Raw genomic sequence first — 42,503 nt, 5'->3', positions numbered from 1 at the left:
CCCCCGAACCTCCTCCCGAAGCCGTGCCCGAACCGGAGACGGACACGGATGGGGATGGCGTACCGGACGCGCTGGACGCCTGCGTCCAGGAGCAGGGCACCCGGGAGCAGTCCGGCTGCCCCGCCGAAACGCGGCCCCTGGTCACCCTCACCCGGGAGCGGCTGCTCCTGCATGGGCAGGTGTTCTTCGAACCCGGCGCGGCGACGCTGACGGGCGCCTCGCGCGTGCTGGACCAGTTGGCGCGGGTGCTCCTGGAGCATCCCGAACTCCCGCGCGTGAGCATTGAAGGCCACACGGACACGGGAGGCTCCGACGCCGTCAACCAGCGGCTGTCCCTGGCGCGCGCCGAGGCGGCGCTCCGCTACCTCGTGCAGAAGGGCGTGCCCGCCTCGCGACTGGAGGCCCGGGGCTTCGGTGCCCGCCGACCGACGAGCACCAATGCCACCCAGGAAGGCCGCGAACAGAACCGCCGCGCGGAGCTGCGCCTGCTCATTGGCGAGCCCGCGCCCCCTCCGCCCTCACCGACCCAGGCGCCGCCCGACTGAGGCGGACGCCCGGGCTCCCCTGCTCACAGGGTGTGACAGCGCAGGGCTTTCATTCTCAGAAGGCGGTGAAGCTCGCGTACTCGCCCGGCCGGAACGTCCTCAGCGTGCCGAGCGCGATGGGGTAGCCGCTGCAGTCATCGGTCCGGTAGGCGATCACGTTTTCGACGTTGCTCCATCCAACGAGAGCGTCGGCGTCGGCCGGGAACGGATGACACCCGCCGTCGGGGTTCGGGAAGTTCGCCACGGGGGTCCTGAAATTGTCACCGTAGAACGTCAGACCCGACTCCCAGTTGATGGCAGGGGCGGCGAACGCGACACCCGATGACACGGCGATGCCCGCGACGGCGGTCAGACCCAGAACAGCACGAAGAGCGGCTTTGCGCATGATGACTTCCTCCAAGACGTGGATGTCTTTGACGAGGAGGATGGCGGGGACAACTTTGAATCGCAATCAATGCGCATCGCAGCATCCAACAAGACGGAATACCTGTGAGAAGCAGACAAGCCGGGGAGGAGGCGCGCAGCCTCCTCCCCGGAAACTCAAGGCAGCTTCATCAGATACCAGGCGCTCATGCCCGTCAGCTTCGCATTCATGCTGAGTGACTGGGGGTCCACGAAGAAGGCCTTCCCCAGGTTGTTGCGCACCAGGATGATGTGGGCTTCGCCTGCCCGGTTGATGCTCATGAGGCCGCCCATGGCGCCCTGCTCCCAGTTCGCCACGACGGTGGAGACCTCCTTGATGTTGTTCATCTGGACAAAGGGGCGGCCGAAGTACGCCTCGATGGCCTCGGGAGCCATTCCCTCGATGGACCTGAGCGCGCTCGCGGGATTGCCAGAGAGCGTCGCGTGGGAGGCGATGACGCAGTTGGCGCAGTTCATCTTTCCCCGGACGTAGTTCACGTGCCACAGCTCGGCGCGCAGTTGTGCCTGGTAGTCGTACTTGGGCGGCTTGATGACCGACGATGCATTGGGGGTCAGCAACGAGCCGACGACGCCGGTGAGGGTCCCGACCGTGTAGTAGTAGAAGTCCCCGCCGGAGGTAATGCCCCAACTGGCGCGCATGTTCTGCGTGCAGCCCGGGCACCAGAACATGACCGAGTCGCCGAAGCCCTGCGCGAAGCTCGACCACCGGTCGATCGCCGCGTTATGGCGGGCGACGATGGCCTCGGCGCCCTGCTGCGAGTTCGCGACCCGGTCGAGCACCTCCTGGACCGTGGCGCCCGACGCCGCCATCGTATCGAAGTTGAACGAGGGGTCCATGTCGATGCCCGAGAGGGCTGTGACGATGCGCTTCAGCACCTTGCCCGGAAGGGTCTGGGGCCCCTGGGGGAAGGTCGTCGTGGACGCGATCGGCCGGAAGGACGCCTCGGGGTCCGCGAAGCCGCCGGACGCCCCCGCGGACGGGAAGTACTGGCCCGGGTTGTTGATGGAACTGGGGCCCCCTCCTCCGCCCGGCATGCCCGGGAAGCCACCTCCCGAGGGTCCCCGGCACTCCTGGCCGATGCACCCCGAATCCAGGCCCGTCGGGTCGGAGCGGTTGATCGGATCATTCAGCGAGAAGGCGTAGGGATGGGTGGTGGCCGCGGTGCGGACCACGAGGAGCGGGTCGCGACTGAGGAACCGGCCGATGACGGGGTCGTAGATGCGCGCGCCCAACTGCGACACGCCCAGTGACTCCAGGGCTTCACCGCCATTCCACTGGGCGCTGGAGTAGAGCAGCGCGCCCGGGCTCACGGTGCCGCTGGACTTCGCCTCGCCGAAGGGCCGGTAGTCCACGTCCTGGATGAACCGCCCCTTGGAGTCGACGGCGTAGCGCGCGCCGCGCATCTCCCCGAAGGGGAAGGCCCAATCGTCCTTGGGGCCCCGCCGGGTGGCGACGATGCCCCCTGGGCCCGGAATGTTGCGGGTGAGGAGCTGGGTGGACTGGCCGTCGATGACCTGCTCCTTGAGCTCCAGGTAGTCGCCGAACTTCCACTCGTGCCGGGCGTCCCTGCCCACGACGCGCAGATCCAACTCCTGCAAGGTGCCCGCGGCGCCGGAGCGGAAGAAGGCGGTGCCCTCCGGCGCGGAGAGGGTGCGCACATCACCCGAGGGGTAATAGGACGCGTCGCGCAGGCCCGTGCGCGTGGGCTGGCGCAGCACGTTGCCGGAGCTATCGTGGGTGACGTTGCACGCGGTGCCCCCCAGCCCTCCGTTGCCGTAGCCGATGCGGCAGAGCCGGTCGCGGTCCACGGTGCCGTAGCTCATGGTGGCGTCGAAGGAGCCGAGCACGTCGCCCTGGGTGAGCACGTTGCCCAGCGCATCGTAGGTGTACTGCCAGTCCGCCAGGGAGGTGCCGCCCTGGGTGCGCTTGGAGGTCGCAAGCCTCCCGAGCGCGTCGTAGGAGAGGTTTGTCTTCACGCCAGGGGAGGCGCCGTTGACGGTCTCCGTGCGCACCATCTCGCGGCCCACGGCGTCGAAGGAGGCAATGCCGATGCTGCGGGAGCCGTAGCTGGAGCCGAGGGACAGGCTGCGCACCAGCCGGCGCCCCGTGTCGGCGTAGTCCCCGACGAACTCCACCACGCCTCCGACGATGGACTGGCGCACCCGGCCGAACGGGTCGATGGACTTCGCCACGAAGAGCTCCCGGCTGTCGTCCGGGCCCTCGGACTTGACGTACATGAGCCGGCGCGCGGTGTCGTAGGCGTACCAGGCCACCTCCTTCTGGTAGCCGGTGTCGGGCAGGAAGAGCGTGAGCGCGTCGAGCGCACCGTCCGCGTGCAGGTCGGTCTTCTCCACGTAGTACGTGCCCTGGCTGTCGGAGTAGACGCGCGCGTTGGTCTGGCCGTAGGCGTTGTAGCTGTAGGAGACCTCGCCCAGGGAGGACCTGGTCCGCGCCAGCCTTCCCAGGACGTGGGTCGGGGTGACGAGGGACGTGGGGCTGGCTCCCACGTCATAGAGGTAGTCGTAGGCGGTGTCCGACTCCGTCACGCCCCGGGTGCGATCCTCCGTGTGCGTGACGCGGCCCAGGGCATCGTATTGGGTGACCTGGCTGCGCTCTCCCGTGGGCGTCGCGACGGCCTCCGTCCACTTCACCTCCAGCGGCTCGCCCCAGATGCTGTACTTCATCGTCCGCGCGGCGGTGTCCGGCTCCTGCCACTGGACGCGCTGGCCGAAGGAGTCGAACACCCACGACCACGTCACCGGTCCCGTGAGTCCCACCGGATCCAGGTAGCGCGTCATCCCCGTCGCCTGCCCCAGCCGGTCATAGGTGAAGGTGGCGTGCTCCAGCGGAGTGCCGGACCTGATCGTCGAACGCGACAGGATCCGGCCCGTGGCCGTCATCGTGGAGGAGCGCAGGACGTTCACCTGCGGCGAGGTGGAGGTCAGCGCCACGGCGTCCTGGAGGGACACCGTCTCCAGGTGGTTCGCGAACGTGCGCGAGTAGCAGGTGGGCAACAGCTCCGTGCCCAGGCTCGGCGTGGTGGTGTACGCCTGCGGGCCATTGCCGCGGATGGAACACGACAGGGTGCCATCCAGGTTGAAGAAGGCACTGGTGCCGTAGACGGTGGCCGCGTTCTGCGAGGCCGGGTAGGGATCCGCTTCGAACGCCACCCGCCCCAGGTTGTCGTAGGTGCGCTCACCGCTGATCATCACCTCGGTGCCGTAGTCGCTGCCCAGGGGGGACTCGGTGCGGCGCGCGCGGCCCAGCTCGTCCAGGAACGTGGTGCTGGTATTTCCCAGGGCGCTGGCCTCGGTGCCCGGCGCGACGGGGTCCATGAAGGTCTTGCTCATCACGCGCCGACCGAGCGGATCCGCGCCGGAGAAGCCCAGGTAGCTCGTGGTGGACATCACGCCCATGTCGCCGTCGACAGGGTGCACGGTGGAGCGCACCGGCCGCAGAAAGCCGTCCAGGTCGACGCCGTACACGGTCTGGGTCGGGTCGGTCATGAGGCGCGCCGCGAGGCTGACCGAATCGCGCTTGAGGGTGCTGACGAGCGTCGGGATGCCCGTGGCGTCCACGCGCTGCTCCTTCAGCGCGAGCCCGAATTCGTCATAGACGAGCTTCACGGTGCGCGTGGCGCCGTCATCGCGCACGCGGCTGACGGTCTCGGGGTTGCCGGCGGCGTCGTAGCTGACGGTGTACTCGGTCACCGTGTCGAGCACCGCGCCGGTGGCGTCGCGGCGGTCGCGGATGTGCGAGGTGAGGTGCCCGGCGGAGACGCTGCCGGAGGCCAGGCCGTCGTACCGCCAGGACTCGGAGGCGAGCGTCACATAGGGCGTCTTGTCGCAGGTCCAGTGGCGCCGGCTCATGGGCGCGTGGAGCACCCTGGGGGCCGCCCCCGTGCCGGTGGGCGTGGCGTACTTCGTCTCCACGCAGAGGTCGTCATCGCTCCGGTAGGTGTCGTTGAAGTGCTTGATGTTGAGGACCCGGCCCTGGTTGTCGACGTCCGTCGCCTCCAGGCGGGTGGCCACGTTGGCGGCGGACGGAGGGGCCGCGCTCCCACGCCACGAATCGGTGACGCGCTCGTAGGCGAAGCCGTGCGCGCGGCAGGCGTCGTACCCGCTGTTGATGACGAGGTACGAGGCATTGAAATCCAGCGGATGGGCCAGCTCGAAGCAGTCCAGGCCCTCGTTGGGCGTACCGGCGGGCACGGGCTCCGCGAAGTACTTCGTGCCCCATTCGACGTGCGTGCCCTTCAGCCGTCGGGCGTAGGTGGGCAGGTCGGTGGCCAGCAGCGTCCAGGGGTCCAGGCTGGAGGTGGTGACGGTGGTGATGTCACGCACCTTGCCCGCCAGCAGGGCTCGGCCGAAGCGCACGGCCGGGGAGGTGTTGTCGAAGGCGGGCTGCGGATACGTGTCCGTGATGGTGGCGTAGCCTTCGCCCCGTCCCTGGACGATGACGGTGCTCAATGTCACCGAGCGCTGGTAGGCGGGCATCGTGAAGGTGTGGAGCGCGGAGTCGTAGACGAGCTCCGCGCCGCCGTAGGCGTAGCGTGTCTCCGCCAGCGTGCCGCCCAGGCCCTTGCCGCCCACGGTCACCACGGAGGAGACGACGACTTCCGGGAAGGGCACCTGGTGCTTCGTGGTGCCGTCCTCCTTGGCGGAGCGGTAGCTGACGGTGGTGAGGGCGCCGTAGCCATTGTCCACGCGGATGATGCGACCGGCCTCGGGCTTGCCGGCGCGGGTGCCACCGGAGAGCTGGTAGACGTCCAGGGACGTGCCGTTGAGGCGCACCACCTCCGGCTTGCCGTCGCCGTTGAGGTCATACAGGCCGCCGACGGTGCTCGACGTCTGGCCGTCGCAGCGCTCCGTCTGGCTGGAGAGGGAGAAGCCGCTTCCCGCCACATCGATGTTCACGGCCGGGGCGAAGCCCGCGCCGGTGCCCACCGCGACGGTCCATTGCACGGTCGAATTGACGATGCTGCTGGCCACGTAGTCGGGGATGCCATCGCCGGTCAGGTCGCGCAGTCCCCGGGTCTGGCCGGAGCCGTAGGGGGTGCTCAGGGGAGGATCCGGATTGGGCCAGGTGCAGATGCGCTCCTGCGCGTTCTCCTGCACGGACAGGGAGCCCGGGGACGGCAGCGTCAGCGTCACATTGCTGAAGCCGCTGCCCTTGCCGAGGAAGACGGTGGAGTCCACCACCCGGTCGAGGATTCCATCGCCGTTGACGTCGGCGAGGCCGCATTTGACGGTCTGGGTGTCGCTGTTCGTGAGCCAGAGGCCCACGCCGCATTCGGTGTTCGCCTTGAGCAGGAGGGGCGACGCGGCAAAGGCAGGCGTGCTGTCGGAGAAGAGCACGCCATAGATGTTGAAGAAGGCCCGGAGCTCGTTCGCGTCCACCGCCTGGGGATGAATCTTGACGGAGAAGTCGCCCCAGAGGACTTCATTGGGCTGCGAGCCATCGCGGCCTGGCTTGATGAAATCCACGATGACGGGCGAGGAGTTGAAGACGAAATCCAGGAAGCCGTCGCCGTTGACGTCCATCACCTCCCATTCGGTGTAGGTCTTCTCCGGCTCCGCGCTCGAAGCCGTGCCCAGGGGAGGCGTGGCGCCGTTCGGGTAGCCCTGGGGGTACAGCTCCCAGTCATGGAGGGTGTCGTTCCACTTCCAGGTCAGGCGCCTCTGGTGGTCGCGGCCGCTGAAGCGGCTGGAGAGAGGCAGATAGCCATTGCTGAGGGAGTGCCCCAGGCCGACGAGGTGGTTGTAGAGCGCGCTGATGGAATACGAGCGGCGCTGCCACAGGATACCCGTGGTGCCGGTGCCGGGCGTGTTGAGATAGATGACCCACTTGTTCGAGGTCTCTCCGGCGTCGATGAAGTCGACGCGGCCGTCACCGTTGACGTCCACGGCCTGCCGCCACACCCGGTCCTTGCCGTTGGCCCTGGGGTCGCCAGGGAAGCGCATCTCCGTGGCGCTGCGCGACTCGAAGGGGCCGGATGCGAAGGTGGTGTCGGAAAGCTGTGCGTTGACGGTGCCCAGGGTGGTGGCGCCCGCAGCGCCGGGCTTGTTGAGGGCGACCCAGAGCTTGCCGCTCTTGGCGTAGACGAAGTCGGGCAGGCCATCGCCCGTGACGTCGGTGAGGCTCTGCCAGGTCGCGGAGCCCACTTCGGAGGTGAGCGGCGGCAGGAACGTGCCATCGCGTCCGGTGCTGGAGAGCTTCGTGGTGTCCACACCCGCGGGCATCGGGATGGAAGCCGTCTTGGCGTAGGTGAGACTGCCGCTGGTGGTGGCGACGCCGTAGGTGAAGGAGGCGACGGGAAGCGCGACGGACTCCTCCGGGGTGCCCTGGCGCCCGAACATGGAGACGCTGACGAGGCGGGGCTGCCGGGTGTCGGCGTCGGACTGGTAGGCGAAGGCATAGGTGCGCAGCCGCTCGGTGGAACCGGCGCACGTGGCGCGGCTGGAAACGTCCAGGGTGCTCAGGGTGCGCAGCCGCGTCAGCGGGATGTCGCCCAGCAGGGACAGCGACAGGGGTGAAGTGCCCTGGGCGCCGTAGTTGAGCGTGACCTCGTTCTTGAAGCAGTCGGACTGGGGATGCCTGTTGTAGAGGATCCGTCGCAGGTCGATGGTGAAGCCCAGGTCCCCGCCAGGAATGGGGACACGGAAGACGTCGTAGGTGAGCTGGACGACCGTGTTGTCCGGTCCGGTGATGGACGACAGCAGCCACAGGCCGGCCCCGCCGAGGCCCGCCGGCTGGGTGAAGGTCCAGGTCTGTCCGTCGCCGTCGAACATCACCCAGTTGCCAGCCTCCTCCTTGAGGATGAGGTCGGGCGCGCCAAAGCGTGCCCCCCAGGTCAACACCTGCGGCGGCCCCGCCGAAACCTGCCGGGCAAACAGCTCCAGCGTCTGCCCCTGGAGGGAGAGGGTGACCTGCTCACGACCCGTGGGGACACCCGTGCCATTGCGCGGCTTGCGGTGGGCGAAGGTCATGTCCCGGCGGACGTAGGAGAGCGGGATGTCCCAGCCCAGGCCCACGGCACCGACGCCCCGGGCACCCGAGCCGATGGACAGGGGCACGGGCAGTCCGCCGCGCGAACCCGGCAGGTCCAGGGGAATGGAGGCGGAGTAACCGCCGGAGGCATTGACCGAGCCGGGCGACATGCCGGTGTCGGAAGCGCGCGCCGCGTAGTGGCCGCCGGTGGGCGCAAGTTGCGCCGCGCCCAGACGAGGCCACAGCCCAACGACGACGCCCATGGCCAAACCCAGCCATGGGCTCAAAGACAACCGTCTCATGTGTACCCCCTCAGGTACGCGTTACACGTTCGCCGTCTGCCGGCGACCCCAAGGAGGGCAATACATTATAATCAGATTAATTTGAAGACCCCTGATTCCCAGGTCGAGTCCGACCTTGGCGTCCGCGGGGCCGCGCGCGTCGCGCTGTTCAGGATGGGCGAGCGGCTGGATGATGACGGAGCCACGGCCCCGGGAGACGAACCCTTGCGAACCATCGCCTTTGCCTGCGCACTCCTGAGCCTGATCATCCTGGCTGGCGCGACCCTCGCGGGCGGACTGGCCTATCCGGGCTATGACCCTCTGCGGCAATACATCAGCGAGCTGGGCGCGACCGGCGCGAACACCGGACCGGCGGTCAGTCTCGCCTTCAAGGTCTCGGGCGCCCTGCTGGCCGCCTTCTGGTTGATGTGCGCCGGCCTGTTTCCGAAGTCGCCGCCGCTGCTCGTCGGCTTCGGGCTCAGCGCGCTGAACGGCCTCGGCCTGTTCTTCGGCGGCGTCTTCCGCTGCGACTTCCAATGCTCGCTGGCGGCGCCCAGCAAGGCGGCGGTGTTGCACGAGCTTCTCGGCGGGCTCGGCTATCTGGCCGGGATCGCCGGGGTCTTCGTGCTCGGCGTGGCGATGCGGAGCCGCCCCGCCGGCCGCGGCCTGTCCAACGTCGCGCTGGGGTGCGGCGTGCCGGCGGCCCTGGCGTTCGGGTTGCTCCAGCCCACCTTCGAATTCGACGGCGCCGCGCAGCGGGTGCTCGAACTCGCGCTGGCGGTGTGGACCGTGGCCGTCGCCCTTTCCGTCCGCCGCCCCGCCGGAGGCTTCCTGCCCACCGCCTCCGCGCCGCCGGGGACGCACGCGCCGTGAGTGCCCAACGCGCCGCGACATGTGCCTGGGTTCTCGGCCTCTCACGTCCTTGGAATGGGGTACGCAACAAACAGCGCCCTCTCCCGACAATGTAGGCAAGTCCCCCCTCTGCCTCACTCGGTTCTCCCCCCCGAGGTCCCTTCATGGTCCAGGTCAAGCGCCCTTCCAGCCCCACGTCGCTCCCCCAGACGCGGGTCGCTTCGGAAGCCTCCACCCTGTCCAGGCCCTCGAAGGGCGCCAACGTCCTGAGGACGAGCGACAGCTTCGCCTCGGCCACTCCGGTGGATGCGCAGCGCGGCAATTCGCTCGCGCAGGTGAACAGCCTGCGCCTGCCCATCCCCTGGCCGGGCAAGGGTGAGGCGGACAAGATCGGCTGGATCCAGAAGGCGTATCCGCCGGCGAAGGACTCCACGGCGGAGTTCCAGAAGCTCAACCAGGCGGTGCGCGCGGGCGAGAACGTGCTGCCGCCCGAGGCCAAGGACTGCGTGTTCCTGGCGGTGGGCGGGCTGCTGTCGGAGGCGGCTCCCAAGGAGATCTACTTCGACAAGAACCTGGACGCGCTGGAGGCCCAGGGCCTTCAGGTGGGCCGGGTGCCCGTGGACACGGACATGGGCGTGGAGCACAACGCGGCCATCGTCCGTCAGGCGGTGCTCGAAGCCGCCAAGAACGGCAAGCAGGTGGTGCTGATGGGCCACAGCAAGGGCGGCCTGGACTCCGCGGCGGCCCTGGCGCTGTACCCGGAGCTCAAGGAGCACGTGCGCGCCCTGGTCACGATCCAGTCGCCGTACGGCGGCTCGCCCATGGCGCAGGACCTGCTGGACAACCCGCTGGTGCGCTACGGGGTGGGCGGCGCCATCGAGGCCATTGGCGGCAGCATCCAGGCCGGTGAGGACCTGACGTACGACTCGCGCAAGAAGTTCCTGGCCGAGCACCCGATGCCCGCGGGCATCCCCACCGTGAGCATGGCCTCCACCTCCGCCAACCCCACCTCGCCGCTGTTCGTCGCCCAGGAGTACATGCAGCAGCGCTACGGCGTGAAGTCGGACGGCCTGGTGCTCCCGCAGGACGCGTTCATCCCCGGCTCCAAGTCCGTGACCCTGCAAGGCCTGGATCACCTCGATTCGACCGGGACGACGCTGAACCCGTTCAAGCCCTACCAGCCCGCGGACCTGACCCTCTCGTTGGTGGCCATGGCCTTGAACATGCCCAAGGGCGGCTGAGCAACGGAGTCAGGGCGAGACGGTGCGCGGCGCCCACGCACCCCGTGAGGCCCCGCGCGGATAGATTCGGGGCCGTGAGCCTCTTCCCGACCGCCCTCCCCCCTTCCGAAGCCATCCCCTTGCGCGGAGGTCCCGCGCTGCGCTGGGGCGTGCTCGCGCCCGGACGGATCGCGGGAGGCTTCGTCTGGGCCCTGCACCAGCACACCGACCAGCGCGTCCACGCGGTCGCCTCGCGTTCCGCCGAGCGCGCCGGGCACTTCGCCGCGACCTACGGCATCCCGCGCGTCCACGAGTCCTACGAGCAGCTCGTCGCCGATCCCCACGTCGACATCGTCTACGTGGCGTCTCCCCACAGCGAGCACAAGCGCCAGGCCCTGCTCGCCATCGCCGCCGGCAAGCACGTCCTCGTGGAGAAGCCCCTGGCGCTCGACGCTGGGGAGGCCCGCGACATCGCCCGGGCCGCTCGTGCCGCGGGCGTGTTCGCCATGGAGGCGCTGTGGTCGCGCTTCCTGCCCCAGACCCTGCTCATTGAACGACTGCTGCGCGACGGGGTGCTCGGAGACCTCCGGCTCGTCATGGCGGACTTCGGTGGCCGCTTCGACTTCGATCCCGAAGGCCGCGTCTTCAACCCCGCGCTCGGCGGCGGCGCCCTGCTCGACATCGGCATCTATCCCATCTGGCTCGCGCACTTCGTGCTCGGCCCGCCCCCTCGGGTGCACGCCACGGGCTCCCTGGCCCAGACAGGCGTGGATGGACAGGCGGCCCTCGTCCTCTCCTACGACACGGGCGCCCAGGCGCTGCTGCACACCACCCTCTTCGCTGAAACGCCCCAGGAAGCCGTCATCGCGGGCACGCACGCGCGCCTCCAGATCGACTCGCGCTTCTTCACCCCCGGCGGCTTCACGTTGCAGGCCGCGAGGTCGGACCAGCGGCTGCGCTGGATTGACCCGTCCGGCATCCACGGCAGCGAAGGCCTCGCCTATCAGGCCGCCGCGGTCGCACGGCACATCGCCGAGGGACGCACGGAGTCTCCAATGCATCCGCTCGCGAGCAGCATCGCCTTGCTCGAAACCATCGACGCGGCGCGCGGGCAGTTGGGTCTCTCCGGCCGCACCGGATGACCTGAACGCGCGCATTCAATCCATCGCGGGGCATCATGGAACGGGCTGGCCATGTCTGGGTATGCGGGGGAGCCGGAGCAAGTCCCTGAAGGTGTTGTTCGAAGAGCAACCCAAATCCTCGCCGCTCTCCCTCGGGATGCGAGCAACATCGCCCAGATCAATCTGTACACCCCGACGATCCTCGGACTCCGCGGCTGAGCTCGGGCTGGACCTGGGGTGTGCCTGGCGACGGCCGTGGGGCATGACGGCCAGCTCCAGCGCCCCCGGTTGAAGGAACGCACCGGGGATGCTCAACTCCCCCTGCCCGCCATCGCAGGACCGGCAAAGCCCTACCCCGAAGGGCCTGGCGCGCGTGGTGGTGTCCGTGATGCTCCGATGCAATGACTGTTCTCGCCCTGTCGCCGCCCGGTGGCCGCGCTGCCGCTGGTGTCACGCGGTCCAGCACCGGCCCTACGGTACGGCGGTCGCGATCCTGGATGCCTGGTTGGACACGCTTCGCAACTTCGGCGCGAGCCTCTCCTTCCCGCTCTTCGGTGCCGCCTTGGCCCTGTACCTCAACGACCATCCGCTCCCCGCCGTGCTGCTGGGTCTCTACGCGGGGCTGCTGCTGGCAAGCCACCTGCTGCTGCCCTGTTTCACCCTGGCGTGGCACGTCGCGCAGGGGCTGTGGGGGGTGGGGGTGCTCGCGAGCCTTGCCTTCTTCCCTCTGGGATTCGCGGAGGTCGCGGTGTTCGCCGCGACGCCGGTCCTGGTCGCGGCGGCCATGTGGCGGTGGAGGCGTCCCTTGCTGGCACGGCTCGCAGGCGAGACACCCACGAGGAAGGAGCCGCCTCTGCGTCCAAACCGCTGGGGTGGCTGCGAGGTGTGTGGTGACAGCAATGCCCGGGTGGTGGCGCCGGTGTGGTGCGCGAGCATGCTTGTCGTCACGACACGGTGGACAGGGACGTTTCACCGTCTGTGCTCACACCACGCCCTGCTGCGCGCGCTCCCAGCCACGCTCTGCAGCGCCCTGGTGGGCTGGTGGGGCATTCCCTGGGGGATGATCTGGACGCCGCTGGCCCTCTACCAGAATGTCGTGGAAGGAGGCGTGGAGGAGGAACTGGACGGGGGCGCCGAACGGGACGCCCAGGATCCGCTCCATGGACGGTGGGAGAGCTATCTCCCACCGATGGCGATCGCGGTGGGCCTGGTCGCCGTGCCTTTCACGCTCGCCGCGCTCATGAGCCAACTGGGGCACTGAAGCGCGCCCGGCCTGGTTCAGCAGGCGCTCAGAGATTCTTTTCCAGGAGCTGGACCAGACGGGCCTTCCTGTCCGGAATGTCGTTCTCGTTGCCGCCAAACTTGAGCCGGTAGAACAGGGTCTTGTCCGAGAAGCTGAAGAACACCCGGTTCTCAGGCTCGACGCCGCTGACGAAGTACTTCTTGAAACCGTCGCGCAGCGCCTGCTTGGAGAAGTCATCCACCGCGATGTCCTGGAGGGCCAGCATCAGCGGCTCGAAGTAGATGACGTTCATCCCCCACTCGAAGAGGTGGGCCAACCCCTCTTCACCCATCGTGGGCCAATCCACCTCAATCTCCAGGGGATAGCCCAGGAGGTCGTTGAACTTCTTCTGCCAGCCCGGAAACACGTTCTGCTGGTACTGCGCAATCGCCCTGCGTTCTGCCAATCCCATGGTGGACCCTCGGATGTCATTGCCGGTTGGGGGGCGGCACGATTCTACGGAGCCTCGTGTCTGTCAAAGACACTGAGTATGAGAATCCGAGACGCCTCTTCCCCGGCCTTTCGACTGGGAGGGGGCGCATCCGTCGACGCAATGCAGCAGGCAAGGGGGACCGACGCAGGGCTTCCTCACGAACGCATGTCGCCCCCGGTCAGGGGCGTTGTCGCCCCGGCTGGGCGGCTCACCTTCCCCGCCCCGCCTTGAAAGCGGATGAACCGCGCCCCGGAAGTGGAGTAGGAGCACCTTCATGGACTCGCGGCGACGGCACGGGGACTGAGGCATGACGGCGACTCGGGCTCGCTGGCGGCGCGCCAGCATCGCGGGATGGCTGACCCTCACGCTGTGCGGTGTCACCGCGGGGGTGCGAGCGTCCACCGTCGCCCCGGCGCCGCCTCGCAAGCACCTGTCGGACGCCGAGCGCATCCAGGTGGGCCGCGACGCCGCCGCCCAGGAGCCCGGCTGGCGCGAGCAATCGCTGCACAACTTCCCGGGAGACGCCTGGTCGCAGGACGATGACTTCAGCGCGTCGGAGCGCTCCTGGGTGACGGGGGAAGCACAGCGCCGGGACGTGCCCGTGGAAGAGGTGTTCCGCGCCATCGACGAGGAGCTGCGCTCCAGCGGTCCGGTCCGGCCCCCGCGCAAGGCCACGACGGCGCCTTGCAAGCCGCGCGCGTTCTACGACTGACGCACGCATGAGGCCCACTCCCTCCACGCTGCTCCGGGTCCTGCACCGCATCGCCACCACGGCGGGCGTGCGGCTGGGGCTCTTCGGCCTGCTCGCGCTCGTGGCCGCGTGGCAGCCGCTGTCGCAGGTGGGACAGACGAACGACTTCCGCGACTCGCACCTCCTGCACTCCTACGAAGAGGCGGGCGCCCGCACCGTGGCGATGTATGGGCAGGCGCCCCTGTGGAATCCGTGGACGTGCGGCGGCCAGTACGCCCTGGGCAGCCCACAGACCCGCGTCGCCTCCCCCACGCTGCTGCTCTCCGCCGCGCTGGGTTCGCACCGCGCGGAAGCCGTGGTGCTGTGGCTCTTCCTGATCATCGGCATGGAGGGCTGCTTCCGTTTCGCGCGACGAAGCACGGGCTCCGCGGCGGGGGCGCTCATCGCCGCGCCCCTCTTCGGACTCGCGGGCTTCACCGCGCACGCGTGGTCGCTGGGATGGCTCAACTTCGCGGGCTTCCTGCTGCTGCCGTGGCTGCTGTTCGGCGCGCGGCGGGCGGCGGAGGGGCACCTGGATGGCGCGGCGTGGGTGGCCGGAGGCTTCGCGCTCCAGCTCGGCTTTGGCAGTTCGTACCCCGTTCCCATGAGCGCGCTCTTCGTCGCGCTGGAGGCGGTGCGCACGCTGGCGTCCCGGCCCCTGCGGCGAAGCGGCCGGTGGCGCGCGGGGGTGTGGGCACTCGGAGCCACGGCCCTCTTCACCCTGGGCGCGGGCATGTTCCGTCTGTGGCCCCTGGTGGAGACGATGCGCGCGGCCCCCCGCCTCATGGCGGGCACCCCGGGCCACTCGCTGGAGACGGTGGGGCGCGAGCTGTTCCAGTTCCCCAGCAACGCCGACGTGGGACACTTCTTCTTCGTGCCCGGAGCCCTCGTCTTCGTGCTGGGCGCCGTGCTGGCCCGCCGCCGGGCCACGTACCCCGCCGTGCTCGCGGGACTCTGCCTCTGGCTGGCTTCGGGCTACGCAGCGAAGCCCTCGCTGTTCGCCGCGCTCCGGTTGCTGCCCGTCTTCGGAACGCTTCGCTATCCCGAGCGCTTCCTCGTCCCCGCCGGACTCCTGCTCGCGGAGCTGACCGCGCTGGGGTTCGCGGCGTTGTTGATCCGCTCGTCGCGCGGGCGCGCGTGGAAGTGGGCCTCGGGGGCAGCGTGCGCCCTGGCGGTGGCGGGCATCGTCGTCCAGGTCATCGGCTTCGGAGTGCTCGCCAGCCGCGTGACGCTGGTGCCCACGCCCATCGCCGTGGACCAGCCCTTCGCCCAGACCCGAGGCAACCGCTGGGCCCAGGGCTCCTTCCTCCCGCTCAACCGGGGCTCCATCGCCTGCGGCGAGGCGTGGCCCGTCCCCATGTCCGAGCGCCTCCGGGGCGACCTTCCGCAAGAGGAGTACCTGGAGGACCCGCGCGCCGGCACCGCGCGGCGGGTGACGTGGACGCCCAACCGGCTCGAAGTGGAAGTGGACGCGAAGCGGCCCACCGCGCTGCTCATCAACCAGAACTGGCATCCGGGCTGGAAGTCCTCGGTCGGAGAGGTCGTCTCGCGCGACGGGCTGCTCGGCGTGACGCTGCCCGCGGGCCAGCACCGCGTGGTGCTGCGATTCCTGCCCCGGTCGGGACTGGGAGGAAGCGCCGTGTCGGTGCTCGCGTGGGGGGGCCTCGCGCTGCTGGCCTGGGCTCCGCGACGGCGAGGGGGCTCCGCTTTGTGGCCAGGTCCCGGAGCCGTGGTGGTGGCCGCCCTGCCGCTGGTGGCGATGGGCGCCATGATGGTGGCGTGGCGCGAACCGGAGGCGATGCCCGTGCTGCGCAACGCGGATGGGTCGCTGCTCGGGACGGCGGAGCTGCCTCCGGACGCGCGGCTCATCCACGGGCGCTTCGAGCAGCCCGTGGAGCTGGTGGCGGCCCAGGTGCCGTCCGCTCCCGACGCACGCGGCATCGTTCCACTGGTCATCTACTGGCAGGTGAAGGGGAAGGTGCCCCGCTCGGTCGGAATCTGGGTGCACGTCTCCGGCCCCGGGGAGCGGAAGACCGCCGACCATGCCGTCGTGGGAGGTACCTTCTTCTTCCGCGATGCGCCCCGCCGCGCGCTGCTGCGCGATGCGTTCGCCCTGTCCGCGAAGGACTGGGAGCCGGGTGAGTGGAAGGTGCTGGTGGGCCTCTGGTACGCCGGCGGCGACGGCGAGCGCCTCAAGGCCTTCACCAACGACGACACGCCCGTGCCCGAGGACCGCTTCGAGCTGGGCACCATCACCGTGCCCCCCAGGCCCTGAGGCCCCTTCAGCCTTCGCGCCTCACGCGGGAAGCATCACGGGGGCGGCACCGCGCCCGTGGAAGGCGAAGCCGGCTGCGCCTCCACCTCCTCCAGGGTCACGGGCGAATTCAACGTCCAGGAGAAGGAGTGGACCGAGCCCAGCAGCCGGTAGGCCGCGCGCTTTCCGCAACCCGAGACTCCGACCGTGACGGGGTCCAGTCGGGTCGTCGTGAGGTTCGCCCGCTCACACGCCAGGTCGAACTCCGCACGGCCCTTTACATCCGGAACCCAGGCGCACTGGCCCATCTTGCAGCGCAGTTCGTAGGTCGTGTCGGCGTTGCAGCCAGTCATTTGATACTGGTTCTCACCCAGATAGGTCGGCGTCAGCTCCTCGGTGCATTCGAGATCCTTGGCGGCGAGCTTCTCCAGGTTCGCATAGCGCTTCGCGTTCATGGACGGCCCCATTCCAGACAGGTCCACCTTGGAGTTGCTCCGGCTTCCACCGCAGCCCACCACGAGGAACGCCACGCCCAGGCCCGTGAACGACAATCGAGAGAGGTTCATGGGCGCCCATCTACCACACACCCGCGACCCCTCTCACATCTGTTCAAGCCGTACTAGACTCCTCAATGCCGTCCACGCCTGACCCGGGAATCCAAATGAACCAGACACGCTTGAGGAAGTCGTTTTCCGGCATCGCCCTGCTGGTGGGATTTGTCGCAGGCTCCGCGCTGGCCATGGTCCCCAGCCTCACGCCGGAATCGCCCGCGCCCGCGTCGCCCCTGCCTCGGATGTGTTCCATCTCCTGCAAGAGTTGCGACACCACCGCCGATTGTGGGACGGGGGGCGGCATCTGCTCGAACAGGATCTGCTATTCCAAGTAGCTTCGCGGCCAGCACATCCCCAGGCTCCGGAAAAGGAACTCCGGAGCCTCGGTTGATGAGAATGGGCGCATCATGCGCTCGTGGCCAGGATGCCAGGAGTCATGAAGCACGGTGGGTTGGCTTGCCCCGGCTGGAACCGCGACCGGTACCACCTGGTGGAAGGCGCCGAGGATGCCCGGCGCGGCCCGGCGGGTTCCGTCAGCGCTTCGGCTTGTAGCGCAGCCACAGCAGGTCGCCCCGGCGCTTCTCGAAGGAGACCAACCGGAGGGGGTGTGCCGCGCCCTTCCCCTCGCTCGCATCGAAGAGCGAGGGCGTCCCGATGGAACCATCCACGAGCGGCGCCACGAGCACGCTCACTTCGTCGATGAGTCCGGCCGTCAGGAACGAGCCGTTGATCTTCCCTCCGCCTTCGAGCAGCAGCTTCTTGATGCGGAACGCCTTCCGCAACTTGCCCAGCACCTGCTCCAGGTCGAGCCGCGTCTTGCCGCCAAACAGGTAGGAGACCCCCCGGGCCTGGAGGAAGGCCAGGTAGTCGTCCGAGACCTGCTCGGTGAGGACGGTGATGACATGCTCGCCATCGATGTCGTTCGACTTCCAGGTGAGCTTGCCGGACGGATCCAACGCGATGGCGTAGGACTCCGCTTCATGCGGAGCGATGAAGTCGGTCCGCGGAATCGGCCGCGACACCTTGCGCACGGGCACCTTCGCCTTGCCGGCGTAGGGCTCCATGGAGATGCGGCCAATCATCCAGGCGTCGGCCTTGAACTTCCGGGCCGTGCGCTCGTACTCCGCCAACGCGCTGGAGGACAGCTTCCAGCCCTTGGTGACAATCCTCCCGTCCAGGGACGGGACCATGTGGCAGATCACATACGGCCGCTTCACTCGACGCATCTTCCGCCTCCCATTCCTTCGTCATCCTGGGGGATTTCCGGCCGGATGTCGCGCCGGGAACTGGCGGCGGACAGGATGCGCTACGCTCCCTGCGGAAGAGGTCGCATCGAAAGCCGGCCTGGAGGAACCTTGAGCCCGCACACCGCGCGTCGACTCCTCCCGGCCCTGGCCCTTGGACTCCTGCTCCTGGACTGCAAGGGTCCCACTCGCGGGCCGGAAGACACGACCCGACAGGAGACCTCCACCATGTCCCTGACCTGGGTGACCGTTCCCGCGACGGACGCGCGGATCCAGTACGTCGGCCGGACGTACCGCTCCAGCACCGGGGTCGTCTTCTCCCATCCGGGCGTGACGGTGCGCGCGCGCTTCTGGGGGGACGCCCTGCGCATGCGGCTCGATGACGCGGGCACGGGCGGCGAGGTGGGCACCAACCACTTCGACGTCTCGATTGACGGCGCCCCGCCGACCCGGCTCGCCGTGCGAAGCGGTGAGGCCACCTACCCGCTCGCCCCGGCGCTGGAGGTTGGCCTCCACACGGTGGAGATCCTCAAGCGCACCGAATCCATCGTGGGCCCCAGCAAGCTCGTCGCGCTGGAAGTCCATGGCGAGCTTCGGGAGCCGCCCGCCCGCCCGGCGCTCCGGATGGAGTTCATCGGGGACTCCATCACCTGTGGCTACGGCACCGACGTCGCGTTCATCCCGGAGTCACGTTCCTGGAGGGCCCCCACCTTCACGTCGAAGCACCAGAATCCCAGACGGACCTATGCGTGGCTCACCGCCATGGACCTGGGCGCGGAGCCCGTCCTCGTCTGTTATTCGGGCCACGGTGTCTACCGCAACCTGGACCTGACGACCTCCGGGCTGCTGCCCGCGCTCTATGAACTCGCGGTGCCGGAACATCCCGCCGCATGTGAGTTCACGGAGGGTTCGCCAGGGGTGATTGTCATCAACCTCGGCACCAATGACATCCTCGCCGGCAGTGGCACCGACGTCTTCCTTCCGGACGAGGCCGGCTTCAAGGCCGCCTACCGCGCGTTCCTCCAGCGGCTGCGGACCCTCCATCCCCGCGCGCACATCGTGTGCACGCTCGGCAGCATGACGGACGGATTCAAGAAGCTCGAAACACAGGGCGGGGTGAAGTCCGTGCACGTCGGGGACTGGATCACCGGACTCGTGGAGGAACGGCGCCGCGCCGGGGACATGCGCGTCCACCGCCACGTGATGGCCGAACAGGACCCCGCCACCGATGGCGTCGCGGAGGACTGGCATCCTTCCGCCGCCACGCACCAGAAGATGGCGGAGTCCCTGACCCGATTCATCCGGGACGCCGTGCTGCCTTGAACCGGGCCCTACTGCCTGACGCGCAGCGTGACGGAGGTGAACACCTCGACGCTCTGCCCGTCCACCTGGACGAAGCTGCTCGTGTAGCCCACCGGCTTGATGAAGATGCCGCTCGCTTCGTGCTCATTGATGGACTTGGCGCCGAACCGCGCCATCTGCATCGTGCCCATGGCCATGCCCGTGCAACCCACGCACTTGGGAGCGCGGTACGCGAACACCGTGCCGCCCTCGATCTGGTTGGTGCCGGTCAGACGCGGCTTCGGCACGGCGATGAACAGGCGCTGGTCGGTGCCAGGAATCTCCCAGACCGCGCCTATCGGGAGGGGGTTGGTGCTGTCGGCGTTGCTGCCCACCGGACGGAGGGTGATTTCGGTGAAGCCATTGCTGGCGATGGCCGAGTTGATCTTGACGATCTCCTCCTTCTTCGTCCATCCCAGCCAGTGGAGCTGCGGAAGGTTGTAGTTGTCCGACGCGAAGATGCCCATGTACGTGCTTGAGTCGCCGGACGACTTGACCGTGCCGGTAGAGGGGTCACGCACGTTGCCGTGCGCGAGGCCGAGCACGTGACCGACCTCGTGGGCGTAGTCCCGGAACAGGGTGCCCTTGAGGTTGACGCTGCGCGAGCCGGCGTTCGAGGTGGAGCACACCCCGCCAGGCAGCACATACACCGTCAGGAACGCGCTCGAGCTGGTGGCTTTCTGGCGGGCCTGGGTCTTCGCCGTCGCACAGTTGGTGCTCGTCACCGCCACGTTCTGCGAAGCGATGACATCCAGGCTCAACTGGTTGCGAGATGCGACTGCGTAGTAGTCGGACAGATTGCCGATGGTGTTCTTGATGGTGGTCAACGCGGGCGTCGTCTTGCCATCAAGGGTCATGCGGACGATCTTGACGGTGAGCTTCTTGTTGATGGCAGCCAGTCTGCTGGCGTTGTTGTAGTTCTCGACGCAGGTCGACTCCCCGCTGGCACAGTCGTAGCGGTGCGCCGAGGGGAGGACTTCGACGTCCTGAACCCGGAACGAACGCACCTTGTCGTTCGCGCTCGCGCCGCTCCCGAACGAGGTCTCACAGAGGTTCGTGTCGGTCTCGACCGTCACCGAGTCGCCGGTGCAGTCCCCGGCGGCATGGAGCGTCACGGTCTTGCCGACCGGCACGTCGACGAAGGAGGCGCCCGCGGTCGGCGCGAGGGTGTAGCAGCCGTTGGACGCGGCCTCTTGAATCACCTGGGAGCCGCCGTTGCAGCTTTCGCGCACGAAGACGGACGGCGGGCGCGGGGCGAGGAGCTGCTCGCGCAGCACGGACCAGTTGGCCGCGGTACACTGACCTGACTGCACCGCATCAATGAAGACGCCGTCCTCGAGCTCCGGGTGCGCGTACGTCAGGCACGTCTCCACCAGCTCGCTCCAGTGCGCCCAATCGCAGGTCCCCGCGGTGGCATACGTCTCGGCACACGCGAGCGACGCCGCGAGCTCCTGGGAGACGATCGCCTGCCGGGTGGACGCGACAGACGCCTCCGTGCCATTGCCGCCGGGCTGTTCGTGGGACGGGGACTCCCAATCCTCTCCCTGGCACCCTGACACCAATGCTCCGCACAGCATGACGGTCGTCATGGACAGCTTCCGCATACGTTTCTCTTTCGCAGCCCGTGGCCGCATGACACTGCAATACCGTGCAGTGGAGCATCTGTTGCGATTCAGTGGAGGTTCCAGCCTCTCGGCTGTGCAATCAGGGCTGTCTTGCCCGCGGGTTGCGCGGCCAGCGCCCTTCCTGCTCCAAAGACTCTTACGCGAATTTCACGTAATAGTGACAATCAGTGAGATATGTTTTTCTTGACGCATCACCCGCCGGTCTTGGCGCATGAGAATCCGGATTGCGCGGCGCATCAGCCGGCTCGCAGGAATTGTTCACATGCCCTCGCGGGTGAGTCCAAGCCCATCCTCCCTGGTCAAGACTCGCAGGACATCCCAACAGGTTGTCCATGCCATCGTGACAGGAATTGCCAGGGGTGCGCGGAGTCTCCATGGACGCTTCGAACGCCCCGAGGAGCGGAAGATGGGCGACCACGCCGTCGGCGGCGGCACCTTCTTCTTCCGCGACGCCCCCCGCCGCATGCGTCCTCTTCCACTGAACCGCCAAGGTCCTACCCCCTCAGGGGGGCAGGAGCGTTCCGGGTCATGTCTGTCGGCAAGAGCGGGGAGCGGGGAGCGGCGCGGCTCACTCAAGGCCCTGGCGGGACTGCCTCAACGGACGTAGGCCGCGAGGTGCTTGCCGGTCAGCGTTGCCTTCGCCGCGACAAGGTTGGCCGGGGTGCCTTCGAACACGATCCGCCCGCCGTCGTGGCCCGCCCCCGGCCCCAGGTCGATGATCCAGTCGGCGTGCGCCATCACCGCCTGATGGTGCTCGATCACGATGACCGACTTACCGGAGTCGACCAGCCGGTCCAGCAGCCCGAGCATCTGCTCGACGTCGGCCAGATGCAGTCCGGTGGTTGGCTCGTCGAGCACGTAGACGCCGCCGTCAGCGCCCATGTGCGTCGCGAGCTTCAGCCGCTGCCGCTCGCCACCCGACAGCGTGGTCAGCGGCTGGCCGAGCCGCAGGTAGCCCAGCCCGACGTCGCTCATGCGCGTCAGGATGGCGTGCGCGGCCGGCGTGTGCGCCTTGCCGGCGCCGAAGAAGGCGACCGCGTCCTTCACGGGCAGGTCGAGCACTTCGGCGATGTTGAGCCCGCCGAGCCGGTACTCCAGCACCGCCGCCTGGAACCGTCGGCCCCCGCATTCCTCGCAGACCGTGGCGACCCCCGCCATCATCGCCAGGTCGGTGTAGATGACCCCGGCGCCGTTGCAGACCGGGCAGGCGCCCTCCGAGTTGGCGCTGAACAGGGCGGGCTTCACGCCGTTGGCCTTCGCGAAAGCCTTGCGGATCGGCTCCAGCAGGTCGGTGTACGTCGCCGGGTTGCTCCGCCGCGAGCCACGGATCGGGGCCTGGTCCACCGACACCACTCCATCCTTGCCCGACACCGAGCCGTGGATCAGCGAGCTCTTTCCCGACCCGGCCACGCCGGTCACCACCACCAGCACGCCGAGCGGGATGTCGACATCGACCTTCTGCAGGTTGTGGGCGCTGGCGCCGCGCACCTTCAACACTCCCGACGGCTTTCGCACCGACGGCTTCAAGGCGGCCCGGTCGTCCAGATGCCGCCCGGTGAGCGTGCCGCTGGCCCGCAGCCCGGCGACGGTGCCCTCGAACACCACCTCGCCACCGGCGGTGCCTGCTCCGGGGCCAAGGTCGACGACGTGGTCGGCGATTTCGATGGCCTCCGGCTTGTGCTCGACGACCAGCACGGTGTTGCCCTTGTCGCGCAGCCGCAGCAGCAAGCCGTTCATCCGCTGGATGTCGTGCGGGTGCAGCCCGATGGTCGGCTCGTCGAACACATAGGTCACGTCGGTGAGCGACGAACCGAGGTGTCGGATCATCTGGATGCGCTGTGATTCGCCGCCCGACAGCGTCCCCGACGGCCGGTCAAGGCTGAGATAGCCCAGTCCAATCTCCACGAACGAGTCGAGCGTCCGCAGCAGCGTCGCCAGCAGCGGCGCGACGGACGGCTCCTTCAGACCGCGCACCCACTCGGCCAGCTCGTTGATCTGCATCGAACAGGCTTCGGCGATGTTGACCTTCTTGATCCTGGAGGACCGGGCGGCCTCGTTGAGCCGGGTGCCGCCGCACTCGGGACAGGTGGTGAATGTCACCGCCCGCTCCACGAACGCACGGATGTGAGGCTGCATCGCCTCCACGTCCTTGGTCAGGAACGACTTCTGGATCCGCGGAACCAGCCCCTCGTAGGTGAGGTTCATGCTCTCGAACTTCACCTTGGTCGGCTCCCGGTAGAGGAAATCGTGGAGCTCCTTCTTGGTGTACTTCCGGATCGGCTTGTCCGGGTCGAGGAAGCCCGAGGCCGCGAAGATGCGCACCTGCCAGCCGTCGACGGTATAGCCCGGGATGGTGAGCGCGCCCTCGGAGAGCGACTTCGTGTCGTCATACAACTGGGACAGGTCGATATCGTTCACCGAGCCCATGCCCTCGCAGCGCGCGCACATGCCACCGTTGACCGTGAACTCGCGCTTCTCGGTCTTGCCTCCGCCCTTCTCGACGGAGAGCTGCCCGACCCCGCGGACCGACGGGACGTTGAACGAGAAGGCGTTGGACGAGCCGACGTGCGGCTTGCCGAGGCGGCTGAACAGCACCCGCAGCATCGCGTTGGCGTCGGTCGCCGTGCCCACCGTCGAGCGGGAGTTGGCGCCCATCCGCTCCTGGTCGACGATGATCGCGGTCGTCAGCCCTTCCAGGACGTCGACCTCGGGCCGCCCCAGCGTCGGCATGAACCCCTGCACGAACGTGCTGTAGGTCTCGTTGATCATCCGCTGCGACTCCGCCGCGATGGTGCCGAACACCAGCGACGACTTGCCCGAACCCGAAACGCCGGTGAACACCGTCAGCCGCCGTTTGGGCAGCTCGATGCTCACATCCTTCAGGTTGTTTTCCCGGGCACCCCGGACGCGGATCAGGTCATGGCTGTCCGCGGGATTCTGGCTGGAGGAGGGCTTGCGCTGCGTCATGGCGGAGGGCACCAACGGTGGGCGGGTGGGTGTCTTGTGAGGTTCGAACGGAACTGACGGAGGCGCGTTCAGGCCTGGCGGATGCGGATCATATTGACTCCACATCGAGATGGCTCTCGAACTCGCGGTCCATGAGGTCAGGGTACGCCGCGCTCGGACGAACAAGAACAACAAACCGGCCCCCCGAAGGCCCCTGGAAGGCGGCCGACGGGTGCCCCCGCGCTCACTTCCCGGTGGGCGCGCCGAGCTTCTCCAGGACCTTCACGGCATTGGCATTGCCCGCGTCCAGCGCGAGCGACTTCTTGTAGCTCGCGATGGCCTCTTGCTTCCGGCCCAGTTGGAGCTGAGCCTCGCCCAGGCTGTCGTAGGCATTCGCGTCCGTCGGGAAGAGCTTCACGTTCGTTTCGAACACCCGCACCGCGTCCGCGCCCTTGCCGTCCGACAGCAACCGGTAGCCGAGCTGGTTCAGGTGCCCCGACTCCAGGCCCTTCATGTTCTCGCGATGCTGCGCCGTGTACCAGGCGAGCGCGGTGTCGATGCCCTTGAGCCGCATGAGCACATCCACCTGGGCGGACGGCGGCACGGGCTCGGCCTTGAACGCGGTCCAGGCATACTCGGACGCCACGCTGGCGATGAGGCGGTCGAAGAGCAGGAAGCCGTTGTCGGAGTTGGCCATGACGACCACTCCGGAGCCCGTGTCACTGAAGGCCATGAACGCGGCCTGGAAGCCCTCGTCCGAGCCTCCGTGACGGAAGCCGCCGGTGCCGGGTTCCACCTGGAAGCCCAGCCCGAACGACTCCGACTGCTGCGTCAGCATCTGCTTCGTCATCGCCTGGGACAGCACGCGCTTGGACTTCCCCGCCTTCGCATTGGACACCTCCAGGGCGACCCGCGCGAGGTCGGACGGCGTGGTCCACAGTCCGGCCGCGGCCATCTCCGGGTACACGTGCCAGCGGCCCGCGACGCTCTTCCCGCTGGAGTACGTCCCGGAGGCCGTCCTGGCGGCAAGCTCTGGAGGCAGGGGCTGCTCGTAGGAACTCCGGGTCATGCCGAGCGGCTTCAGCACCGCCTCGCTCATGAGCTGGGGGAACGGCTTCTGGAGCTGATCCACCATCATCAACTGGACAATGGACGTACCGCCGCCGCTGTAGCGCGTCTTCGTGCCGGGAACGAGGTCGACGCGCACCGGAGCGGTATTCGCGGGCGCCGCGCCCTCCAGCACCTGCACCAGCGTGGGCATGGGGGCGTCCACGGCGTACCCGGGGAAGCCATGCACGGTCGTCCCCGCGCTGTGGCTGAGCAGCCGGCGCAGGGTGACCTTCTGCTCCTTCGTGAAGTCGTTCTCGGGGAGCTTCCACGAGCGCAGCCTGTCGTTGATGTTCTCGTCGAGCGACCACTTGCCCGCCTCGACGAAGTGCAGCGCCGCCAGGGCTGTCACCGGCTTGCTGATGGAGCCCGCCTGGAACAGCGTCTCCAGGGTGACGGGCTCCGAGCCGCCGGCCTCCTTCACGCCATAGGTCCTGGCCCAGACGACGGCGTGCTTGTCGAAGACGGCGATGCTCAGCCCGGGGATCCGGTACAGCGCCATCCACTGCGGAAGCGTCAGGCTCTGGGGTTTCTCGCCTTCGATGACGACCGGCGCCAATCCCGCCTCCACTCGCGCCGCGCGGGCCGCCTGGGCGGGGCTGGCCAGCCATTGCGTGGCGGGCTTCTTCGCCCCTTCCGCCGCGAGGGCAGCACCTCCCGAGCCGAACAGGACGGCCACGAGGGCGAAGCGGGACAGGGGACGACGCATGGGTTCACCGAAGGAAGGGGGTGGGACATGCGGTGTACGCATCCATGCACCGTCGATTGCCGGTCCGAACTTTTTTCCCGCGGCGACTCAGCCCAGGAATGCCGCGACCTCGAACCATCCGCTGTCGATCACCTCGACCGAGAGCGACCGCGTGGCGAAATCCACCTGCAGGCGCACGAAGTCCGCGCCGTCGACCCGCCACAGGTTGGCGAAGAACACCATCCCCTGGGAATCCCGTCGCGGTGCCTCCCAGAGCGCCAGCCCGCGCGCCCCGATGGTGCCGCTGCGAATCACTTCCGGCCCCGGCTTGTCCTCCGTGAGGTCGTCCAGGTCATCCGCCGTGCGAATCACCCGGGCCCCGGTCGCATGATGAACCAGTGCCATGACTTCCTCGAGGCCCTCCTCCGAATCCAGGTCCGCTTGCGAGCCTCGCAGCGCTTCGCTCAGCTCCTCCATGGAACAGGGCGAGAGCACGAACCAGGCACCGAGCGCCAACCACGTCCTGCCGTGGGCCCACGCCAGCCGCACCCCGGCCAGCTCCGACCAGTTCTTGGCCCCGAACTCCTCGAGCCTCGCGCGCAGCGCTGGTTCTGCCTCAGGGATGTCGCGCTCTTTCATCGCAGGGACGCCTCCTCCATGACCCCTGGCATCAAGCATCCGCCGTCATGAGGTCCGCGCCCTGAGCGAGAGGAGCAGATCGATCGCGCGAACGTCGGCCGGAGAAGCCGGCGTGAAGACAACCATGCTCAATCCCTTTCCGTTGTCGACGGAGAAGGCCGAGTACTCGAGCGTGAGCGGGCCAGCGATGGGGTGATGAATGCGCTTCAGCCCCACCCCATGGCTGCGCATCTCGTTCTCGGCCCACAGCCTGCGGAAGTCGGCACTGGTCTCCTGGAGTTCGGCCGCGAGCGCGACGGCTTCGGCGCTTTCGCCCGCGCGCGCGACGTCGAGGCGGAACACGGCCACGGCGAAGCGCGCGTGTGTTTCCCAATCAGGCAGCGAAGTGCGGACGGAAGCCGAGCCGAAAAGGCGCCTGAGCACGTTGCGCTCGCCGGGCGGTAGCGCGGCATAGTCGCTCAGCACGGCCGTCGCCGCCGCGTTCCAGGCCACGACATCCCACGCGGGCGTCTGCACATAGGCGGGGCTGGTCGGCATGGCGTCCAGCACGCGCTGCAGGGAGGCAGGGACCGGAGGCGGTGGAGTCGGAATCGGTGGCGGCGGTCGCTGTTGGGCCAGCAGGTACAGGACCTCGCGGCTGGCGGCATCCAGTTCCAGCGCGAGGACCAACCGCTCCAGCACCTCGTCGGAGGGCGGGCCGCCTCTCCCCTGCTCCAGCCACGTGTACCAGGTGACGCTTACGCCCGCCCGCGTGGCCACCTCTTCCCGCCGGAGCCCCGGCGTCCGGCGCCGGCTCGGGGCACCCGGTGCCGGCGACAAGCGCTCGCGGCGGTCGCGAAGGAAGCCACCCAGGGTCAGGGCCGGGCCCGGCAGGCTGTTAGTGGTCATACCCGTATAACTCCTCGGCTTTTCCAACCCTGGACTCCGGAACATAAACCGCCTGCGAACAACGAGGAGGTCAGCATGCGTGTTTTTGTGACGGGCGCGACAGGATTCATCGGGACAGCGATTGTGCGTGAGTTGAGGACCGCCGGGCACGAAGTGCTCGGACTGGCGCGCAGCGACGCCTCCGCCGACACCCTGGCGCGGGCGGGCATCCAGGCGCACCGCGGCGAGCTGACGGACACCGCGAGCCTTGTCGCGGGCGCGCGTTCCTGCGACGGCGTCATCCATACGGCCTTCATCCACGACTTCTCCCAGTACGCGGCCGCCGCCGAGACGGACCGGCGGGCGGTGGAGGCGCTGGCCGGCGCGTTGGAGGGTTCGGGCAAACCCTTCATCTCCACCTCGGGAACCGCGATGCTCGTGCCCGGTCGCCTCGGCACGGAAGCAGACGCTCCCTCTGCCGGGAGCGCGGCGGGCCCTCGGGCAGCCACGGAGGCGACGGTGATGGAAGCCGCCCGCCGTGGGGTGCGCGCAAGCGTCGTGCGGCTGCCGCCTTCCGTCCACGGCGCGGGCGACCATGCCTTCGTGCCCGCGCTCATCGACATCGCACGCCGCACGGGCGTCTCCGCCTTCATCGGCGAGGGGGCGAACCGCTGGCCCGCGGTGCACCGGCTGGATGTCGCACGCCTCTTCTGCCTGGCACTCGAGCGCGCAGCTCCCGGAACGCGCCTGCACGGCGTCGCGGAGGAAGGCATTCCGCTGCGCGCTCTCGCCGAAGCCATCGGCGCGGGGCTCGGCGTCCCCGTCCGAGGCATCGCCGAGGATGAGGCGCGCACGCATTTCGACTGGCTGGCGGGCTTCGTCGCCATCGACAATCCCACCTCCAGCACCATCACCCGCGACACGCTGGGATGGAGCCCGCAGGAGCCGGACCTCCGGACCGACATGCGCGACAACGGGTACTTCACGCGGACCGCATAGCTCCGCGAACCCCAAGGCCCTCGTGAGCGAACAGGGCTACCGAGCCTTGCGCGTCCGGGGGCCTGCGCGTGGGGAGGGAGCGCGGCGGGGACTCAATCGCTGCTCAAGCGCCGCCACCAGCAGCTCCAACCCGAAGTTGAACTCCGTCAGGTGATGGCAGGCGGCCAGGTGGGGCGCGGCCCAGGCCACGTGGGGAAACCCCGAGTCCTTGAGGTCGGCGCGGCGCCCCGCCAGTCCTCCGAGGTTCTGGCCGCTGAAGGTCGGACCGGAGGACACCTCGCGCAGGAGCGTCCCGACCAGGAAGGCGAGGACCGAACGCAGGGCATGCACGGCCTCCTCCGGAGGAAAACCCGCCGCGTGCAGAATGGCGAGGGCTGATTCCGTGCCCGCCAGCCCCTGGTTGGATTTGAGCTGACGCGTGAGCACCAGCGGGGCGGCCCGGGGGTGCTGGACCGCCGCGTGACGGAATGCCGCGGCGAGCGCGCGGACATCCTCGCGCCAGTCACCGGTTGGTCCGGGCGGTTCAATGGCTGCCAGGAACAACTCCGCGACACCGTCGAGGACCGCGTCCTTGTTGGCGACGTGGTGGTAGAGGCTCATCGCGTCCACACCGAGCACGGTCGCGAGCTTCCGCATGCTCAGCGCCTCGGTGCCGTCGCGGTCCACCAGGGTCAGGGCCGTCTGGAGGACCTTCTCCCGCGTGAGCCCCGAACCGCCCCTGGGCCGTCCACGCCGGGGCGTGGCCCCCGTCGGCGCGAGGCCCGCACGGGGGGCAGGGTCGGACATGTCGGGTCGCTTCATGAACTTGACAATACCTACAGCGTAGAATTACGTCCAACCCTACAGCGTAGACAAACCTGGGAGGCCTTCGATGCGACCTGGCTGGCGGGAATCCGATGTCACGGACATGCCAATGATTGGCACGCACATCGACACCTTCGACGGCATGGAGCGCGTTCCGGGAGGTCCCGGCGCCAGGCTGCGCTGGGCGAGGACGCGGGCCACGGACTTCCGCGCGGCGTTCGCGTCGACGGGGACGCCCGACAGCGTGGACACCTGTGAGCTGGTCACGCTGCCCTACCCCACGAAGTTCGGACTGTTCCGCGCCAGCACGGCGGTCGCGCCCTTCCTGTCCATCACCAATCGCATGCTGGTCATCCGCTGGCGCGAAAGCGATGGCAGGCAGCGCGTGCTCCTCTTCGAGCCGAGCGATTTCGAGCTCGGCCGCAAGACGCCATACTTCGCGGCGCTCGGCGCGCGCGTCCCCTCGCCGCTCCAGTCACTCGTGCTGAAGGAACACAGCACGGTGCTGGACCATCTGTCGCGGCTGGGAATCGCTCCGGAGGACGTCGACTACCTCCTGTTCGACCATCTGCACACCCAGGACTTGAGGCGCTGGGTGGGGACGACGGCGCCGCAGGAGGACCTGGGCGGCGGTGTGACACCCCGCTTCCCCAACGCCAGGGTCATCGTCCAAAGCGATGAGCTCGCCGCGATGGCGGACCTGCATCCCCTGCAGCAGCCGTGGTACCAGGCCGGGACGTTCAAGGACATCCGGCCCGACGCATTCCTCGCGCTGACAGGTGGGCGCATCCTGGGGCCAGGGGTCGCGGTGATTCCCACGCCGGGTCACGTCTTCGGAAACCAGACGCTCGTCCTGAACACCTCCACCGGCATCTGGGCCAGCAGTGAGAATGCCATCGCGGCGGAGTGCCTGACTCCGGAGCACTCCCGGCTGCCTGGACTCGCTCGGTGGGCGCGCACCTGGCAGCAGGAGGTCATCCTCAACGCCAACTCCCTCGAGAACACGGCGGAGCAGTACAACTCGCTGGTCCTCGAAAAGACGCTGGTCGACCGGTCCCAGGTGGATGAGCGCTTCCTCCAGTTCTTTCCCTCCAGCGAGCTGACCGCCGCCTGGACCCATCCCGGCACGGCCCCCACGTTCAGCCACCGGGCCATTCATCACCGTCGCTGACCGCAGCGCCCCCTCTTCAGGAAGAGACAAACGTGATCACCGAACAGGTACGCCAGGCACGTGAGAAGTTGGTGTTGGACCATTTCCACGACGAGGTGAGGCAGGACTGGGACGACGTCCTGGCGACCTTCCCGCATCCGCACTACGAGCTGATCCCCACCCTGACGGTGCACGACGGCAACAGCGCGGTGCGCGACTACTACCGCGACACCCGCATCGCCTTCCCGGATCAGGACCACGAAATCATCGCGCTGCGGCACAGCGACGACGCCGTCATCGTGGAGTTCTGGCTGAAGGGCACCCACCTGGGCCCGCTGGGAAAGATCCCGCCCACGGGGAACCGGTTCCGGGCGCGAATGACGGGGTACTTCATCTTCGACGCGAACGAGACGCTGGTCTGCGAGCGCGTCTACTTCGACACGCTCAGCATCCTCAAGCAGCTCATCGGGGGGCTGGACATGAAGAACCCGAAGAACTGGTTGCGCGCCGTCCAGTGCATCAAGGGGCTCCTGGCGATGTCCAGCGGCAAGCCAGAGCCCATCCTGACCGAGACCGCGCCCTGGACTCCCACCCAGCAGCCCCGGAGCTGAAGCACCTGCGGCAACGGGGCCAGCCACACCTCGCCGCGGGCCAGGAGGGGGGCTTCGCGGCCCCCCCTCCTTTCCGGGCGTGACTACATGTTGCCCAGGGCCCTGCGCAGGCCGTCCTGGATGACGGACTGCAGATCCTCGGCCGTGAGGTCGGGATTCTTCTTGAGCTGTTCCTTGGCGTAGTTGGACCAGTCGCGGATCTCCCGCGCCGTGGGCTCACGCGGCTTGTCCGTGGGCTGGTTCATGTACAGCTCGAACACCCACTTGAAGGCGTCCTTCACGAACCGCTCGAGCGGGGCCGACTCCGCCGGGCCTCCCACGCCGCGCATGTCGTCGCGCACCGCGTCCTGGATGGCGCTGGAGAGCTGCGAGGGCGTCATGCCCGGGTTGTCCGCCAGCTTCTTGTTGGCGAACTCCTTCCACTTCGTGAGCTCCGCCGGCGTCGCGCCGCGCTCGCCCCCCTGGTAGACCTTGGCCGCCCAGCTCACCGCGTCGTTGATGATCTTGTCCAGGTTGGCGCCGCCCGAACCCGACGACACGCCCGTCACCTCGTCGCGCACCGCGTCCTGGATGGCCGCCTGCAACTGCGCGGACGTCATGTCCGGATTGTCCGCCATCGTCTTGTCCGCGAAGGCCCGCCACTTCTGGAGCTCCGCCGACGTCGCGGAACGCGAGCCCCCCTGGTAGACATTGGAGGACCAGCTCACCGCGTCCTGGATGAACTTGTCGACGTTGACCTTGCCGCTCGCGCCCGCGGACATGCCCGTGGCCTTGTTGCGCACGGCGTCCATGATGGCGGCGGAGAGCTGATCCGGCGTCGTCTCCGGGTTGTCCTTCATCTGCTGATTCGCGAAGGCCGTCCACTCGGCCATCTCCGAGGGCGTCGCGCTGCGCGCCCCGCCCTCGTAGCAGGTGGCCGTCCAACTGACCGCCTCCTCCACGTACTTCTGGATCTTCGCCGGGGTGACCACGCCCCCGCCGTCGCGCCGCTTGCGCAGCTCACCCACCAGGGCTTCGCGGAGGTCCGCCGCCGTGATGTCCGGCTGCTTCTCCCGCAGCTTCGTCGCGAAGGCCAACATCTCCGTTCGCTCCTTGCCGCTGGGGAGCTTCGTGCCCTGGTAGACCTCGTTGAAGGCCTTGTCGAAGCACTCGTTCATCTTCGGGTCGGTCAGAGGCGCCAGCAGGTTGGGCAGGACCTCCCGGGTCGCCACCATCGGCTGGGCCAGCGCCGCGCTCATCGCGGGCGTGGCGACCATCGCCTGCTTCGCGCTCGTCGCCGTCACGGGCTTCGCAGGCGACGCGGAGGAACTCGTGAGTGAACCAAACAGGTTGGCGAGCTGCTGCGCGGAGACGGTCTTCGTCGCCGCCTTGTCATTCGTGGGCTGCTGCTTGGGCGCGGAAACGCCAGGCCTGCCCTCACCGATCTTCCTTCGACATGGTGACCCCCAGGGGCATCAATGCCCGTTAACTGGAATACCCTATAGCCCCTTAAACACCTGATTGTGCCCACGATAGAATTGATGGCTGACCCTTCGCCAAGTCACCAACGATCGCCTTCGGATCCCGAGGGTTTACGGGCCGACGCGGTGCGCAGTGCGGGGCGTCCAGTACAGCGCAGGCGCGCCTCCTGGCTGCCTGGTCACCAGGCGCGGAAGGGGCCGCAAGGGCACATGTTACGGTGCTCCCGAGGCTCCCCGACCATGTGGCTGCGCACCTCCCTGAAGGCACTCGGCACGGTGGGCGCCTTCTTCGGCGTGTTCCTGGGCTACCTCGCGGTGCGACTCCATGAGTCGGAGAAGGTCTACCTGGCGCGCCCGACGGTGACGGGGCGGATGCTCGCGATCTCCGTGGGGACCGGGCCTGGCGGCGGCAGGAGTACCTCACGCTCGGCGCAGGCGTATTGGCAGGTGAAGCCCCGTTACGCCTACGAAGTGGAGGGCCAGCCCTACATTGGCGAGCGCCTGTCCAACGCGCCCCGGTTGGAGAGCGCGCACGTGAACGACGAACCCAGTCAGGAGCTGAAGCAATACCTGGCGCGCTACCCGGTGGGCAGTCCCGTGCAGGTGCACTACAACCCGCGCTCCCCCGAGGACAGCCTGCTGGAAGTGGAGGTCGGCGGAGCGGCCGGCTTCACGCTGGCCTCCACGGTGGCGTTCGTTTCCGCGGTGCTGGGCTGGGGTGGCCTGCTGGTGCTGTTCCTGAGCTCCCGGCGCCGCGCCGCCGTGTCCGGCTCTCACGGGGGATGAGACGGCCCCCGTGAGGGGGCGCCCAGGCCGAGGACCGGCGGCAGGGGCGCCCACGCGTCTTGCCTGGGAACGACGAAGCCTTGCGCTGTCCACCCGCCACTTGCGCGAGGGGGGCCGTTCCTAGCTTCAGGAGAGACACCCCAACGGAGACACGACCATGTTTCATCCAAGAGGGCACCACCGGCATTCCCTGCACTGCATCCTTCCGCCCTACCTCCTGAGGTCGGTCGCGCAGAATGGCACCGGTCCCCAGCGCGCTGCGGCCCTGCACACCGCCGCCGTGGACAGCACGTTCCGGAGCCTGCGCTTCGCCTCGACCCAGACGGCCCAGCGGGCCCCATCCCGGATCATCTCGGGAATGATGGCCGAGTCGCAGTGCCACCGCTCCATCTACGACCTGCAAGGGCAGGAGACCTTCCCCGGCACGCTGGCGCGCAGCGAGGGACAGGGCGCCACCGGCGATGTCGCCGTCGACGAGGCCTACGATGGATTGGGCGCCACGTATGACCTGCTCTGGGAGGTCTACGGACGCAATTCCATTGACGACAGTGGCATGCGGCTCAACGCCCACGTCCATTACGGCACGAACTACGACAACGCCTTCTGGGACGGCCAGCGCATGGTCTTCGGGGACGGAGGTGGGGACCTCTTCAACCGCTTCACCATCGCCATCGACATCATCGGGCACGAGCTCGCGCACGGCATGACGGAGGACGAAGGCCCGCTGGTGTACTTCCGCCAGGCGGGAGCCCTCAACGAGTCCATGTCCGACGTCTTCGGCTCGCTCGTGAAGCAGAAATTCCTCAACCAGACGGCGGACAAGGCCGACTGGCTCATTGGCGCGGGACTCCTGGCCGACGGGGTCCAGGGCAAGGCGCTGCGCTCCATGAAGGCCCCGGGGACCGCCTACGACGACCCGGTGCTGGGCAAGGACCCACAGCCCGGCCACATGCGCGACTTCGTCAGGACCTGGGAGGACAACGGCGGCGTGCACATCAACTCCGGCATTCCCAACCGGGCCTTCTTCCTGCTGGCCACGCAGTTGGGGGGCTACGCCTGGGAGAAGGCCGGCCACATCTGGTACGAGGCGCTGCGCGACACGCGCCTGCGGCCCGACTGCGGCTTCGCCCGCTTCGCGCGCGTCACGTTGATGGCCGCCGCCCGGCTCTACGGCGAAGGCGGGGCCGAGGACACCGCGGTCCGCGACGCCTGGAACCAGGTGGGCATCCCGGTCACCCGCGAGAAGGTCTCCGTGGCCTTCATCCCGCCGCAGCAGGGCGTCCCGGCCTCGAAGCCGTCGCGCCGCCCCAATGCCTGAAACCACGGGGCGCCCCGTCGGGCGTCCGGGAGCGTGAGATGCGCATCGAGCTCAAGCGGGAGGGAGGGGTCGCCTTCATTCCAGGCCTCAACAGACCCCGTCTGTTCAACCTGGCGGACCTGCCTCCCGCGCAGGCGGAGGCCATCACCCGGAGCGTCCAGGCCGCCTCCTTCTTCGAGCGGCCCGCCCGCGTGGGCACCGCTTCGAAGGGGGCGGCGGATCAAACCCGCTACACGCTCACCATCGAGGAGGGGGGACGCCGCCACTCCGTCCAGTTGCTTGAGCCCGTGGAGGACGCCTCCCTGCGCGCCCTCCTGGACCTGCTCAAGCAGGTGGAGCGCACGGCGGCCCGTGCGCCCCCGAACACCGTCAATCGCTAGGCACGGATGCGCACGATGCGACGCGTGGCGACGCACACCACGCGCCCCTCCAGGGCCTGGAGGCCGTGCTGCCGGCAGAACTCATCGTAGGCCGAGGGCCGCTCGCTCTCGAAGGTGAAGAGCGCCCGTGGGAGCGGCACGTCCGCCAGCTCCGCCGACGGCGTGAGGTCCAGCACGCCGAGCGTCTTCACGACCAGTTCCTCCAGCCCGTCCATGCCCTCGACGGGAGCACGTGAGAGCACATACGAGAGGGCCCCCACGGTCTGCGTGGGCGCCACGGGACGGATGTTGTCCGCGGCGAGCAGTTCCTCCCAGAGGACCTCGTGCAGGTCCCTCGCGGCCGCGGCCAGCGTCATGGACACGACGAGCCCACCGCTCACCACCACGCCCCTGCCGTGTCCCAAATCGAAGCGGTGGTGGTCCAGGTGGATGGGATGGGTCACCAGGAGCTGGGTCGAAAGCGCGAGGTTGGCGGTGATGCCGAGCGGCCTCGCGAAGCCGTGCAGCAGCAGCGCTCCCGCATCGAAGGACGGCATGGCGCCCACCTCCGCGCGCGGCAGCACGTCCTGGGCCCGTTGCGTGAGCGTCGTCCGGAACGCCTGGGCTCGCGAACGCTCCTCCTCCTCCATCCGTGCGGCTGCGGGCGAGGGTTCGAAGGACTCCGGCTGGCGGTGGTAGAGTTCGCGCTTGTCGAGCGTGAAGACGGGAACCTCGTCGCCCACGCGAATGAGCCGACGGTGGGTCGTCACGACGGCGCGCTTCCCGTCGCCCGTGTTGCGCACCCGCCGGACCTGGATCTCCTGGCGGTAAGTGTCCCCCACCCGCAGCGGCGCGTGCTGGCGCGCGTTGCGGAAACCCAGGTGGTAGATGGCGCCGTGGGTGCTCGACATGCAGCACGCCAGGTAGAGGCCCATCATGAAGGGCAGCGGCAGGGTGCCGGGCGCGGTGAGCCCGAGCCGGGCCGCGAAGGGGGCGCTCGTCACGATGCGGTCGTGTGAGTAGAAGCACTGGACCCAGAGATCGCGCATCCCGGCGGTCGCCGTCATCTCGTAGGGGTTGGGCAGGAGGTCGTCGAGCGTCGGCGGGCGTTCGAGCGCGTGTGAGACCCGGCGTCCCACCACGACCTGATTTTCATCCGCGACCGGGTCCAGGGGTGGCGCGAGCGCGAGCATCCGGTGCGCCGCCTTCAGGTGGGGCGGGCCAATGAGCTGTCCCTCCACGATGGCCATTCCCTCGTTCACCGAGGAGGGCCCCGGAGCCTCACTGGCCCCTGGCGCGGCGAGTCCTGGCACCTTGCGCGTCAGCGTGGACAGCGTGCCTTGTCTTTGAGCCTGCGTCACCCGACGGGCCCAGGCCAGTTCGGCGGCCGGTGGCGTCATGCAACGGTTCACGGTCTCGAGCTGATCCGAGTGCAGGCAGCACTTGCCCGTGAAGCCATGCAGGCGCCCCTCGCGGGCGTGCGCCTCCAGCCCGATGCGGTCCCCCACGTGCGTGTAGGGCGTGTCGAAGGGTTCAATGCCCGCCGCCCGGGCCGCCATGACGACCTGGCTCCGGGGATGGCTGAGCGTGAGCTCCGCGTGCGCGGTCGCGCCGGTGAACCGGAAGAGGTCCCCATGCCCGAGCATCACGCCCAGGTTGCGCCCGCCGCCCGCGAGCGCCATCCGCCGCGCCTCCAGGACGGCCGCGGGGGTCTCCAGCAGCGGCAGGAAGCGGGTGTGTCCCCGAGGCAGGCCCCGGGCGAGCTCCAGCGCGGCCACGCGCTCGTGCAGCGCATCCAGTTCCTCCGGCCCGTGGGTCATCGTCGGCATCAGCGCCGTCAGGCCGGGCAGCCCCACGCACGCCTCCAGGTCGGCGGCATGCAATTCAGGGAGGTCCGCTTCGTTGATCCGGACGACCACGGGACGTCCGTCGAAGAGCCCTCCCCTCAGTGCTTCGATGACGCCAGCACGCGCGGCGGCCTTGGCGGCCAGCGGCACGGCGTCCTGCAGGTCCAGGACGAAGCAATCCGCGGACAACCGCGCGGCGCGGGTGAACGCGAATTGGGGAATGAACAACAGACTTCGCCAGCCCGAAGGCGGGCGCGGAAGACGAGACACTTCTTTCATGGGGAAATCCTCTGGGAGCCAGTCACCCGCTAGATTGAGGGAGCGACTCCCGATTGGATCTCCGCCATGTCATCACCGCGCTGCACACTTGAATTGTTACGCGCTCGAAGTCACGAATGACCGCCACGCTTGAATATCAAGAATGTGATTGTCTTCATTGTGTCGCGGTCGCCCCTCCCGGGTCGTGATGGACGGACGGAGTTGGAGACATGAACGCTCGGATTTCCGACACCACCTGGGCTGAAGTGTCCTCGAAGAAGAAATGATTCGCCTCGGGCAACTCCACGGTCCTGTGACGCGGGAAGGTCCGCTGGAATCGTTCGAGGTCGGCCCGGGGAAAGCCCTGGTCCTGGAGCGCCCAGAGCAGCAGCGCCTTCTTGTCCGCCAGACGCGGGAGGCCGGCTTCGACCTCCGCGAAGTACTCCGCGTCGCCGGTGATCCTCCCCGGATAGAACGCCGCGATGCCACGGCGATCCAGGGAATGGAACGGGCGCAGATAGGTGTCGAGGACGTCGGGAGGCAGCTCGCGGACCACGCCGTTCTGGAGGCCGAACGCGGCGAAGCCGTTGAAGTTCACCTGCACGAACTCGCCCACCGGTCCACCCGCGATGACCGAGAAGATGCCGCGAGGCTCACGCGTGTTCGTGGGCCATGCCCACGTGCTTCCGAGGATGACCTGCCGCACCCTTTCGGGATGTCGCCCCGCGAGGCCGAGCCCCACGGGACCGCCCCAGTCCTGCATGACCAGGGTCACGTCACGCAAGTGAAGGCGCTCCATGAACTCCTCCACGACCCGACTCTGCTCGCGCGGGGTGAAACCAAATCCGGCGGGTGCCTCCGACAGACCGAAGCCGGGGTAGTCGAGCGCGATACAACGATACGAACCCCGAAGCCCCCGGATGAGCTCCCTCCACTGGAACGACCAGGCCGGATTGCCGTGCAGGAAGAGCAGCGTCTCGCCCTCCCCTTCATCCACATAGTGGACCCGGGCGCCGCTCGGCAGCGTGATGAACCGGGAGTCGGCGTCGAACAGCTCGCGTGGGATGTCGAAGGCAAGCCCTCCCGCGCCGCGTGGCACGCCCCGTTCGCTTGAGAGCGCCAGAGCCACACCGAGAAGTTCGAGCGCGCCGAAGACGATGAGCACGGCGGTTCCGACGCGCGAGCGGCGGGGCCGCGCAGCGAAGCGCGGGATGAGCAGGGCCAGCGCGACAGCGACACCCAACACGGCCGGAAGGGCCGCCGCGACGAGGCCGGGAGGTCCCTCCGCCGCCATCACCACCAGCACCACCGACGCCAGTCCCACCAGCGCCGCCGCCAGCGTGGCGCGCGGTCGCGAGGAACGTCCCAGGAGCGCCCGGTACAGGAAGGCCGCTGCGACCGCGACGAGGACGCACGCGGGTGTCACGACCGCGTAGCGAAGCACCGGGAAGAAGCCGATGCCCCGGACGTGCGGCGCGGCATGGGTGGCAAGCGTGGCGAGCAAGACGACGCAGACCGAAGCGGCCCACCCGGCCCGGATCAGGGCGAGCGCCCCCGGTGCCTGCGTCCTGGAAACGTCCGTGGTTTGAACGAGGGTCATGCCCCATGGATAGCCCCGCGAGCCCGGACGCCCCATGTGCGAACCTCCGCTTTTCTGGTTCAATCGTCCGGCCGGGAGGGATGAATGGACGTTCTGACGGATTCGCTCCGCAGCCTTGAATTGAAGACCGAGGTGTATGGCCGGCTGGAGCTGAGCGCCCCCTGGGGACTCAAGCTCGATCTGGGACACCCGGGCTTCTTCCACGCGGTGTCGCGCGGAAGCTGCTGGCTGGAGGTCGAAGGTCAGCGCATCGCCCTGGCCACGGGCGACTGGGTCTTCATCCTGGGCAACGCACCGCACCTGCTCCGGGACTCACCCCGGACGCGCACGCAGCCCCTGCCTGGAATCTACGAGGCCCAGGGCGCCCGGTGCGGCGGCGTCCTGCGGCACGGAGGAGACGGGCCGCGGACGACCCTCATCTCCTTCAGCTTCGGGTTCGCGGGGACATGGCTCGACCGGCTCCTCGCGGGCCTGCCCCGCGTGCTGCACATCAAGGCGGATGGCATGGGCTCCACGCGGTGGGTGGAATCCATCATCCAGTTGGTCGCATCGGAGATGGAGGCGGGACGCCCCGGACACGAAATCGTCGCCACCCGGCTGGCCGACGTGCTGTTCATCCACGCCCTGCGCGCGCACGTCGAAGCATTCCCCGCAGAGAAGGGGGGATGGCTCCGGGCCCTGGAGGATCCTCAACTGGGCAGGGTCCTCCAGCAATTGCATGAACGGCCCCGACATCCCTGGACGGTGGAGTCCATGGCGAAGCTCGCCAGCATGTCGCGCTCGACGTTCGCGGAGCGTTTCCAGAAGGTCATCGGCGAGAGCCCGCTGACGTACCTCACGGGCTGGCGGATGCACACCGCCAGCCGGTTGATGGCGAACCCCGACGCATCCCTGACGACCATCGCGGAAGCGGTCGGATATGAAACGGACAGCGCCTTCGGAAAGGCCTTCAAACGCCACGTCGGCAAGACGCCCGGCGAATACCGCCGCCAGCTCCGTCCCCCGCCGGGCGGGCCTCAATAGACGTAGCGGACCTTCTTCGCCCACTCCGTCTTGCCGTAGTGCTTGTGGAGGTAGGAGAAGGCCTTCCGGGCTTCGGGGGTGTTCTGACCGCAGCCGTTCTTGCTCGCGCGCACCGCGCGGAAGAGGGCGATGGGAGAGCGCGGGTCCTTGGGGTGCGCCTGGGCCCAGGCGAGCGCCACGCGCGAGTGGAAGGCCACCGCACCGCCCGCTTCGGTCAGGGCCTTCCATTCCGCCGCGGCGGCCGCCCGCTCCTCGGGAGTTTCGAAAGAGAACGGCGGAGTGACAGGAACCTCCTTTTGCACCGCGCACCACCCGTTGGCGCCGCGCCGGATGTCCTCGGTCAGGTCGTACGTCGGGGACGTGGTGATGTCGCGCCCATACGTCAGTCGCGCGGACACCGCGGGCAGTCCCATCAGGAGGAAGCGCGCGTCGAAGAGCCGCTCCTCGGGCGTGGGCCGTCCGACGATGGCCAGGAGCTCCGCGCGGGCCAGGGGTTCTGTCCCCGCCAGCGAGGTCGCCACCGCCTGGAGCGTTTCGTCATCACCCACGACGCAGGCCAGGCCGAAGGCGTTCCACGCCAGCCGCCGACGCAGCGCGGAGTCCTGGGGAACCGTTTCGCTCCAGGCCTTCAGCTTTCGCGCCGTGAGCCGGGACTCGAGGCGCCACGCGTTCTCCGACAGCCCCACGATCACGGGACCGGTCGGCTGGGGATATTCCACTGTGGTGGTCTGGAGCACCTCCTCCCAGTTCTGGGCCAGGTCGAAGCGCTCCATGCGCAGGAGGGCGCTCAAGTAGGGCATCTCCCCCGCGGGAGGCCGCGGAATCGCGTCGAGCCGGGCACGCGCCGCCGGGAGGTCCCCTCGCTCACGCAGCAGGTGCACGGAGTGGTACGCGAGGGTCAGGCCCGCCGATGAGGCCAGCGGCACCTTCTCCGCGTCCGCCAGCAACTGCGGCAGTCCCGGCGAATCCGCGCGGGACAGCATCAGCGCCGCGACGAGCCAGGGCAGGTGCGCGGTCTTCCTCCAGTGGGCCACGGCGGCGGCCTGGAGCGGAGCCCGGGTGTTCTCCTCGGTCCCGAAGGACTTCATCGACTGGAACCACTCGACGAGTTCGGCCGCGGGCGGCGGGAGCGCGGAACAGGTACTCCCATCCAGGGACTCGTTCGGAAGGTCGCCCAACTGCGCGCTCAACCCGGACCCCGTTCCCGGTTCGAGCACCCGGGTCAGCAGCTCGCAGTTCCAGGCCTGCGCATCCAGACGGGTGCGCACGAGGCTCTGGAGGCGGCGGGCGGGCCCATGGACCTCGCGCAGTTTCGGATCCGCGAGCACCTTCGCGATGGCTTGGTCCGCCAGGGCGAAGCGCTCACGGTCGGCGTCCGTCACCTTCCGCTCGTAGGACGATGACTCGGGGTGCTGCTCGAACAGCGCACGGCGCACGGCGGTGCGCGCCACAAGGTAGGCGCCCAGGGCGCGGTAGGGCGAGTCGGACGCGTCCGCGATGGCCTGGAAGGCGGCAGCCGCCGCGTCGAAGTTGTTGCAGTAGAAGAGCGAGGCCGCCTCCTGGTAGGCACGCTCGGACTGGCGCCGCTTCTTTTCGCGGGGCTTCAGTCCCATCTCGATTCCCGGAGTCGACTCCATCAGGGAGCCGCATTCGCCGAAGACGACGTCCTGGTTGCGGACCCACTCCTCCAGCAGCGCCGGACGCGACTTCCACTCCTTCGCGAGCACCCGGGCGGTGCTCGCGGCCCGGACGAAGGCATCCGCGTGGATGCGGGAGATCTCCGCGTAGTTATTCTCCAGGACGAACTGCAACCGGGCTGCCTCCCGCTGGGGAACGACCTCGCTCCGGGCGGCGGTCCACTGCTGGCTTCCCCACTCCGCGACCTGGTGGGGGGCGCCCTGGATGACATTCCTCCAGCCTTCCACCACGTGCTTCTGTTCGTCGGGGGTGGTGGGAATGCCCATCATCGTGCGCCAGGAGTAGACGAGGTACCTGGTGCGGAGGCTTCCCCGCAGCAATCCCAGTCGCCCGGCGGCGAAGGCCTCATGGGAGACGTCGGGATGCGCCGTGTCGTCGTAGCTGGATTCGTCGCCGCCGCCACACGCCACCGCGACGGCGGAGGGCAGGAGGACCGCGAGGCCGACGAGACCCACGAATGCTGACTTCATGATTGCGTCTCCGCCACGGCTCGCGCGAACGCGGACTGCGTCCACGGGTGGGGGTTGAAGAGGTAGAGGGTCGAAACACCGGGAGGCACGGCCTGCCACTCATCCATCGCCAGGCCCATGCTGCCCGCGCACGGAGGGGGCAGCCCGCGCGCGAAACGGGCCCGCCAGATGGGAGCCTCCGCGCCCAGGCGGAAGAGCTGCGGCACCACTTCGTCCACCGGCGCGCGGGTGATCCAGCTTCCTGGCGCGCACCATGACGCCAGCCCGGTGATGGACAGGGGCATGCCCGAAGGAAGGCGCCCGCGCAGGTCCTGGAGCAGCGAGACGTAGGCGTCGTGTTCCGACGCGCGCACGTCGAAGTCGAGCTGGAGCGACGTGACATCCGGACGCCGCACCAGGGCCGCCAGGCGTTCGGACAGCGCGCGCAGGCGCTCGGGACTGAAGCGCGCGAGCGAGGCCCCCGGGAGCATCTGGAGGCGCACGGTGGCCTTCAGCGGGATGCCCGGCGGGAGCCGGAGCGGCTGCCGGCGGGGGTGCGCGTGCACGTCCGTGTCGGTGAGGTCGAGCGTCGTCAGCAGGAAGGCCACGTCCACGGGCCGTCCGGCGAGGAAGCGGAGGTCTTCTGGCCGCTCCCAGGCCCAGAGGACCAGCCGGGGCGGTGGGGCCGCTTCAGGCGGGGACAGCGGCACGCACAGGAGCGCGAGGAAGGCCGCGGCCAGCAGGCCACGTCGTGGCGCCGGGGACACGCTGTGGATGGGAGGTTCGGAGGTCATCGCGGCTGGGGTGCCTCACCCGGGAGGCATGCCCGGGCTTCGCGGTGACATTTAGCAATCCCCACGCCACCGGCCCATGCACCGGGAGCGTCTGTCCACGGGGTGCTGGTGACCCTTCCGGGTTCCGTCAGGTTCGACGCAACCGGGCTGGCAAGGAGGCTCCCCCTGGGGCTTCGCGGGCATCAGCCCCCGCGGCGCCCCCGAGCT

The 42,503-nt window shown here is 68.7% G+C and carries 31 protein-coding genes; 15 read left to right on the top strand and 16 right to left on the bottom strand.

The features are described 5' to 3' along the window. Window positions 1–545 (top strand): OmpA family protein (locus D7V88_RS08275; protein ID WP_147448660.1); only part of this gene is annotated, 545 nt, incomplete at its 5' end. A 55-nt stretch (window positions 546–600) separates the two neighbouring features. Here D7V88_RS08275 and D7V88_RS08270 read toward each other — a convergent pair. Both D7V88_RS08270 and D7V88_RS08265 read right to left on the bottom strand, forming a co-directional pair. Then, complete coding sequence (locus tag D7V88_RS08270; protein ID WP_244238052.1) at window positions 601–996, bottom strand: hypothetical protein; 396 nt, start codon at window positions 994–996, stop codon at window positions 601–603. Window positions 997–1,085: 89 nt separating this feature from the next. After that, the gene (locus D7V88_RS08265; protein ID WP_158625038.1) at window positions 1,086–8,222 is read right to left on the bottom strand and encodes an RHS repeat-associated core domain-containing protein; all 7,137 of its coding nucleotides are present in this window, start codon (window positions 8,220–8,222) and stop codon (window positions 1,086–1,088) included. A gap of 120 nt (window positions 8,223–8,342) precedes the next feature. On the opposite strand from D7V88_RS08265, the gene D7V88_RS42950 reads away from it, so the two are divergent. The 4 genes from D7V88_RS42950 (at window position 8,343) to D7V88_RS08245 (ending at window position 12,694) form a co-directional block, all read left to right on the top strand. Then, complete coding sequence (locus tag D7V88_RS42950) at window positions 8,343–9,113, top strand: DUF998 domain-containing protein (RefSeq protein ID WP_158625037.1); 771 nt, start codon at window positions 8,343–8,345, stop codon at window positions 9,111–9,113. 143 nt (window positions 9,114–9,256) lie between these two features. After that, complete coding sequence (locus D7V88_RS08255; RefSeq protein ID WP_120540059.1) at window positions 9,257–10,333, top strand: lipase family alpha/beta hydrolase; 1,077 nt, start codon at window positions 9,257–9,259, stop codon at window positions 10,331–10,333. A gap of 74 nt (window positions 10,334–10,407) precedes the next feature. Then, entirely contained in the window at window positions 10,408–11,454 is a 1,047-nt protein-coding gene (locus D7V88_RS08250) for a Gfo/Idh/MocA family protein (RefSeq protein ID WP_167509826.1), read from the top strand. 286 nt (window positions 11,455–11,740) lie between these two features. Continuing rightward, on the top strand, window positions 11,741–12,694 hold the full coding sequence (locus D7V88_RS08245) for a hypothetical protein (RefSeq protein WP_158625036.1): 954 nt from the start codon (window positions 11,741–11,743) through the stop codon (window positions 12,692–12,694). Window positions 12,695–12,722: 28 nt separating this feature from the next. Here D7V88_RS08245 and D7V88_RS08240 read toward each other — a convergent pair whose 3' ends face one another. Next, window positions 12,723–13,127, bottom strand: coding sequence for a hypothetical protein (locus tag D7V88_RS08240; RefSeq protein WP_147448658.1), 405 nt, complete (start codon window positions 13,125–13,127; stop codon window positions 12,723–12,725). A 328-nt stretch (window positions 13,128–13,455) separates the two neighbouring features. Between D7V88_RS08240 and D7V88_RS08235 the strand changes: the two genes are divergently transcribed. Next, complete coding sequence (locus D7V88_RS08235; RefSeq protein ID WP_120540055.1) at window positions 13,456–13,860, top strand: hypothetical protein; 405 nt, start codon at window positions 13,456–13,458, stop codon at window positions 13,858–13,860. A 7-nt stretch (window positions 13,861–13,867) separates the two neighbouring features. After that, complete coding sequence (locus tag D7V88_RS08230) at window positions 13,868–16,153, top strand: putative glycosyltransferase family protein (protein WP_120540054.1); 2,286 nt, start codon at window positions 13,868–13,870, stop codon at window positions 16,151–16,153. Between the two features lie 35 nt (window positions 16,154–16,188). Here the strand turns inward: D7V88_RS08230 and D7V88_RS08225 are convergent, their stop codons facing one another. Together D7V88_RS08225 and D7V88_RS08215 are read right to left on the bottom strand one after the other, a co-directional pair. Beyond that, window positions 16,189–16,698 (bottom strand): hypothetical protein, encoded by a 510-nt coding sequence (locus D7V88_RS08225; protein WP_147448657.1) that lies wholly within the window; start codon window positions 16,696–16,698, stop codon window positions 16,189–16,191. Between the two features lie 518 nt (window positions 16,699–17,216). Then, entirely contained in the window at window positions 17,217–17,909 is a 693-nt protein-coding gene (locus D7V88_RS08215) for a RibD family protein (RefSeq protein ID WP_120540051.1), read from the bottom strand. 246 nt (window positions 17,910–18,155) lie between these two features. Here D7V88_RS08215 and D7V88_RS08210 point away from each other — a divergent pair, with 246 nt between their 5' ends. Next, window positions 18,156–19,250, top strand: a complete 1,095-nt coding sequence (locus tag D7V88_RS08210; RefSeq protein ID WP_244238051.1) for an SGNH/GDSL hydrolase family protein — start codon at window positions 18,156–18,158, stop codon at window positions 19,248–19,250. An 8-nt stretch (window positions 19,251–19,258) separates the two neighbouring features. On the opposite strand, the gene D7V88_RS08205 is transcribed toward D7V88_RS08210, so the two are convergent. The 5 genes from D7V88_RS08205 to D7V88_RS08185 all read right to left on the bottom strand — a co-directional run bounded on the left by D7V88_RS08205 (window position 19,259) and on the right by D7V88_RS08185 (window position 27,161). Beyond that, the gene (locus tag D7V88_RS08205; RefSeq protein WP_244238050.1) at window positions 19,259–20,857 is read right to left on the bottom strand and encodes a M10 family metallopeptidase domain-containing protein; all 1,599 of its coding nucleotides are present in this window, start codon (window positions 20,855–20,857) and stop codon (window positions 19,259–19,261) included. A 630-nt stretch (window positions 20,858–21,487) separates the two neighbouring features. Then, entirely contained in the window at window positions 21,488–23,860 is a 2,373-nt protein-coding gene (locus D7V88_RS08200; protein WP_120540049.1) for an ATP-binding cassette domain-containing protein, read from the bottom strand. A gap of 223 nt (window positions 23,861–24,083) precedes the next feature. Further along, complete coding sequence (locus D7V88_RS08195; protein WP_120540048.1) at window positions 24,084–25,655, bottom strand: serine hydrolase domain-containing protein; 1,572 nt, start codon at window positions 25,653–25,655, stop codon at window positions 24,084–24,086. Between the two features lie 87 nt (window positions 25,656–25,742). After that, window positions 25,743–26,273, bottom strand: coding sequence for a hypothetical protein (locus D7V88_RS08190; RefSeq protein WP_244238049.1), 531 nt, complete (start codon window positions 26,271–26,273; stop codon window positions 25,743–25,745). Between the two features lie 45 nt (window positions 26,274–26,318). Continuing rightward, complete coding sequence (locus D7V88_RS08185; RefSeq protein ID WP_120540047.1) at window positions 26,319–27,161, bottom strand: helix-turn-helix transcriptional regulator; 843 nt, start codon at window positions 27,159–27,161, stop codon at window positions 26,319–26,321. Between the two features lie 75 nt (window positions 27,162–27,236). Between D7V88_RS08185 and D7V88_RS08180 the strand changes: the two genes are divergently transcribed. Further along, a complete protein-coding gene (locus D7V88_RS08180; protein ID WP_120540046.1) occupies window positions 27,237–28,139 on the top strand; it encodes an SDR family oxidoreductase in 903 nt (300 codons plus the stop codon). A 36-nt stretch (window positions 28,140–28,175) separates the two neighbouring features. On the opposite strand, the gene D7V88_RS08175 is transcribed toward D7V88_RS08180, so the two are convergent. Continuing rightward, on the bottom strand, window positions 28,176–28,925 hold the full coding sequence (locus D7V88_RS08175) for a TetR/AcrR family transcriptional regulator C-terminal domain-containing protein (protein ID WP_120540045.1): 750 nt from the start codon (window positions 28,923–28,925) through the stop codon (window positions 28,176–28,178). Window positions 28,926–29,010: 85 nt separating this feature from the next. On the opposite strand from D7V88_RS08175, the gene D7V88_RS08170 reads away from it, so the two are divergent. Both D7V88_RS08170 and D7V88_RS08165 read left to right on the top strand, forming a co-directional pair. Beyond that, a complete protein-coding gene (locus D7V88_RS08170; protein ID WP_120540044.1) occupies window positions 29,011–30,114 on the top strand; it encodes an MBL fold metallo-hydrolase in 1,104 nt (367 codons plus the stop codon). A 32-nt stretch (window positions 30,115–30,146) separates the two neighbouring features. Next, entirely contained in the window at window positions 30,147–30,704 is a 558-nt protein-coding gene (locus D7V88_RS08165; RefSeq protein ID WP_120540043.1) for an ester cyclase, read from the top strand. 83 nt (window positions 30,705–30,787) lie between these two features. Here the strand turns inward: D7V88_RS08165 and D7V88_RS08160 are convergent, their stop codons facing one another. Next, entirely contained in the window at window positions 30,788–31,987 is a 1,200-nt protein-coding gene (locus tag D7V88_RS08160; protein ID WP_120540042.1) for a hypothetical protein, read from the bottom strand. Window positions 31,988–32,404: 417 nt separating this feature from the next. On the opposite strand from D7V88_RS08160, the gene D7V88_RS08155 reads away from it, so the two are divergent. From D7V88_RS08155 to D7V88_RS08145, 3 genes are all read left to right on the top strand, one after another. Further along, the gene (locus tag D7V88_RS08155) at window positions 32,405–32,950 is read left to right on the top strand and encodes a DUF3592 domain-containing protein (RefSeq protein WP_158625035.1); all 546 of its coding nucleotides are present in this window, start codon (window positions 32,405–32,407) and stop codon (window positions 32,948–32,950) included. Window positions 32,951–33,107: 157 nt separating this feature from the next. After that, a complete protein-coding gene (locus tag D7V88_RS08150) occupies window positions 33,108–34,268 on the top strand; it encodes a M4 family metallopeptidase (protein WP_120540040.1) in 1,161 nt (386 codons plus the stop codon). Window positions 34,269–34,306: 38 nt separating this feature from the next. Further along, a complete protein-coding gene (locus D7V88_RS08145; protein WP_120540039.1) occupies window positions 34,307–34,648 on the top strand; it encodes a protealysin inhibitor emfourin in 342 nt (113 codons plus the stop codon). On the opposite strand, the gene D7V88_RS08140 is transcribed toward D7V88_RS08145, so the two are convergent. Continuing rightward, window positions 34,645–36,702 carry an aldolase/citrate lyase family protein gene (locus tag D7V88_RS08140; protein ID WP_158625034.1) on the bottom strand — a complete coding sequence of 686 codons (2,058 nt, stop codon included), beginning with the start codon at window positions 36,700–36,702 and terminating at the stop codon, window positions 34,645–34,647. The two genes, D7V88_RS08145 and D7V88_RS08140, sit on opposite strands and share 4 nt — an antisense overlap. A gap of 205 nt (window positions 36,703–36,907) precedes the next feature. Then, a complete protein-coding gene (locus tag D7V88_RS08135) occupies window positions 36,908–38,332 on the bottom strand; it encodes an alpha/beta fold hydrolase (RefSeq protein WP_158625033.1) in 1,425 nt (474 codons plus the stop codon). Window positions 38,333–38,416: 84 nt separating this feature from the next. Between D7V88_RS08135 and D7V88_RS08130 the strand changes: the two genes are divergently transcribed. Beyond that, window positions 38,417–39,355, top strand: coding sequence for an AraC family transcriptional regulator (locus tag D7V88_RS08130; protein ID WP_120540036.1), 939 nt, complete (start codon window positions 38,417–38,419; stop codon window positions 39,353–39,355). On the opposite strand, the gene D7V88_RS08125 is transcribed toward D7V88_RS08130, so the two are convergent. Both D7V88_RS08125 and D7V88_RS08120 read right to left on the bottom strand, forming a co-directional pair. Beyond that, entirely contained in the window at window positions 39,349–41,523 is a 2,175-nt protein-coding gene (locus tag D7V88_RS08125; RefSeq protein WP_120540035.1) for a hypothetical protein, read from the bottom strand. The two genes, D7V88_RS08130 and D7V88_RS08125, sit on opposite strands and share 7 nt — an antisense overlap. Continuing rightward, on the bottom strand, window positions 41,520–42,296 hold the full coding sequence (locus D7V88_RS08120) for a hypothetical protein (protein ID WP_120540034.1): 777 nt from the start codon (window positions 42,294–42,296) through the stop codon (window positions 41,520–41,522). Before D7V88_RS08120 ends, D7V88_RS08125 begins: the two co-directional genes overlap by 4 nt. Window positions 42,297–42,503 lie beyond the last annotated feature (207 nt).

Source organism: Corallococcus terminator, assembly GCF_003611635.1.
Lineage (GTDB): Bacteria > Myxococcota > Myxococcia > Myxococcales > Myxococcaceae > Corallococcus > Corallococcus terminator.
Note: the sequence above shows the minus strand (reverse complement) of the source record. Positions and strands in the feature narration are given on the sequence as shown.

Coding starts and splice junctions, on each gene's coding strand:
- D7V88_RS08185 (WP_120540047.1), bottom strand. CDS start 27,161: ATGACCACTAACAGCCTGCCGGGCCCGGCCCTGACCCTGGGTGGCTTC.
- D7V88_RS08265 (WP_158625038.1), bottom strand. CDS start 8,222: ATGGGCGTCGTCGTTGGGCTGTGGCCTCGTCTGGGCGCGGCGCAACTT.
- D7V88_RS08130 (WP_120540036.1), top strand. CDS start 38,417: ATGGACGTTCTGACGGATTCGCTCCGCAGCCTTGAATTGAAGACCGAG.
- D7V88_RS08200 (WP_120540049.1), bottom strand. CDS start 23,860: ATGACGCAGCGCAAGCCCTCCTCCAGCCAGAATCCCGCGGACAGCCAT.
- D7V88_RS08120 (WP_120540034.1), bottom strand. CDS start 42,296: ATGACCTCCGAACCTCCCATCCACAGCGTGTCCCCGGCGCCACGACGT.
- D7V88_RS08190 (WP_244238049.1), bottom strand. CDS start 26,273: ATGAAAGAGCGCGACATCCCTGAGGCAGAACCAGCGCTGCGCGCGAGG.
- D7V88_RS08225 (WP_147448657.1), bottom strand. CDS start 16,698: ATGAACCTCTCTCGATTGTCGTTCACGGGCCTGGGCGTGGCGTTCCTC.
- D7V88_RS08255 (WP_120540059.1), top strand. CDS start 9,257: ATGGTCCAGGTCAAGCGCCCTTCCAGCCCCACGTCGCTCCCCCAGACG.
- D7V88_RS08155 (WP_158625035.1), top strand. CDS start 32,405: ATGTGGCTGCGCACCTCCCTGAAGGCACTCGGCACGGTGGGCGCCTTC.
- D7V88_RS08135 (WP_158625033.1), bottom strand. CDS start 38,332: ATGACCCTCGTTCAAACCACGGACGTTTCCAGGACGCAGGCACCGGGG.
- D7V88_RS08175 (WP_120540045.1), bottom strand. CDS start 28,925: ATGTCCGACCCTGCCCCCCGTGCGGGCCTCGCGCCGACGGGGGCCACG.
- D7V88_RS08205 (WP_244238050.1), bottom strand. CDS start 20,857: ATGACGACCGTCATGCTGTGCGGAGCATTGGTGTCAGGGTGCCAGGGA.
- D7V88_RS08240 (WP_147448658.1), bottom strand. CDS start 13,127: ATGGGATTGGCAGAACGCAGGGCGATTGCGCAGTACCAGCAGAACGTG.
- D7V88_RS08125 (WP_120540035.1), bottom strand. CDS start 41,523: ATGAAGTCAGCATTCGTGGGTCTCGTCGGCCTCGCGGTCCTCCTGCCC.
- D7V88_RS08195 (WP_120540048.1), bottom strand. CDS start 25,655: ATGCGTCGTCCCCTGTCCCGCTTCGCCCTCGTGGCCGTCCTGTTCGGC.
- D7V88_RS08145 (WP_120540039.1), top strand. CDS start 34,307: ATGCGCATCGAGCTCAAGCGGGAGGGAGGGGTCGCCTTCATTCCAGGC.
- D7V88_RS08180 (WP_120540046.1), top strand. CDS start 27,237: ATGCGTGTTTTTGTGACGGGCGCGACAGGATTCATCGGGACAGCGATT.
- D7V88_RS08150 (WP_120540040.1), top strand. CDS start 33,108: ATGTTTCATCCAAGAGGGCACCACCGGCATTCCCTGCACTGCATCCTT.
- D7V88_RS08215 (WP_120540051.1), bottom strand. CDS start 17,909: ATGCGTCGAGTGAAGCGGCCGTATGTGATCTGCCACATGGTCCCGTCC.
- D7V88_RS08210 (WP_244238051.1), top strand. CDS start 18,156: ATGTCCCTGACCTGGGTGACCGTTCCCGCGACGGACGCGCGGATCCAG.
- D7V88_RS08170 (WP_120540044.1), top strand. CDS start 29,011: ATGCGACCTGGCTGGCGGGAATCCGATGTCACGGACATGCCAATGATT.
- D7V88_RS08235 (WP_120540055.1), top strand. CDS start 13,456: ATGACGGCGACTCGGGCTCGCTGGCGGCGCGCCAGCATCGCGGGATGG.
- D7V88_RS08230 (WP_120540054.1), top strand. CDS start 13,868: ATGAGGCCCACTCCCTCCACGCTGCTCCGGGTCCTGCACCGCATCGCC.
- D7V88_RS08245 (WP_158625036.1), top strand. CDS start 11,741: ATGCTCAACTCCCCCTGCCCGCCATCGCAGGACCGGCAAAGCCCTACC.